The following is a 57,381-nucleotide window of genomic DNA, read 5'->3' on the forward strand; positions in this document are numbered from 1 at the left end:
CAGAGAGGTCACACCCGTTCCCATACCGAACACGGAAGTTAAGCTCTCTAGCGCCGATGGTAGTTGGGACTTTGTCCCTGTGAGAGTAGGACGTTGCCAGGCTTGCATTATTCCGCAGTAGCTCAGTGGTAGAGCTATCGGCTGTTAACCGATCGGTCGTAGGTTCGAGTCCTACCTGCGGAGCCATATGCTTCCATAGCTCAGCTGGTAGAGCACTTCCATGGTAAGGAAGAGGTCACCGGTTCAAGCCCGGTTGGAAGCTTGCGAGAGGTATTTAAACTTTTTGGCCCGTTGGTCAAGTGGTTAAGACACCGCCCTTTCACGGCGGTAACACGGGTTCGAATCCCGTACGGGTCACCACTTTTGGAGGATTAGCTCAGCTGGGAGAGCACCTGCCTTACAAGCAGGGGGTCGGCGGTTCGATCCCGTCATCCTCCACCATATAATTTTCAATGTCGGAGGGGTAGCGAAGTGGCTAAACGCGGCGGACTGTAAATCCGCTCCTTCGGGTTCGGCAGTTCGAATCTGCCCCCCTCCACCATTTATTTTTAAAAAATAACCTTACAAAGGTTTATTTTTTTGGTGAGACAAGCATACTAGTAAATATTAATGGGCTATAGCCAAGCGGTAAGGCAACGGACTTTGACTCCGTCATGCGCTGGTTCGAATCCAGCTAGCCCAGCCATTTAAGAGCCATTAGCTCAGTTGGTAGAGCATCTGACTTTTAATCAGAGGGTCGAAGGTTCGAGTCCTTCATGGCTCACCATTTTTGCGGAAGTAGTTCAGTGGTAGAATACAACCTTGCCAAGGTTGGGGTCGCGGGTTCGAATCCCGTCTTCCGCTTCAACTTGGGGCCTTAGCTCAGCTGGGAGAGCGCCTGCCTTGCACGCAGGAGGTCAGCGGTTCGATCCCGCTAGGCTCCATACACATAAAAGAAAAGCTTGAAGTCCAATATAGGATTTCAAGCTTTTTTGTTTATCTCGCTATTTGCGGGCAGTAAGACCCCCACCTCAAGATTGAGGGAGAATCGAAGAAGCTAGGTGGAGGATGAAGAAAACCCCCACTGATGGAAGTTTTACTCTATTCCGCTATCTTACTCATTTTGAAGATAGAGCTTTCTTGTCAATTTTTCGATAAATTAGAGTGAGATATATCTTGTAAAATGTTTAATGGTTTTTCATACAGTAAAAGGGAGTTGTTTCATGTGAAGATTATCATTGCATCTGATTCCTATAAAGAAAGCTTAACTGCATTAGAAGTATGTAAAGCAATAGAGAAAGGATTTCGCTCTATATATCCAGAGGAAGAATATGTAAAAATTCCCATTGCAGATGGCGGAGAAGGGACGGTACAAGCTCTTGTTGATGCAACACAGGGAAAAGTCGTGAATGTTCCTGTCACAGGTCCATTAGGGGATTTAGTAGAAGGATTTTATGGTCTCTCCTCAGATAAACGGACTGCTTTTATTGAAATGGCAGCTGCCTCTGGTTTACACCATGTTCCACTTGAAAAAAGGAATCCACTCTTAACGACAACAAGAGGTACAGGAGAACTTATTTTACACGCGCTAGAACAAGGAGTTCATCGTATTGTTTTAGGACTTGGGGGAAGTGCTACAAATGATGGAGGGGCAGGAATGTTATCTGCTTTAGGTGTATGTTTTTTTGATAGCAATAATCGCGTTATAGAGCCGAATGGTGGGAATTTAGAATATATTACTTCTTTTGATATGTCACAGTTAGATTCTCGTTTAAAGAAGGTTAAAATTGAAGCAGCTTGTGACGTTGAGAATCCGTTAACAGGAAGAACAGGAGCATCGTTTGTATTTGGAAGACAAAAAGGTGCCACAGACGAGATGATAGGGCGGTTAGATTGTAATTTGAAGCATTATGCTCAATTAATCAAACAAATTCTTGATATTGATGTTGAATTCATTCCGGGAGCTGGAGCTGCTGGTGGGCTTGGAGCAGCTATCCTTGCCTTTTTACATGGTGCCCTTAGAAAAGGTATTGATATTGTACTTGATTACACGAATTTTAATGCTCATTTGAAAGATGCGGATTTAGTGATTACGGGAGAAGGGCGAATTGATGCACAGACAGTGTATGGGAAAGCACCTATAGGAGTGGCAAAACGTGCTAAAGAGCATAATCTTCCCGTTATTGCAATTGCTGGAGCTGTTCATTCGAATCATACTCCTATTTATGAAGAAGGTATTGATGCGGTATTTAGCATTGTTTCAGGGGTAATGACATTAGAAGAAGCATATGAAATGGGAAAAGAAAATATTTGTATAACAGCACGAAATATTGCAGCTGTATGGAAACTTGGATTACAAAAACATCTCTATTCGTAAGAGATGTTTTTTTTTATGCATACTTTAACCGGAAAATCTACTTTTAACGCTCCTTTACATTGTATTAAGTGTATATAAATACAAAAAAATGTTGAGTTGAGTCAGATAATAGAAAAGATTTAAAATATTTAGTGAAAGCATAAAAGGGGGAGATCATCTATGAAGAAAGAAGTTTCAATTGTGGGAGTACCAATGGATTTAGGACAAACGCGCCGCGGTGTTGATATGGGAGCGAGTGCAATTCGTTATGCTGGAGTTGTTGAAAGAATTCAAAATATAGGATATAACGTTGAAGATTTAGGGGATATATGTATTGAAAGAGAAGTTCAAATAAATGAAAATGAAAAGTTAAAAAATCTTGAACAAGTTGTAAAAGTATGTCACGAACTAGCAAGTAAAGTTGATAATATTATTGAGAAAAAAAGTTTCCCGCTTGTACTGGGCGGTGATCATAGCATTGCAATTGGAACACTTGCTGGAGTTGCCAAACATTATAAAAATCTTGGTGTTATTTGGTATGATGCGCATGGAGATTTAAATACAGAAGAAACTTCTCCATCTGGTAATATTCATGGTATGTCATTAGCTGCAAGCTTAGGACATGGTCATCCATCACTTGTTAATTTATACGGTGAGTATCCGAAAGTGAAAAAAGAAAATGTGGTTATCATTGGTGCTCGTTCTTTAGATGATGGGGAGAAAGAACTTATTCAAAAAGAGGGTATTAAAGTTTTCACTATGCATGAAATTGATCGTATGGGAATGACGGCAGTTATGGAAGAAACAATTGCATACTTATCACATACAGATGGCGTACATTTATCTTTAGATTTAGACGGTCTTGATCCACATGACGCACCTGGCGTGGGTACGCCAGTTATGGGGGGATTATCATATCGTGAAAGCCACTTGGCAATGGAAATGCTTGCTGAATCAGGTATTATTACATCTGCTGAGTTTGTGGAAGTAAATCCAATTTTAGATGAGAAAAATAAAACTGCAATTGCAGCCGTTGCATTAATGGGATCTTTATTTGGTGAAAAGTTGAAATAATTTTAAAAAGCAGCTGAAAAGCTGCTTTTTTTATTTTAAAATAGAGGTATAGCAACAAATTATGTTAATAACCCCTTTTTGAAGTCTGATATCTAACGATTGTATGTCAGGTTTAGGAAGGAGGTTTGAAATTGTGGTTCATATAATGTATGTTATAATTAACTAGTTGTTGTAAATTACATATAGATGGAGGAAGGGTCAGAATGCCTTTTGGAGATATGAATGTTTTTTTGAAATATCTCAGCAGTATAGTAGATATCGCCCTTGTATGGTTTGTTATATATAAATTAATTCTTGTAATCCGCGGTACAAAAGCTGTACAACTTTTGAAAGGGATTACGGTAATTATTATTGTTCGCATTTTAAGTTATGTTTTTGAATTGCATACATTGCAATGGCTTATGGATCAAGCATTAACTTGGGGATTTTTAGCGATTATTATCATTTTTCAACCAGAGTTAAGACGTGCCCTTGAGCAGCTTGGACGAGGAAGTTTATTTTCACGTGGAAGTAATCAAGAGGAAGATGAACAGGAGTCTGTCGTTAATGCTGTTGTAAAGGCAACAGAATATATGGGAAAACGTCGCATTGGTGCGCTTATTACAATGGCTAGAGAGACTGGTATGGGGGATTACATTGAAACAGGAATCCCACTGAATGCAAATATTTCATCAGAGCTATTAATTAATATCTTTATACCGAACACACCGCTTCATGACGGAGCAGTCATTATGCAAGGAAATACTATTAAAGCAGCTGCTTGTTACTTACCATTATCAGAAAGCCCGTTTATTTCTAAAGAATTAGGAACGCGTCACCGGGCAGCAATGGGAGTAAGTGAAGTAACAGACAGTTTGACAATAGTTGTATCAGAAGAAACTGGGCAAATTTCTTTAACAAAAAATGGTGAATTACATCGTGATTTGAAAAGTGAACAATTAAGGGAAATGCTTATGAAAGAGCTAAGTGGAAATATAAAAGAATCTTCTTCATCTTTATGGAATTGGAGGAGAAAACGTCATGGATAAGTTAATGGATAACCATTGGTTTTTACGGGGAATTTCATTATTGTTGGCAATTATGCTCTACATGTCAACAAACCTAGATAAAAATGTATCAGGTAATTTTAATCCATCGCCTTTTCCGGTAGGAGATACAACAGAAACAATATCAGGAGTTCCGGTATCTGCTTACTATGACGAGGATAAGTATATTGTAAGTGGTATTCCAGAAAATGTAACAGTTACCCTTGAAGGCCAAAATAATGTTGTAGCTGCAGCTAAAGTGAAACGACAGTATGAGGTGTTTGTCAATTTGCGAGGGTATACACCGGGGACATACGAGATTCCTTTAAAATATAGTGGAGTTCCGAGCAATTTGCATTTGAAGGTTCAGCCAGCGAAAATAAAAGTTACAATTCAAAAGAAAGAAGTAAAATCTTTTCCTGTAGAAGTGAAGTATTTAAATGAGAATCAACTACAGGCAGGAACGGTTGTAGACAAACCTACTGTAAAGCCTAATACTGTTGAAGTAGCCGGTACAGAGGAAGAGCTTTCGCGAATTGCACTTGTGCGAGCGTATGTTGATTTGAAGGGTGTTAATAAAACGGTCACAAAAGAAGCGAAAATTGTATTGTATGATAAAGATGGGAATCGTTTGGATTTGAAAACAGGTTCTTCTACTGTCAATGTCACTATACCAGTTTCATCACCTGAAAAAACAGTTTCCTTAGGTGTAACGAAAAAAGGGAGCTTACAAGAGGGTATAACTGTAACGAAAATAAAAGTTGAACCAAGTGAAGTAAAGATTTATGGTTCAAAAGAAGTACTTGATAATATTACATCTCTTGATGGCGTCGAAGTAGACTTAAGTAAAATTACAGAGTCTACAACCTTCGATGCCTCTGTTTCTTTACCTAAGGGTGTTACAAAAGCAGAACCTAGCCAAGTAAAGGTAACAGTTGAAGTACAAAAGCAACAGAGCAAAACAATAGACGGTATTCCTTTGCAGGTAAATGGATTATCGGATTTATTAACAATGAAACTTTTAGACCCGGCAAATGAAAAAATCAGTGTTGATATTTTTGGGGATGCAAGTGTTGTAGAAAAAGTAGATGCAGCACAGATTAAAGCATCAATTAATTTAGGAAATATGGATGTAGGAACACAGGATGTTCCAATTCAAATTACTGGTCCCGATAATGTCACATTAGAATTAAAACAAAAAAATGCGAAGGTAGAACTTGCAAAGAAGAAAGAAGAAGCGGGAAAAGAAGTACAAGGTCAGCCGGAGCAGAAGCCGGATAAAGGAAATGAGCAAGAAAGAAGGAGCGAATAGTAATGGGAAAATATTTTGGTACTGACGGCGTACGCGGTATTGCGAATAAAGAATTAACGCCTGAATTAGCATTTAAAATTGGCCGATTTGGTGGCTACGTATTAACAAAGAATACAGAGCGTCCAAAAGTCATTATTGGTCGTGATACACGTGTGTCTGGTCATATGTTAGAAGGTGCTTTAGTAGCTGGATTATTATCAATTGGAGCGGAAGTAATGCGCCTTGGTGTCATTTCTACTCCTGGGGTTGCCTATTTAACGAAAGCGTTAGATGCGCAAGCTGGTGTAATGATTTCTGCATCTCATAACCCTGTACAGGATAATGGAATTAAGTTCTTTGGCCCAGACGGCTTTAAATTAACAGACGAACAAGAGGAAGAAATCGAAGCATTATTAGATAAAGAAGTAGACGAGCTTCCACGTCCTGTGGGGACAGCATTAGGTCAAGTAAACGACTACTTTGAGGGCGGACAAAAATATTTACAATACATTAAACAAACTGTGGATGAAGATTTTGCGGGCTTACATATCGCATTAGATTGTGCGCACGGTGCGACATCTTCTTTAGCACCGTATTTATTTGCTGATTTAGAAGCGGATATTTCCACAATGGGAACAGCGCCAAATGGTATGAATATTAACGAGGGCGTAGGTTCTACGCACCCAGAAGTATTAGCAGAGTTTGTGAAAGAAAAAGGTGCTGATATCGGTCTAGCGTTTGACGGAGATGGTGACCGTTTAATTGCTGTTGACGAAAAAGGAAATATTGTAGATGGCGATCAAATTATGTACATTTGTGCGAAGTATATGAGTGAATCTGGAAAATTAAAACATAATACAGTTGTTTCAACGGTCATGAGTAATCTAGGCTTTTATAAAGCTTTAGAAGCAAATGGTATTACAAGTGATCAAACAGCTGTTGGTGACCGCTACGTAATGGAAGAAATGAAACGTGGTGGCTATAACCTTGGCGGTGAACAATCTGGTCATATTATTTTCTTAGATTACATTACAACTGGTGATGGAATGTTAAGCGCACTTCAACTTGTAAACATTATGAAAATGACGAAAAAATCATTATCTGAGCTTGCAAGTGAAATGACAAAATTCCCGCAATTACTTGTGAATGTTCGTGTAACAGACAAAAAACAAGCATTAGAAAATGAAAAAATTAAAGAAATTATTCATATTGTAGAAGAAGAGATGAATGGCGATGGCCGTATTCTTGTTCGTCCTTCTGGTACAGAGCCGCTAATTCGTGTCATGGCAGAAGCGCCAACACAAGAGCTTTGTAATCAATATGTAAATCGTATTGTAGAAGTTGTAAAAGCAGAAGTTGGAGCTGAATAACAGCGAGATTTTATAATAAAAAGGAGCACACTTCGTGCTCCTTTTGCATATAATTTTTATCTGCAATGAAAAAATTTCATTGACGCTTTATTCCATTTGTTATAAGATGATTTTGTTCTTTTTCTCTGCAAAATAGATTGAAGTAAGAAGCGCCAGAACTACCTAAGGTGTAGTTGACGAGGAGGAGTTTATCGAGATTTCGGCGGATGGCTCCCGGTTGTTCATCACAACCGAAAACTTTTACTTAAAGCATTAAGGTGACTTAATGGACAAAGGTGAAAGTGTGATGAGAGAAGAGGAACGGATTACACTAGCAGTATGAAGTATACGGACTGAAACCAAAATGAGAGGAAGGTGAAAGCCGTTACAAGCTTACAAAGCTAGCGATATGTAAAATCCGTTTTTGTATGTGTAAAAAAATAAGATCGGAATATGTCGTTATATGTTTATGAGAAAGCATAAGCATATTGTAACGGCGACAAAACATGTGTGGAATCGTAGGATTTATTGGTGAACAGGATGCAAAGGAAATTTTATTAAAAGGTTTAGAGAAGCTAGAATACCGTGGATATGATTCAGCTGGTATTGCAGTACAAGCAACAAATGGTGTTGTTGTATTTAAAGAAAAAGGTCGTATTGCAAAGCTTCGCGAAATCGTGGATGAAAATGTTGCAGCAAACGTGGGAATCGGTCATACACGTTGGGCAACTCATGGTGTACCAAGTCAGGTTAACGCACATCCACATCAAAGTGCTTCAGAGCGCTTTACCCTTGTGCATAACGGTGTAATTGAAAACTATGAGCTATTAAAGAATGAATATCTTCAAGATGTGAACTTTGTAAGTGAAACAGATACAGAAATAATCGTTCAGCTTATGGAAAAACAAGTGAAAACAGGTTTGACGGTAGAAGAAGCATTCCGTAAAACGTTAACACTATTACATGGTTCATATGCATTGGCATTACTTGATGCAGAAAACCCAGACATGATTTATGTTGCTAAAAACAAAAGCCCGCTATTAGTGGGAACTGGAGATAACTTTAATGTTGTTGCAAGTGATGCAATGGCAATGCTACAAGTTACAGATCAATTTATCGAGTTAATGGATAAAGAAATGGTTCTTGTAACAAAAGAAAAGATTACAATTCAAAACTTACAAGGTGAAACGATTGATCGTGCACCATTTACAGCAGAATTAGATGCAAGTGACATTGAAAAAGGAACATATCCTCATTTCATGCTAAAAGAAATTGATGAACAGCCACTTGTAATTCGTAACATTATTCAAAAGTACCAAAATGAAGATGGCGAAATCGAACTAGATCAAGAGATTCGTGATGCGATTTTAGAAAGTGATCGTATCTATATCATCGCATGTGGAACAAGTTATCATGCAGGTCTTGTTGGAAAACAATTCATTGAGAGTTTTGCAAAAGTACCAGTAGAAGTACATGTAGCAAGTGAATTTTCTTACAACATGCCATTATTAACAGAAAAACCATTCTTTATTTACATTTCACAAAGTGGTGAGACTGCAGATAGCCGTGCAGTACTTGTGCAAACAAATGAAATGGGACATAAGGCATTAACAATTACAAACGTGCCAGGTTCTACACTGTCTCGTGAAGCTGATTACACATTACCATTACATGCTGGCCCAGAAATCGCAGTAGCTTCTACAAAAGCATATACAGCACAGCTTGCAGTACTAGCGATTTTAGCAGCTGATATTACAAAAGCAAAAGGCCTAGCAGTTGATTTTGATTTAATCCAAGAACTTGGTCTTGTTGCAAACGCAATGGAAGTACTTTGCAATCAAAAAGATGAAATGGATGCAATTGCAAAAGAATACTTAGCAACAACACGCAACTGTTTCTTCATTGGCCGCGGCGTTGACTTCTATGTTGGTTTAGAGGGCGCATTAAAGCTAAAAGAAATCTCTTACATCCAAGCAGAAGGCTTTGCTGGCGGAGAGTTAAAACATGGCACAATCGCGCTAATTGAAAAAGGTACACCAGTTATCGCACTTGCTACACAAGAGCACGTAAACTTAGGTATTCGTGGTAACGTAAAAGAAGTAGTAGCACGCGGAGCAAACCCTTGCATCATCACAATGAAAGGCTTAGAAATGGAAGGCGACCGCTTCATCGTACCAACTGTACACGAAGCACTAGCACCGCTTGTAGCAGTTATTCCATTACAGTTAATTGCATACTATGCAGCGCTTCACCGTGAGTGTGACGTTGATAAACCACGTAACTTAGCTAAGTCAGTTACTGTTGAGTAAGAGTTTGGTAATTTGATAGATATTTGTGGCTTTGAAATAAAGATTAACTGTTTTTAAAAAGTTGCACCGTTTCACCCCGCTGGATATGATTATCTAACGGGGTGTTTTTTTATGTCTAAAAGAACGAGAACATCTAAAGTTGATAAGTGGATTAAAGAAGGACGAGGAATAGAAATTGGTGCGCAGTGACAATAAAGTTGTTAAAAAAATAATAAAGTCGTTTAATACCATCTATCAAATCTATCGGTAGGTAATTGCTGCATCTTTAAGAGCAAAATTAAACAACCTTATTATATATACACACAATGAGGTTAGATTATAAACCGAGTGTCTAAGTATCCTGTCAAAGATACGGATGAGGTTGCAAATGGTGGAATTGATGTCATGGCGTATTGGCATGAAAAATTACATCGTTCAAAAATAATTTTCTATTTTAGGAGAGAGTGACATGGAAGTTTTTTTAAAATATTTAGCAGGTATCGATAACCCCGACCACCAGGGCCGAACAGAGGAAATTTTGGCGTGGGTTGCTAATAAATTCCCAAATTTGGAACCGCAAATCAAGTGGAATACGCCAATGTTTACCGATCATGGCACATTTATTATCGGCTTTTCCACAGCGAAGCATCATTTGAGCGTTTCACCCGAAGAAGTAGGCATTGCGCACTTTGCTGATGACATTGTACAAGCTGGGTACAGCGCTACCAAAGGCTTGTTTCGAATTCCGTGGAGTGAGCCGGTAAATTACGAATTGTTTGAGAAAATGATTGAATTTAATATTCAGGATAAAGCAGAATATACGAATTTTTGGCGAAAATAATACATCACGCCTTATCAAAAAACGCATGACACGAAAAAATGTCATGCGTTTTTGCAACTCAATTAAGGCGCCAACAGCTCAATAGTAGCCGTATGCGAACGCCCGTCAAAATACTACCCCAGTTCTTAGGAAAAGGAGACATCAAAAATGACAACTTCAAAGAGAAATTTAAGAACTTGCAGCAAAGGGCACAAATACTATAAAAGTAGCGATTGTCCCACCTGCCCGATTTGTGAGAAAGAACGGAAACCTGACAACGGATTTCTTTCATTACTATCAGCACCAGCCAGACGAGCATTAGAAAACAATGGAATATCTTCTTTACAACAGCTATCAAACTTTAGTGAAGACGAGATTTTGCAATTTCATGGTATGGGACCAAGCTCTTTACCTAAACTTAAGACTGCTTTGCAGACAAATGGGTTATCATTTAGACCAAAATAGAACGATTGCAGAACATTATTGATAGAAAATGATCAAACTTTTTTATAAAACCGAAACTTAAATCTGGGATAAACCCTTAATTACTACAATTAATTCTGTGCAAATTCAAGAAAAATGAAACTACCTGTCCACTAAAGAATATAGCGAACAGGTAATTTCAGTGTTTTGATGTTTGTCCATTTTCAGGGTTCACTTCAGTAACGAGGGATTGCTTACGAGTGTCCTTCATCGATGCTTGTATTTTGAATCCCGATTTTTCCTGCTTTAATCTTGCTTCGGAATAACACAAAATATACAAGAGCTCCCGTTGCAAATAGTGTTCCGCCTACAATTGCCACTCCATGAAACATATCAGGGATAGTCAATACTCCCATTTCGAACACGAGCCATATTAAAGCGCCATACGTGACAGGGGCTCTCCATTTCCCTAAATTGAACGTCTCCGCGTCAGGCAAATCTTTTCTACGCAAATAGTAAGCTAAAACTGTTATGAAGTATAAAGCGGTAAGAACAACAGATGTTGATCCGACTAGTAAAGTTAAAGAATCAGAGAATAGGATCGCTATAATATCAAGAACTAATACAAGCAAAATCGCATTTACCGGTACGGATGTTCCTGGGTTCACCTTTTTAAAATAACGTGAAGCAAAAAATACATCGTCCCGCGCCATTGCATAAATGACACGGGAAGCGGAAGCCATTCCGATTAATCCACATGCAAAAATGGAAATGATAACAAGAAGCATAAACAAAGTGCCGATGAATTGGCCGAGCTTTGTTTTAATAATAAGTGGAAGCGGGTTGGCAGAAGCTGTCACATCGGCTAAATCTGTGATGGAAATTGTAACAGTAAAAAGAAAAGCAAACCCAATGATACCACCAATCAGTAACGCGAAAAATACAGCACGTGGTACATTTTTACTTGCGTCAATTGTTTCTTCCGAAAGATTCGCCGCCGCTTCAAAGCCAACCATGGTCCACGATCCCATTAACATAGCAATCACAAAGCCGCCAAGGTACGTGCCGCTTTTCTGCGCGCCAATATTTGTTAGCATATCCCAATTTGGAGTTGTGAATAGCGCAACAACAGCAAGAATAACAAGAATGCCCACCATACCGATCACTTCGGTATATACTGCAATGTCATTGAGACGAGAAGCCAGTTTTACGCCAAAAATGTTGAGGGCAGCCTGTAGCAGTAGGGTTGCGAGTGCAATATACAAAAGGGTTTTCCCCACGATATTCCAGCCGAATACATCAGCAATGAGTGGAGCCAGGCCGAAATCGACGGCAGGAATGACAATGACAAAAAAGCAAAATCCGAGCCAGCCGGAAAACCACCCTAATCCTTGATTTGCTAGACGCGTCACCCATTGGTACGAGTAGCCGCTGAGCGGCATTCTTCCTGCCAATTCGGCAATAACAAGAGCGACAAGCAAGTGACCTGCTAATACAATTGGCCACGTCCAAATACCTGCGGGCCCCGCATTGTTTAAAACAAAACCAAAATTTGTGAAAATACCCGTTGTGATGGACATAAATGAAAATGCGACTGCAAAAGAGCTAAAAAACTTTAAAGACCTCTGTAATTCTTGCTTGTAGTGATATTGCTGCATGTTATTCGTTTCCTGCTTGATTTTTGTTTGCATAAAAAGCCCCCTTTCGATTTTCCTGTATCCTAGCTTGTTTCCCTCCTTTCTTTTGAATGCTGAAAATTCAGTCTTTTTTAAACAATTTCATTCACTCTCCTCTATTGCAAGTACCATACCAATTATACAATTCGCGTCATGCTTGAATTTTGTAAGCTCTTCATTGTTTAAAATGTTGTCCGAATATGAAATTTTGAATAGTTTATTCAAAATTTCATATTCGGTCGTTTTGTTAAATAATTAGATTTCTATTATTTTACTGCGTTACATATATAAAATAGGCCGTGAATATACTGTGGATATGTTGTATGACTTTAATTAGGATAGGAGTGAACAAACGATGCGCATCCTTATTTCCGGTGCGAGCATTGCTGGGCCGGCATTAGCTTACTGGCTTCACCGCTACGGCTTCGACGTGACTGTAGTAGAACGTGCGCCCGCATTGCGCCCAGGTGGATATGGTGTTGATATTCGTGGTGTAGCCATTACGGTGCTTAAGCGGATGGGGATACTCGATCAAGTTCGTGCAGCTGACACGCACATGACTGGTGTTTACTTCGTGAATAGCAAAGGCAAAACCGAAGGTAAAATAAGCGAAGCGAGTATGGGGAATCAGCAGGGGCTGGATATCGAAATCATGCGCGAGGACCTTAGTAGTATTTTGTACGACTTGACCAAGAATACGGTCGAATATATTTGGGACGATTCGATTACCGCTATACATGAGACTGAAGCAGGTGCAGAAGTCCAATTTATTCGTAGCAAGCCGCAAACATTCGATCTGGTCATCGGTGCGGACGGGCTCCATTCCAATGTGCGCACCTTAATTTTTGGTGACAAAGAACAATTTAAACGTACTCTTGGCTGTTATATCTCGATTTTTACCCTTGAGAATTACCTTAACCTCGACCACCACCAGTTGCTTTATACGATGCCAGGCAAAACTGTAGGTATGTATAGTGCCCGTGATAATACTGAAGCAAAGGGTATGTTCGTGTTCAAATCAGAGGCATTGAAGTACGATCGCTATGATGTGGAAGCCCAAAAGAAACTTGTAGACAATGCTTTCCAAGATCATACGGGTTGGGAAACTCCACATCTACTCAAAACTATGAAAGAGGCGACAGACTTTTACTTTGATGAGATTTGCCAGATTCATATGCCGACATGGTCAAAGGGGCGGATTACATTGGTAGGTGATGCGGCGTATGGTCCATCACCACTTTCGGGTCAAGGTTCTAGCCTCGCACTTGTCGGAGCTTATGTACTAGCTGGTGAATTGAAAGCTGCGCATGGCAATTACGATCGTGCCTTTGTTGCCTATGAAAAAGAGATGAGAAATTTTGTTGAGAAAAATCAAAAAATAGGGCTAACAGCAGCTGGAGGCATGATCGAAAGCTCAAAATCCAAAATCTTTCTTCGCAATTTAATGTTGCGTGTACCCATCCTTATGGGCGCAATGTTTAAGATGATTACGAAAATGATAGTGAAAGCTTCCAATGAGATTGAACTGAAAGATTATTAATATAGATATTTAAGAGGGAAGTTTCAGAGCACCTTTAATAATATTGTTGCTTTTCCGCAATCGAGCGTTTTAATGGGGGAAAGATTACAAAAAGGATCAAACTTTTTTATAAAAGAATGATCCAATAGAATATTTTAAGAACGTATTTTGAACAAACGTTATTTTAAAGTAACATTTGCATAAAGTCGCGACGTTTTAAAAAATGTTACGATGTTCTAAAGCTTGCTTAGATCCTGTTTTACAGGATCTTTTTTATTTAATTAAAGGGGTAGTTTAGCAGCAAAAGGGTTTCACTATAATTACATTGAATTTATTAGGTAAAGTACAGGACATTATTTTAAGGAGAGAAAATAATTGAACCTAGGTAATCCAATAGCTATATAGAATACAGCAAAGATATATCTTTGTGATAATAAAATTGTGAAAGTGTTTAAAAAACACTTTCCAAATACAGAATCTTTATACGCGGCAAAGAAACAAGAATACGCTTATTCACGTGGGCTTCACGTCCCAAAGGTATTAGAAATCACAGTCGGAGAAATTGTAAGTATGCCTTCTGGTAGAGTATTTAACTTTGCTGATAATGAAAACAATTATTTTGCAGTTATGGAAAAAAAGTAAATCACAAAATTCTAGGAGAAACAAACATCAAAATGAATTTTAGTCGTTTTAATGTTGAGTGATAATAAAGTCATTTAAAAACACACCAAAAGATATATCAATCATGATGACATCTCTTTTGGTGTGTTTTTTTATAAAGTGTACTAAGGGAAATTTCAGTTCCAAGTGTCCGATGAAAATAAAGTTGTAGACTGAAAAAAGGTTAAATTGAGCTGCAATTTAATTTACTAAGCTAACGGATAGATTAGGAAGAGGGGAATGAGGGGAATTTATGGACTCAAGGAAAGCATCTTTAAGCTTCGAGAAAGTCAATTGTGGTAGTTTTCATGTAGATAACATTTGTACAAGTATCGTAACTATGCTTCGCGCCGCTGGTTGTGTTTTTGCCGAAGATGAGGCCCGGTTGCTTATTTCCGCGGCCAAGACGCCGGACGATCTCGCCGCCATGGTGGACCGACGAGTGGCTGGCTTGCCTCTCGAGCACGTCATTGGTTGGGCGGAGTTCTGTGGTCTGCGAATAGAGGTAGACCCGGGAGTATTCGTGCCCCGGAACCGCACTGAGTTTCTCGTCCGCCAGGCTGCCGCCCTTACCAGACAAGGAGCGGTCGTGGTTGACCTGTGCTGCGGCTCGGGTGCGTTGGGGGCTGCTCTGGCCTCAGTACAGGCCGGGATTGAGTTACACGCTTCTGACATTGACCCAGCCGCGGTACGGTGCGCATTGCGTAACGTCACTACCGTTGGTGGTCATGTGTACGAAGGTGACCTCTACGAGCCACTACCCGCCACACTAAGGGGCCGCGTTGACGTCTTGGTTGTTAATGCACCTTACGTACCTACCGAGGCAATTGGGTTGTTACCCCCAGAGGCTCGCATACATGAAGCATATGTAGCGCTCGATGGGGGGGCGGACGGACTTGATGTTCAGCGACGAGTGGCGGCTGCGGCGCCAGATTGGCTGGCACCTAGCGGCCATTTGCTGGTCGAGACTAGTGAACGGCAGGCGAAGCAAACCGTCGAGATCTTCGCTCATAATGGGTTGATACCGCAGGTGGCCTGTTCTAATGAACTGGATGCCACTGTTGTCATAGGAACCAGACCCGCTTTAGCGTACAGCAAGACCTTCACTTCAAGATTTAAAGAAAAACAAAGAAGATAGGTGGGGGATGAAAAATCCCCCTCTGATGAAAGTTGCACTTTATTGCCAAAAAACGACGATACCAAATACCTACCGCTGTCTTACTTGCATACTAATTTAGTCAGCTGCTTATAAATCTTAACAATTTCTTCGAGCCTCATTCTTACTAATCCGCTTGAGGAGGGGGCGACAAAATCAATTGTTCCAGGTATGACTGATTCAGGCTGCTGTCCCCAGGGAGCTATCTTCCAGCCGCTATACTCTTGATAGACACCTTTTCCAACAAAACAGACTACTTCTGGCTTTAACTGTGTAATTTTCTGCTTTAGAATTTCTTTTCCCTCTTTATACTCTTCCTTGGTAATCTCATCTGCTGCTTTAGTTGGTCTTGCTACTATGTTTGTAAGGCCCATATCCAAATCCAATAATTTATAGTCTTCCGAAGCATCATATTTTCTCGGTGTTAGTCCCGCTTCATGGAGAATTCTCCAAAAACGATTATTAGGATTGGCGAAGTGATGCCCTGTTTCACTTGAGCGAATGCTGGGATTAAAGCCGACAAACAAAATTTTTAAACCTTTTTTAATATGATCATTAACTAGGTTCAAGAATACACTGCCTCCTTATATGGAATATAAACTGATAAAGTTTTTTTATTTTACCACAACCTTTTTAGTTTCTTCTCAGTGTGTTGGATTAAACGGCTTATAGAAAGATGTAAGGGGGAAGTTTAAGTGAATCAAAAACGGACAAAATTCATGATACTTCTGGCCGTTAAAAAAGTTATAGGCCGAAAAAGTGTTTTTATCATTCTTGTTTTTAAAGATAGATTTAAGCTGTTCTAAGGATGGATATATCATTAAATTTAAACAAAGGCATTGAAATATTTTCAAAAAAGCTGAGCATAAACCAGATTTTTTTCTGATTTATGTCCAGTCTCTTTTTGCACCTTTATGTTTATTCAGCTATGGCCTGTTCACCGTGTTCCATAGCTCTGATGGATTCAGCTACTTTAACCATCATGGAACATTCAACTCTCTTACGGAAGATGTCACAACTGAAATCGTAGATTCCATTGAGGGAACCGGTTGCGTGCAGCGCGTTGGCGGGGCAACCGCCGCTGCAGTAAAGTTTCGCCCAGCAGTCTTGGCATTCTGGCTTCGAGTAGCAGTTGCTCTCTTTAAATTGGCATTGCGTCTCTGGTTTTGTGATTCCATCCCAGATGTTTCCCATGCTGTATTCTTCATCTCCGACGAATTGGTGGCAAGGGAAGAGCTCGCCCCATGGTGTAACAGCGAGATATTCCGTTCCTGAACCGCAGCCGGAAATTCTTTTTTGAATGCAAGGACCTTCTGAGAGATCAAGCATGTAATGGTAGAAGGTAAAGCCATTACCTTTTTCCGCGCGCTCCAGCATTTCCTTGGCGAGAATTTCGTACTGGTTATAAATCACTGGGAGGTCTTTCTCAGTGAGTGCATATGGTTCTTTTGGATCACAGATGACCGGTTCCATCGAGAGTTTGTCGAAACCAAGGTTTGCGATATGAAAAATATCATTGGTGAAGTCCACATTGTTATGGGTGTAGGTTCCACGTATAGAGTATTCTTTGTTTCCACGCTTTTTGACGAATTCTTGGAATTTAGGAACGATATAATCATAGCTTCCTTTTCCAGTGACTGTTTTGCGAAGATGATCATGGACCTCTTTTCTTCCATCAAGGCTCAATACGACATTATACATTTCCTCATTCAAGAAATCGGTGATCTCATCGTTCAGCAACATACCATTTGTAGTGAAGGTGAAGCGAAAAGTCTTTTTGTACTCTTTTTCTTTGCTTCTGGCGTAAGCCACAACTTGCTTGACGATCTTCCAGGCCATAAGTGGTTCTCCACCGAAGAAGTCGACATCGAGATTTCGGTGATGACCGGAGTTTTCCAGTAAGTAATCGATGGCTCTTTGTCCAACCTCATAGCTCATGATTGCTCTGTTTCCGTTGTATTTTCCTTGACTGGCGAAGCAGTATTCGCATGATAGGTTACAGGTATGCGCGACGTTGAGGCAGAGAGCCTTTACATAAGTTTGACGATTTCTCAAATCAATTGAGAGGTCCTTAAATTCATCCTCAGTAAAGAGTTGCCCATCATTTTTTAGCTCTTCAATATCTGCGATTGTTTCTCGAATGTCCTTTTCGGGGATGTCGGAATCATGTGCGTACTTTTCTAGCATCATTGTTATGATTTCTTCCACAGGAGTAGTCTCATAAAGCGCGATAATTTCATAGGCGAGGTCGTCGACAACATGTACCGATCCGCTGTAGGTATCGAGCACGATGTTGTATCCGTTTAGTTTATATTGATGAATCATACTTGATAATCAAGCTCCTTTTGTCTATAAAGTGAAACTTTCATTAGAGAGGCTTTTACTGCCCGCGAATACCAGAATAAAAATTGCCGCCCATCTGGAAAGTAGTTGGGCGGTACATTTCTTATTTCCTATCTATTCATTGTGTTTTCACATTTCTGATTTGCAACTCCGCAAGACGTTTTGCAAGCGGATTGGCAAGATGTTTGGCATGCACCGCACCCACCATGTTTTATAGTATCCGTCAGTTTACGAGTGCTCAGTGTTACGATTCTTTTCATAACGCACAACTCCTTTTTTAAATGTTTTTTGAAGAAATAAGGGTTAAATATTGTGAATTCCTTCACATTAAGGGGTGATATTTGTGAATAGTTTCACATTAAAGGTCAAATATTGTGAATTCCTTCACATTAATTCCAACAATAATTTTAACAACACTGTAGATTTACGTCAATCATTCCTAATGTCTTAATACTGCGGAAAGTTCGCTATATATAATTCAATGGGCATTTAATCGTTAATTTTTACTTTTTGAACAGATAATTATGCTTTAGGTTCCCAAGTCATAATAGTAAATCCGTTCTTTCTTGAGATAGTACCTTCAACTATCTCAAGAAAGGACGGATTTTTTTATCCAGCATTAAAGGGCGGTAAGATCCCCTGATGGAAGTTTCACTTTATGTGTCTATTTTTTAATTTTGTAACAGTCTCTAGTTATTACGGAACTTGTGTGTCGTACTTCCGCTGTAATCCCTGCAATTCCTTCACCAAATTCTCTCCAATCGTAGGAGCAAGTTTGTCGTATATAGGTGATAGTGCCTTTTCCCATTCTTTTCGTTGTTCGTCGTTTAATTCATGAATTTGTATTGATGAGTTCTGTTTAATGAGTTCAAGTTGTTCTTTGTTCATTTGAATGGATTGTTGATTATTCCAAGCAGTTGTTTCTTCCATTGCTTCCCTTAATATTTTCTTTGTTTTTTCCGTTTGTTTGTCCCAGGTTTTTTGATCCATCATGACAACATATCCTAAATATCCATGGTTAGTAATTGTCAAATAGTTTTGAACGTTATAGAATTTTTTAGAGTAGATATTTGAAATGGTATTTTCTTCACCATCAACTTTTCTTGATTCAATTAATTGATATGTAGAATTAAATGAATCTTGATATGTGGTAGCTTTTAATAGATCAAATTCGGATTTGATTACATCACTTTGCATGATACGAAAAGATTGTCCCTTTATATCTTCGGGCGTATAAATGGGTCCTTTATTTGAAGTGATTTGTTTAAAGCCGTTGGACCAGTGAGCAAGCCCTTTTATTCCATCTTTTTGTAAGGATTGAAGTAATTGTTCCCCAATTTTTCCGTTTAAGCCTTCTTGTAAGGCTTCATAACTTGAAAAAGCAAATGGTAAATCAAGTACGCCCCATTCAGGGGAGAACGCTCCAAGTTTTGATGTAGAGGGAGCAATAAATTGTACTTGTCCAGATTTTAAAGCATGAAATTCTTCTATATCAGAATATAAGCTTCCGTTAGGAAAGACCTCTATTTTTATTTTACCATTTGATTTTTCATTAACGAGTTCAGCAAATTTGTTGGCAGCAAGTCCTTTCGGTGTGTTTTCTGCTACAACGTGGCTAAATTTAAATACGATTTGGTCTTGTAATCCTTCTTGGTCATCATCATATGAGAGTTTATTTTGAGAAAAATAACCCTGATATTTAATAAATAAAGCGCTTGCAATTAAGACGATGAAAAGGAGTATAAAAGTAGCTGCTTTTTTCATCTTAGTTCTCCTTTTGAGGTTGTTATTGTAAGCATACCGAGAAGACTTCTATTCGTAAAGATGCATCTAGAGGAAGGGGGGCAAAAAGTGAGAAAACTACCGATTCGTTGGAAAATAACGATTCTTTCTTATGCAGTAGTTATATTTTCACTCATGATTGGCGGAGGAATTATAATCGCAAATATTCAACAAAAAGAAGAAAAAGAATTAAGAATTAGATCTATGAATACAGCGCGAACGGTAGCAGAAATGTCAGATGTAAAGAGGGCTCTTCAAGAAGCAAATGGATGGATTACATTAAATTCTGTTATTGAAAAGATCAGAGTAATTAATGAAACAGATTATATTGTAGTTATGAATATGGAACGAATTCGATATTCGCATCCCGTGAAAGAAATGATCGGGAAACCTTCAAAAGGAGCGGATGAAGAACCAGCATTTGCAGAGCATATTTATTTTTCAAAAGCAACGGGAGAAATAGGTACTGTTATTCGGGCGTTTATGCCTATTAAAGATCAAAGCTTAAACCAAATTGGTGTTGTCGTTGTGGGAAATAAAATACCAAGCTTTTGGGGAATTATGATTGAATTACGAGGAGAAATTCTTTTTATAGTCATATTAACTTTAATATTTGGATTGATAGGTTCATTAATGCTAGCCAACCATATAAAAAAGCAAATGTTTCAGTTAGAGCCATATGAAATTAAAAGAATACTTGAAGAAAGGACAGCGACCTTTCATTCAATGAATGAGGGTGTAATCGCAATTGATAATAAAGAAATTATTACCGTTTTCAATGAGAAAGCAAAGCAAGTTTTTCATGTAAATGGAGATGTTGTAGGACAGCCTATTCGTAAAATATTACAGGATACAAGGCTTCCAGAAATCGTGGAGAAAAATCAGGCTGTATACAATGAAGAGATAAAAGTAAGCGGGAAGGTTATTCTAAGTAATCGTATCCCTATTAAGAAGGGGAATGAATTAATTGGAGCTGTAGCAATTTTCCAAGATCGTACTGAAGTAACAAAGCTTGCGGAAGAATTAACTGGAGTGAAGAATTTTGTAGAGGCATTGCGTGTGCAAAGTCATGAACATATGAATAAGCTTCATACAATAGCAGGTTTAATTCAGCTTGGTAAAGCTGACAAGGCATTACAACTTGCATATAACACTTCGGAAGAACAAGAAAATGTAACAAATTTTTTAAATGAGACAATTAAAAATGATGCCGTTGCAGGTCTTCTTTTAAGTAAAGTTAGTAGAGGAAAAGAGCTCGGAATTCAAGTCGTTATCGATCAAAATAGTTATTTGGAGGCTTTTCCATACCAATTAGATCAACACGATTTCGTTGTATTATTAGGAAATTTAATAGAAAATGCATTCGGATCATTTGAACAGATTGAGGTTGAGAATAGAAGAATTGATATTAGTATTGAGCAGTCAGAGGACGTGTGTGCGATATTAATTGAAGATAATGGCTGTGGAATAAAAGAAGAGCATTTACCTAGGGTATATGAGAAAGAGTTTACTGTGAATAAGCGTAGCGGAACAGGTTATGGCCTTTTTCTAGTAAAACAAATTGTTGAAAAGGGAAGAGGAGAAATTAGGATTTCATCTTTTCAAGATGAAGGAACTTCTTTTATCATTACTTTTCCAATGGAGATGGAGGCGGAATCGTATGGCATGTAAAGAGGAATTTAAAGTAGTGTTAATAGAAGATGATCCAATGGTTCAGGAAGTAAATAAAGAGTTTATAAGAAGTGTAAAAGGATTTCAAGTAATCGCTATCGCGAGTAATGGTGAGGAGGGGATTGGCTTTGTGAAAAAAATGAATCCAGATCTTGTTATTTTAGATATCTTTATGCCTAAAAAGGATGGAATTAAGGTATTGCAGGAATTTCGACAACACCAATTAGAAACGGATGTCATTGTTGTTTCTGCTGCTAAAGATAGGGAAACAATCAAACTCATGCTGCAAAATGGAGCGATAGATTACATTATTAAACCTTTTAAGTTACATCGTATTCAGCAAGCATTAGAGAAGTATCGCCAATATAGAATAAGTTTGAGAGATTCTGGGTCTATTTCACAGGAACAGTTGGATTTATTATTATATTCTGGGCGTTCTGAGAGAACGATGAGCAATTTACCAAAAGGTTTGAACGAATTTACATTAAATGAAATTGTAACGTATATAAAGCAGCAAGAAGAACCGCGTTCTGCTGAAGAAGTGGCACGTGCAATTGGGATAGCTAGAGTGACGGCTCGTCGTTACTTAGATTATTTGGAAAAAAGCGGTGTTATTCATTTGGCGGTTCAGTATGGCGGAGTTGGAAGACCGATTAACCGTTATATGTTTCATGAAACGAAAAAATAAGACCAAAATGAACAAAATATTCGTTATGACCATAAACTTCTCTCTTTTTAATGTAAACGCTATCATTATGTTAGAAACTAACAGATAGAAAATTTAGAAAAATTAGGGGAGGGAGAAGAAAGGTGAAACGACTTTTTAAAAACTTAACCTTTCAAGTGTTAACAGCTATTGTGCTTGGGGTGTTAGTTGGATTAATTTGGCCAAGTGTTGGTAAAGAAATGAAGCCGTTAGGTGACACATTTATCAATGCTGTAAAAATGGTAATTGCACCGATTATTTTTTTAACAATTGTACTCGGTATTGCTAAAATGGGAGATATGAAAAAGGTTGGTAAGGTCGGGGGAAAAGCTCTTATTTATTTTGAGGTTGTGACTACATTTGCACTTATTGTTGGTTTAATTGTTGTAAATGTTATGAAGCCAGGAGAAGGCCTTAACTTTAATGAACTTGCAAAAGGGGACGTATCAAAATATACACAACACGGGGGACATGGCATTAACTGGATTGATTTTGTAACCCATATTGTTCCTTCTAATATGGTTGATGCGTTTGCAAAAGGTGATATTTTACAAGTATTATTCTTCTCAATTTTATTTGGTATAGGGTTAGCGGCTCTTGGAGAAAAAGGAAAATCAGTGATTGATTTCTTAGATAAACTTTCACATGTATTCTTTAACATTATTGGTTATGTAATGAAAGCTGCACCAATCGGGGCATTTGGTGCTATGGCATATACAATCGGTTACTTTGGACTTGCTTCGCTTGTGCCACTTGGAAAATTAATGATGTCGGTATATATAACGATGTTCCTATTCGTTTTTGTTGTTTTAAATATTATTTGTAAGATATATGGATTTAGTTTATGGAATTATTTAAAGTTTATTCGCGATGAAATATTAATCGTATTAGGAACAAGTTCTTCTGAATCTGTACTGCCAAGAATGATGAATAAGATGGAGCAATATGGATGTTCAAAATCTGTTGTTGGTCTTGTTATTCCAACAGGTTATTCTTTCAATCTTGATGGTACGTCTATTTATTTATCAATGGCAGTTGTCTTTTTGGCACAAGTATTTGGTATTGATTTAACAATTGGACAGCAAATTACAATCATTTTAGTGCTTATGTTAACGTCTAAAGGGGCTGCAGGTGTGACAGGAAGTGGATTTATTGTATTAGCGTCTACGTTAGCAGCATTAAAGGTTATTCCTTTAGAAGGATTAGCATTACTTCTTGGAGTCGATCGCTTCATGAGTGAAGGAAGGGCCATTGTAAACTTAATTGGAAATGGGATTGCTACAATAATTGTTGCAAAGAGTGAAAACGAATTTGATGAAGAGAAATATGCAGAAGCAGTTTCTGGGATGAAAGTATTGAAAGAGACGAAGGAAGCGGTATAATGCATAAATAGTGAAAAAGCTTGCTTGTTTTAAAAGGAATGAAGAGCACAATGATAAAAGGTAAATAACTAAAGGATTAAGTAAAAAGAACTATCCACTATAACAGGTGGGTAGTTTTTTAGAAATTAGTTTAGAGCTTACTATTAAGAATGTTTAATACAATGGATCGTTATTTTGGGTAAAGTCATCCAATCCTCCTTTCCAGAATTACATATAGTAATTAGTAAAAAGAAAGGAGAGGTGCTAATGGAAGAAAATGCAACAAGTAGCCCTTATATAAATGCTGACGAAGGTGTCTACACTTCTACAAAATTACAACAAGCGATGGATCAAGCTTTTCGAATTCCTGTATTTTTAAGTACAGTAAATACCCTGAATCAATTGCAACAGCAATTTTTGGATCGGCTTATTTTAGAAATTGAGCAGGCTCTTCTGTTTCCTCGTACAATCCCTCGAAGTGATCTATATCCTGAAACACCATTAACAAGTATACGAAGAATGTTATTATCTAGCTATGGATTGGTAGCGGTCAATTTTCAAAGATTTTTTGTTCAAGGATTAAAAACAAATGTAGGAGCGTTTGAACCTCAAACACCATTTTGGGAAGGCACTCCTTTTTCACAAATCGAACCATCGATGGGTTATCAATATGGGTTACCATTATTATTAATTCGAGAAATAGGTACGGATACTCAAAGAGGAATTTGGCAGTTAGGAAATGCTCCATTTTTAATATTAGACTGGAATTCTGAAACACAATCTGTAGACGCATTTTTTAATAGCGTTTCATGGAGAGAATTCTTTGCTAACTGGATAGTGCATGTGAGAAATGGTTATTATCTGCAAACAGAGCCGCAATTTAAGTATTGACTTACAATAGCAGAGAGTAAAGCCCCTTCAAAATTCTGAAGGGGCTTTACCTTGTTAAAAAGAAATAAATCAGTTTTTAAAATTTATTTGGGAATTGTTTTATAATGCCTTCTGTAAGTGTGTCGGCCATTCTTATAATATGGTCTTCACCTTTATCAAAAGCGATAATATCCGCATTCTAATCCCGTTTAATCCTTACTACTGCCTTATTTGTAACTTCTAAAAAAAGAATGTTTCAGTCTGTTATATGGTGGTAGGTGTATAGGTTTTTAGTATAAGTAGTGTAGATAAAGTGACAATATTGTGAAATAGAAATTGTCATAGATACAAAAGATAATGGAAACATGTAATTTTTTATTCATTATCGATATAATATATAGAAGAAATACAGCGGATAAAAGGAGTAGTTTGAAATGAAACAAAAAGCTTGGGGTGCGATTCTGCTTAGTAGTGCATTACTATTAACAGGATGTACTAGTAATAAAGAAGCAAAAAAAGAAACGAAAGAAAAAGTAGAACAAGTAAATCATAAAGAAGACAATCCGGAAGATGTGAAAGTGTATAATTCCGTACATAGTCAATATGAGGAAAAAATTAATGACGAAGTAAATCAGGCTATGAAGATTTGGAAAGAAGCTAAAGAAGGATCTCAAGGGACATTAAAATCTCCGAAGTTTAAAGAAGACGTACAAAAGGTAACAGAAAGTACCTTAGCAGATATTGAGAATGTGCGTAAAGAAATTCGGGTTCCAAAATCAAAAGAAAGAGAAAACGAGGAGTATGTAGGTTTTTTAAATGAAACAGAACAGGCGATGAAAAAATTATCGCAATTAGCGAAAGAAGAAAATTCTGCGTTAATTCGTGATGTTGAATTACATTTTTCTACAGCAGTTAATTATTATGATCGTTATAAAAAAGAAGAGCAGGGAGCGAAATAACTTTGTTTACAAGCAAAGCTATTTTGCCTTGCATGTAACGGCAGTAAAACCCTTACCTTGAGATTTGAGGAAATCAAGGTAAGGGTTTTTGCGTTCTTTTGTAAAAAAATTGATATGGGATAATAGAATATTTGACATTCTTTGCATATATTATTATCATTATTGATAATAATAATATTTTTAAAGGAGTTGAATAAAATGATTGTTGTAACAACGGAAAGTGTGCCAGGTTATGAAGTAAAAAAGACGTTAGGAACTGTGTTTGGGTTAACAGTACGGGCAAGAGGTTTAGGAAAAGATATTATGGCTGGAATCAAGGGTTTATTTGGCGGAGAGATTTCACAGTATACAGAAATGCTTGAGGATGCAAGGAAATATGCGTTAGATCGTATGATTGAAAATGCTGCAGCAATGGGGGCAAATGCAATTATTATGGTTCGTTTTGATTCTGGAAGTCTTAGTCATAATATGAGTGAAATTGTAGCATATGGTACAGCTGTTATTGTAGAAAAGGTTGAATAGTATGTGGAAAGGCATTTTCATATACTTTTCTGTACAGATAATTATTTTTTTAATTATTTTAATGGTTGCTAAAAGAAAAGATAAAAGATTACAAGATAATCATGGCACAGAAGTACCAAATGGGTATTTGTTTACAGGTGAAATATATTTTGATCCAATTACGAGAGAGAAATATGAAGTATACTATAACGAAATGAATGGAAAAAGGTTTCATAAAAAATGTTAGTTTATTGCTATAAGAAATTAATAGAAATAACTGTGAATGCATAAAAACAGCTCTTTTAGACGAAAGCTAAAAGAGCTGTTTTTGTTTACATATTTAATCCAGTTTTTAATGCCCAATATTTCTCTCCGGTTATTGTAAGAGAGAATTCGATCCATCCGTTTGGATCTTCTCGATAAACAAATACAGGTGTACCTGCTGTTAATGTACCTTGATAGTTTTCTGTAACAGACTGACTTCTAATTACTCCATCAAATGGATATGGTACAACGTAATAGAAAGCAGGTAGTTTGACAGTTGCTGTTGTTCCTTGTGGGTATGCTTTATATGGAATATCACTAGATAATGCGTCCACGTTTAAGGTACTTGGGTTTTTCGGTAATTTTTTTGCATATAAATAATCTTGCTTTTTGAAAGGTTTAATACGTTCCATAATTTGTGCGATTTTAGTAGACCATTCTGGGTCTGTTGCATACATTACATTCATACCTTGTAATGTTGGACCATTGAAGTACGGTCCGCTTGCTTCTAAATATTTTTCTCTTACATAATTGGCATTATAAGAAATGCTATCACCGAAAGTTGGTAAATATTTCGCATATTTAAATGGATCAGAATCATAAGCACGTAACCCAAATAGATTATGCTTGCGATATGCAATTTCAGATTGACCATATCCTGATTCTAAGATAGCGTGTGCAGCTAAATAAAGAGCATTAACACCATGCTTAGCTTGAGCTGCAACAAAGTCATCTCCATGACCGATTAATGGACTGTCTGGATGATATTTTTTAATATCTGCATCAATTTCTGCTCCAGTAACATTTGAAGCGTATGTTAAATCAAGATTTATGTATGATGTAGCAGAAATATCATTTTCAGGAATCCAAGCACCGCTGTTGTCAAAATAGTACGTCGTTCCGTTGATTGTAGCAAATCCAGTTTGCATCATGCCATTTGTCTGTAAGTAGTACCATGTATTACCTTCTTGTAGCCATCCAGTCTTCATTGCGCCGTTGCTTTGTAGGTAATACCAGCTTCCATTTATGAATGACCACCCAGTTTGCATCGCTCCACTAGAATTTAAATAATACCAAGCGCTACCGTCCGAAAGCCAACCGGTTTGCATAACACCATCATTCTGTAAATAGTACCAGGTGTTCTCTAGTTGCAACCAACCTGTTTTCATCGTTCCGTTAGAATTGAGGTAGTACCACTTATTATTATCAAGAAGCCAACCCGTTTTCATTGATCCGTCATTTTGGAAGTAATATCGGTTATTACCTTCTTGTAACCAACCCGTTTTCATTACGCCATTATTATCGAAATAATAAGTTTTTCCGTTTACTGTTACAAGTCCAGTTTGAAGGGCACCTGAATTGTCAAAATGATACCATTTATTATCTATTTGAAGCCAACCAATCTTCAGTACACCGCTTTGGTCAAGATAATACTTCTTATCTCCGTCTAATAACCATCCGGTTTTCATTGATCCGTTAGAATTTAGATAGTACCATTTACTATTATCAAGAAGCCACCCGGTTTTCATTACTCCATTAGGGTTTAAGAAATACCAGATGCCTTTATCAAGAAGCCACCCGGTTTGCATAGCACCACTAGAATTTAAATAATACCAAGCGCTACCATCAAATAACCATCCAGTTTGCATTACCCCGCTTGAATTCAGGTAATACCAGGTATTATTATTCTGTAACCAACCTTTTTTTAAAGTACCATCTGGGTTGAAGTAATACCATTTTCCATCTTGTTGAACCCAACCCGTTTGTGTTTTAGAAATCGTATTTTCATTTGTTGTAGTTGCCTTATTGTAAGTTGTTACTGTTTCAGCTAAGCCTGTTATAGGAATGGAAATTATACTAGATGCTAGAATAATTGCTGTAACTTTTTTAAACATGTTTTACTAATACTCCTTTAGTAGTTTTTTAGTTTCATATCAACCTAACTACTATTGTAACAAGGAAGGAGGAAAAAACAAATGCAATATTGTAGATATTTAATAGAATAATATTAAAATAATCTTATATTTGAATTATAATAAAATACCTATCTAGGAAAATGTAAATATAAAAATGAAGTAGTTAAGTGAGGAATATGAAAAATAAAAAGCTGACTTGGAGCGTCAGCTTTTTATCCTGTAAATACCCGATTAGTGAGAGCTTTCCATCAGTGGGGGATGAAGAACATTCCCACTGATGGAAGTTTCACTTTATTTTGGCATTTTATATTCTTTTTTCGTTCCATCTGTAAAAACAACTTTTAAGTCGAATTTTTGATAATCTTTATCGAGTTGGAATACATCTACTACTTGATTAACGACATCTTGGTCTTTTGTGTCCTTATCAAATTTAAGCTGTTGTAAGAGTGGAGCCAATTTATTCATTGCTTCATCTCCAGCCAACCTTTCATTTGTTTTACTATCGTCTACTTTTGCTTCTGGTTTGTCAGTTGCTTTTTTCTGTTTAAATTCTGTTTCGTAGTCTTTCTTTGTATCTTGATAAGTTGCCTTTAAATTGAATTCATTAAAACTTAATTTTAAATCTTGATTTACTGCATCTTTTGTTCCTTCTGTCGTTTTCTTATTAGTAGTTGTATCCTGTTTTGTTGTTGTACATCCTGTCATTGCAGGTACTAGCATGAATGCTAAAAGAATTGAAAATAAGATTTTCATTTTGTATGCCTCCTTAGTAGTTTTCAATAAAAGGTTTTCCAATTTTTATCTTTTTATGTAAGAAAAAGTAATGTTTTTTTACAATAAGGAAATGAAGCATAAAGAAAAAGGTATCCTTTCGGGGGATACCTTTTTTATATTACTGCATCTTTTGTACTTTCTTTTGTTAAATCTTCATTTTCAGTTTTTTAAGATAGGCATTAAAAATTAAAATTATCCGGATCTGGCCCAATACGATGATTTTCGTTTAGAGATTGAATTGCTTTCATATCTTCAGTAGTTAATTCAAAATCAAAGATGCCTGCATTTTCAATAATGCGATTCTCTTTTACGGATTTTGGGATTGTCACAACTTCATTTTGCAGATCCCAACGCAGAATTACTTGAGCGGTAGATTTATTATATTTTGTTGCAATTTCTTGTAAAGTTGGATGATCAAGAAGTTGACCTTGCATTAATGGTGACCAAGCTTCTAATTGAATCCCATGTTCCTTACAAAAAGTATGCAATTCTTCTTGTGTTAAGCGTGGGTGATATTCTACTTGGTTGATCATCGGTTTAATTTCTGCATCTTCTAATACGTCTTGTAAATGGTGAACTTGGAAGTTACTTACACCAATAGCACGAACAAGACCGTCTTTATAAAGCTTTTCTAATGCTCCCCAGGTCTCTTTATATTTACCTTTTACAGGCCAATGTACTAAGTATAAATCTAAGTACTCTAAGCCAAGCTTTTGTAGACTTGTTTCGAATGCTTGTAGTGTAGATTCGTAACCTTGGTCGCTATTCCATACTTTTGAAGTAATAAATAGTTCTTCACGAGGTACGTTGCTTTCACGAATGGCTTGCCCAACACCGTCTTCGTTTTTGTATACAGCAGCTGTATCGATGCTGCGGTAGCCATTTTTAATTGCTGTTTTTACAGAATGAATAACTTCTGAGCCGTCTTCTACTTTAAAAACACCTAAACCAAACCATGGCATTTTTACACCATTATGTAAAGTTGTGCAATCTTGTAGGCTCGCTAATTTCATTTTAATTCCCCCTAGCTTTTTTATTTGTTGCTTCAATTGCTTGGTGAATGATCTTTGAGAAATTATGCTCATATAAAACTTTTAAACCTTCTGCAGTTGAGCCACCTGGCGTTGTCACTTGTTCACGCAGCATAGCTGGATTTTGTTCTTGCTCGAGCATAGAAGCAGAACCAGCAATCATTTGAATGACAAGATGTTTTGCTGTTGCTTCATTAATTCCATAACTTTTTGTTGCTTCAATTAGACCTTCAGCAAAGTGGTAAAGGAAGGCTGGTGCACTGCCAGTAATAGCAGTTAGTTGATGAATTTCTTCTTCTGTGCAAAGTTGTGATGTACCAATGCCTTTTAAAAGCAGTTGCAGTGTTTCTTGTTGTTCTTCATTTACGGAATGTCCCATCGTATATAAGGAGATAGACTGTCCAATCGTCGCAGCTGTATTGGGCATAATCCAGGCAACTGGTGTACCTTGAGGAAGTTTTTCTTCTAAGTAAGATGGGCCAATTCCAGCAGCAACAGTCACTACAAACTGATGAGTTAGAAGAGGAGATAATTCCGCTAATAACTGTTCATGTGCAGCTGGTGGCATTGCTAAAACGATGGTATCCACAACCTTGATGTACTGTTTCCAATCATTTGTAGTTGATACGCCATATCGTTGCTCTAATTGCTTGAGTTTTTCTGTATCGCTTCGATTGGATACAATAATTTCTTCGATATATTCTTTACTCGTCTTAAGTAGACTAGTAAATATTGCTTCTGCCATACGTCCGGCACCAATAAATAAAATTCGTTGTTTCTTTTGCATACCCTTTAATCCTTCCTATAGGAAATGTAGTAACAAAACGATAACATTGATGAAAGATAATTGTAAAAAGAAAAGACTTGCGCATAAAAAAAATCCTAGTCTCAGAAAGTATCATTTCCGAAACTAGGATATATAATTAAGATTTTGTCATACCAAGAAGAACTGCACCGCCAATAATTAATGCACTACCAAGTGCGATAAATACCATTTGGCGTTTTGTTTTCTTTTCACCTAAGAAGAGGATCGCACCAAATGTTGAGATCACAATACCTGTTTGAGATAATGAGAAGCTTGTTGCAACACCAACTTTTGGTTGAGAAAGGAATAAGAATAAGTTACCTGTACCCCATAATAAACCAGATAAGATATTACGAATTGCATATTTATTGAAAGGTTTATGTTTAGCTGTTAGTATAACAGCCCCAACGAACATACCAACCGCTTGAGGTAAAATAGCAGACCAACCATCAACGTTGTACCAACGAATAATGACTACATACACAAGGTAACCAAAAGTAGAAATAATTAGAGTAACTATTCCCTTTTTTAGTTGTCCAGGTGGCTGTGCATTTTCTTTATCATCTAAAGAAGTAAAAACAACACCAATTACAATTAAAAGGATTGCAATCGTTCCCAGAATAATTGTAGTAGTTGTTGCCCATTCATGAAATGCAATAACTCCAAAGATAGTAGTAGCTACAAGTTGCATACCTGTTGAAATTGTAACAGTTGTTGAAACACCCATTCTTTCTACTGTTTTTAATTGATTAACTTGTCCTAAAGCCCAGAATAACCCTGAAATAAAGCCAACAATTAATATAGTTAAAGATAATGCAGGTGTTGTAAATGCATATATGATTGTAGCGAAGAATAGAGCTCCAATAGTCATACCTACTGTTTGGCTATATGCGCCGCCGCCCATTTTTACACTTACAATTAAAATATTTCCCCATGCTAATGCAGGAAGAAGTGCTAATAAAATGTCCATTACAAGACTCCTTTCTTGTTATATCAATGAAATATGCTCTGTTCTAACAATCGGTAATTTCCTACTTAAGAAGTAGAGGATTACCGATTGTTAAAACGTGATTCCACATTTATGAAGTAGCACTGTTAAGTAAGAATAGCACTATCAGTATATAAATGCGTTTTCAATATAATTTATGCGTTTTCATTTATTCCTTTTTTCACACCTCCATATAATAACAGGAAAGTATCTTGTTTAGAAAGTAAATTCAAATAGAATGTATATTTTTATGAATGCGAAAATTGTAATACTTTACGAAGATAAGGACAGGTATAATAATTGTAATAAATTGGTTTTTGTGGTTTGTAATATTAAGTCTGGTATAGTTAGAAACATAGAAGAGGTGTAAGCTTTGAACGCTCGTGCAATTCAAGAGGAAAGAATGAATAAGATTCAAGTTATACGAGCAGATGAAAGTCATGTTGAAGGGATTGCAAAGGCCTTGCAGCGGTGCTTTCTGTCGATTGAGCATTAATATTTCATCATCTTTTCTTATAAAACAAAGTGTTTGATTAAACATGAAATCTCTCCTTTTCTTCTATAATTCTACAAGGAAATCGCCTTTTCATCTCATTTCGCGGGAAATAATCAAAAAAAAGAGCAGCTTTGTCGAAAGCTGCTGTTAGTAAGATGTTATTCTTTTGTTTATAAGCTGAATGAGCAATAAAAAGATAAGTGACATACCAACAGTTGTGAGAACAAGTGCCCATGCAAGTGACATATTGCTTCCGTCAATTGCCATATAAATAGCCGTTGGAATTGTTTGTGTTTTACCGGGAATGTTTCCGGCAAACATAAGTGTTGCACCAAATTCTCCTAGAGCGCGTATAAAACTTAAAATCATTCCGCTAAGTAGAGAAGGGAAAGCAAGTGGTAATGTTACATGCAAGAACACTTGTATTTCATTTGCCCCGAGGTCTCTGGCTCCATCTTCAATTTGTTCATTAGCAATGATAAACCCTGTTTTTGCCGATTGGTACATAAGTGGAAATGCAACCACAGCTGAAGCGATAACAGCAGCCCAAGATGTAAACATGATAGACTGTTGAAACAAAGCTTCTGTCCACTGGCCAATTGGACTGTTTTTTCCAAAGATAATAATAAGAAAAAATCCAATTACAGTAGGCGGGAGTACCATTGGCAATAGGAAAAATGTTTCTAATAAAACTTTATAGCGTTTTGACGAACGAGCTAGAACACGTCCAATAATTGTTCCGAACACCATCACGATTATAGTAGCAAACGCAGCGACTTTTAGTGAAAGAATGATAGGTGACCAAAATGCATCAAATACCATAATGACTACTGCAGCACTGTAAAACCATATTTTTTAAAAATCTCTATAGCATCTTTAGACTGTAAATATTCATAAAAAGCAGTTGCCTCTTTTTTATGTTTCGTTGCTTTTATAATGCCTAGTGGATAGTGGATGGGTTCGTGTGAATTTGTTGGTGCCGTGTTAGCGATGTTTACTTTCTTAGAAATAAGGGCATCCGTTTTATAAACAATTCCTGCATCAACACTTCCTGTTTCTACGTATGTTAATACTTGGCGTACATCTTTTGTGTATACTATTTTATTTTGGAGATTGTTCCAAAGGTTTAAATGGGTAAGAGCATCTTTTGCGTATTTACCTGCCGGAACAGATTCAGGTGTACCTAATGCAATTTTCTTCACTTGATCTTCTTTTAAAGCTTGAAAATCTTTTATGTTACTATCTTTTGGAACAATTAATACTAACTCATTGCCGAGCAGATTTTTTCCTTCTTTTTGATCAATGATTTCTTTGCTTACAAGAGTTTGGAATTTATCTTCTGCGGCAGAGAAGAATAAATCAGCAGGAGCTCCTTGTTCTATTTGTTGTTGAAGAGCACCGGAACTTCCAAAGTTAAATGAAAGCTTTACATTTGGTTCCTTTTTTTCATATTGTGTTTGAATGTCTTTTAGTGCGTCTTGTAAACTAGCTGCAGCAGAAATGGTAAGTTCAATGTTTTCTTCTTTAGGAGTAGTTTTTTCTTGTTTATTTGTGCTTGTACATCCGGCACTTATTACGAGAAGTAGTACGGATAAAATACTGCAAATAAAACGAAATATGTGCTTGTTCATCTTTATTTCTCCCTTCTTTTATCCCCTTCTAATTATAACTAATTATATTTAATTATAAATAGTTATAATTAGATATGTTGTGATTTTTCTCACGATAGTAAAAATAAATAGAAGAAAAACTGTTATTTTTGTTACAATGAAGGCAGAAAGAGAGGAATCGGTTTATGGATCATCATTCCTACACAACAGAAGAGGTAGCGAAACGATTAAAAGTATCGAAATTAACAGTGTATGATTTAATAAAAAAAGGTGATTTGCCCTCTTATCGAGTTGGTCGGCAAATGCGTATTGATGCAAGTGATTTAGAGCGATATATTACAGAAATGAAAACAGGGAAGATACAAGCTGATTCATCATCTATACAGGGAATAAATCAAACAAACAAATCCCATTCTTGTATTATTAGCGGGCAAGATTTATCTCTAGATATGTTAACCAAACATCTAGAAAATCATTTGAAAGCTCCTAATATACTAAGGGCATATCAAGGGAGCTTAGCAAGTTTAATTCAAATGTATCAAGGAAAAGGAGATATTGTGAGTCTCCATTTGTTCGATGGGGATACAGGAGAATACAACATTCCGTATGTGAAACGAATTTTAGTTGGACAACCTTGTATTGTTATGAATTTATTATCAAGAACATCCGGTTTTTATGTGCAAAAAGGAAATCCGAAATGTATAAAGACATTGCATGATTTATGTGATGCATCCATTCAATTTGTAAATAGGGAAAGAGGATCTGGTATTCGTGTTCTTGTTGATGAACAACTGCGCATAAATGGAATATCTAAAAAGAGTATTGTCGGGTATGACTGGGAAGAGTCAAACCATATTGGCGTTGCTTCTCAAGTAGCGAATGGAAAAGCGGATGTAGGGATAGGGGCAGAAAAGGTAGCGCGAATTGTAAATGTAGATTTTGTTCCACTTATACAAGAACGTTATGATTTAGTGATTTTAAAAACAGAAGAAAATAATGCGTTGATTGAAACAGTAAAAGAAGTATTACAGTCTTCCGAACTTCAAAATGAACTGCGTGCTATTGGTGGTTATGATATAAGTAAAACAGGTGAAATTATGTATGAAACAAATTAAAAAGAGCTGCTTGTCATCCTACAAGCAGCTCTTTTTATATGTATATTAAGGGATATTTTTTTGTTCTAGCATAAGAATCGGGGGATAAGATTTCGTTGTTCGTAAGGAATTATGGATAACATTTTAAAATTTGTCACTTATTTTTATTACTAACTATTAATACTTAGTGTTATAATTAAAAGTAAATACAGTTATAAAAAAATTGAATTGTAGAAAGGAACAGATCGAATGTATACATTCATTACAAGGTCGTTGAAATATATATTTAAAACTTTCGGAAAAGTAGAAGTATATGGAAAAGAAAAATTACCGCAAGATGGAGCGTATGTTGTAGCTTGTACACATACAAGCTGGATGGATGTTGTAATGTTAGCAACGGGAATCTTACCAACGAAAATTCATTACATGGCGAAAAAAGAATTGTTTCAAAGTAAATTTGGGAATTGGTTTTTTAAGAATGTAAATGCTTTCCCGGTTGATCGTGAAAATCCAGGACCAAGTACACTGAAAATTCCATCTAGATTATTAAAAGAAGGAAAAGTTGTTGGGATCTTTCCGAGCGGAACGAGATCTGCAGAAGCGACCTCACTGAAAGCTGGCGCTGTTACGATTGCCCTTCGCTCTAATGTTCCGTTAGTTCCAGCTGCATACATTGGGCCTAATAATTTAAAAGACTTGTTTCGTGGAAAAAGGGCGCAGTTAATTTTTGGTGATCCGATTAAAGTGGAGCAAGCATCGCAGATGGATCGTAAAGAAGTGATGCAACTAATGACAGAAAAATTAAATGAGACGTTTACACAGTTAAAAGAAGCGTTGCAAGAGGGTAAAATAGCATAAGGGAAATGGGAAAAGACGACCTGGCATAGTAGGTCGTCTTTTCGCTTTTATCTATATAAGGGGAAAGGGGAACACAAAATTATACAAGACTCATTGCGGTAGTATAAATTAATGCTGTAAGAAGAGCCGCACTGTTAGCGAGTCCATTAGAATCTCTCCTTACTTGTTTAATATGGTAAAAACAGTTTTTAGATGCCCTGTTTCTGACTTAATTGTACGAAATAGGAGGAGTTATAACTATCGAATTAGCTTACAGCAGCATTACATTTTTGTAAGGTACGTGTAATGTAATTCGATGGTTGTACTTGGTAGTATTACTTACAATAAAGACAGAAAGAATGAAATATGTCTTTCTGTCTGAAGCAATGATGTGATGAAAAGGATTAACAACCAACTAACTGTAAGCCTCATCTCAAGAGAGATGGGGCTATTTTTTTTAAACCTTACAAAAATGTAAGGTTAACGTAAGTAAATTCGATGGCTCTTTTGTCATATTTCGCTCATAATGAAATACAGAAGTTAGGGAGATTATAGAAGGGAGATAAGAGGGATGCAAAAAGAAGAAGTAGTTAAGTTTCCGTTTGTAGATTGTTTTAGCTACTTTGGTGTTGCGATTGTATGTATTGGGATTTTTGATGTGATTACCAATTTCATTGTTTAATAGATAGACGAACAAGAAGGACAGCCTTCTTGTTTTTTTATTATATATATCTTTTAGAACTCTAGAAAATTATATTAAAATACAAGAAAGAGGTGATAGAAATGAGATGGATTGATAGTCATATACACTTGGATCAATATAAAAAAGAAGAGCAATTTCAGTTAATTGAAGATATACAAAGGGCAAAGGAAATAGCAGCAATGATTGCTGTGTCGATGAATTATCATTCTTGTCAACAAACGTTGGAGTTAGCGAAGAACTATTCGTTTATATATCCAGCTATTGGGTATCATCCTGAGCAAGACATTGATTTCAAACAATGTGAAAAAATTTATCGACTAATTGAAAAAGAAGCACATAACATTGTAGCGGTTGGAGAAGTTGGTTTACCTTACTATTTACGACAAGAAAATCCCAACTTGTTATTGAAACCGTATATTGAAATACTAGAAAGGTTCATATATTTGGCTCGGAAATATGATTTGCCAATTGTATTACACGCTGTGTATTCCGACGCAGAGGTTGTTTGTGATTTACTTGAATCTTATCAAATACGCCGAGCTCACTTTCATTGGTTTAAGGGGAGTCAACAAACGATGGAGAGAATGATAGAGAATGGGTATTCTATCTCTATTACACCTGACATTGTATATAAAGAAAAAATTAAAGATATTGTTGCTTTTTATCCGTTATCGCATCTTATGGTAGAAACGGATGGGCCGTGGAAGTTTAATGACGAAATGACGCATCCTCATATGATTTTGCAAGTGTTAAAGAGTGTAAGTGAAGTAAAAGGATTAGCACTTGAAGATGCAGCGGAAACTATTTATAAAAATACAGTTCAATTTTATAAAATATAATAGAAATATTACTTTTTTATGTATGTTTCGTATCTTCTGCATCGCAAAATCAGACTGAAGAAGGATGGCGGTGTTGAATATTCTTGGTATGATAGAAATGAAGTAATTGTATATGTATAAGGCTGAAAGGGGATAAATTTCAGCGAAAGAAGAGGTAAGATACGTGAAGAAGTTCTTTATAGGGTTCTTAATTGTTGTGGGAGTGTATATGTTTTTTCGGGGCGAATCAAAAGGAATAGAAAGAGCTATAAATCAACCAAGTTATGTTGATTCAGAAGAAGCAAAACAGATGAAACAAATTATTAGCGAAGAGGCTAAGAATTATAATCTCCCAGAATGGATACCTCTTACAATTGCCGAGCATGAGAGTCGTCTAAATCCAAGAGCTGTTGGCGATCATGGAACATCATTTGGGCTATTTCAATTGCATCGCGGTGGTGGAATTGCTCCTGAGCATGTAACGGATGAACAATTAAAAGATCCGCGAACAAATGCTCAAATTGCCATGCCTCATTTGGCAAAAGGGTATAAAAGAGGTGTACAGAAAGGTTTAACAGAATTTGAGTTACTAAAATATATAGCGAACACATCCGGCTGGCCTGGTAATCTTGGAACAGAGTGGACGGATAAAAATATGAATTACAATATCGGGTTAGAGGACGTGTATTATAAAAATAAAGGTGTTATGAAAGAGTAGGTTGTATGATGACCTACTCTATTTTTCTATAAAATATCTCCTCAACTGTTCTTTTACTCCCTGTAATTGTGTAGAAACTTGAGGGATGTTGTAGCCAACGTATAACGGTGAAACGACAAATCGGGGAACAATTTTACATATAATTCTTCCATACAAGCTATAAAAGAATATGTTATAACTATTACACCGTTTATGAAAATCGTGTAATACGTAGCGTACGGTTTTTTGAATATAATCGGCCATCAGATCAATTTGATTCATATTTTCTATTATAATGTTAAACTCTGTAAAACCGATAATTGGATGAGTAGAAATATTTAGTTCAATTCCGTATTCCTTGCTTACAAGGATTCCTTCGAAATGTTCTGTTCTTACATTTTGTCGATAGTCGACTTGTTCCATACCAATAATTTGCATATGTGCATGGTGGATTGTTCCCCCTGATAAAGGTCCATGGTTTTTATATAAAATGGCAGATTGGAATCTTCCGCTTTCTTCTAATGATAACCAGCGCTTAACTGAAAATCGTATAAGCTTGCGCATATGCTTTTGTGTATAGGTTGCAATATGATCGTGACAATTATCAGTTTCGATAATGACTGTTTGTAATGTATTTTGTAATGTCGGATATTTATTTTTTAGCCAAATAATTGTTTCATCCGTTTCTAAAATATTGCTTAGTTGTGTTTGATCGCAAAATGGGCAAGCTGTTTCTTTATTTTGCATGCTGTTTGGCTTTTGTTGTCCAATCTGATTTAAAAAGAATAGCTGTTGTTGTGTCTCCATTTTTCTCCCCCTGTAACCGTATGTATATGAAAAATTATCCTATATTTGGCGTATCGTTAATAAATATTTGAAAAGGGTCTGCGTATTTTGTTGGTGTAAATTCAATAATTTCATAACGAGCAATGTTATGAATATAAAAAGGATCTTCTGCAATAATTGTTTCTACCTCTTGTTCAGATACAGCATTCATTAAAATGATTCCACCAACGCGAGGGTTACGGCGCCCTGAAAATATAAACTTGTTTAGATCGTAGTACTTATCTAAAAATTGAATATGCTCCTCCAGATAATGCTCCACAACCTCAAGTGGTTGGATATAATTTACCATTGTTAAAAACATATTTCTCCCCCTATTTGCCATATTCCAACTAGTACATATTCGTGAAAAGTCATTTTAAATCCTTTATAGTGGGATTAGGGGAGAATTGGAAAATGGAGCTATCATATGAAAGAAGAAAGAAATGTGTCGTTTCCAATAAAATAATGTTTGTCATCGCATATTGCTTATCGACAATACTACAAGCGGATCAAATTCTTGTAGTAGAGGATGGGCATATTACAGGTGAAGGTACGCATGAGGAACTGATGGAGTAGCACGCATATTATAAAAAAATTGTATAACAGCAATTTGCGGTAGAGCAAAACAAAGACGAGATACCCTGCCTAATTTAGGATATCTCGTCTTTACTTTTTTCGTCGTCTTTTCATGAATTGTTAATTTCATCAACAATTGGTTTTGCATCAACTAAAATTTGAATAACAGTTTTTACAATATCCATCATGTGCTAGACCTCCTTTTATTTCTGAACCACAGCTGTCTTTTATGTATGAATGTGTCTATTTACATTATTTTCAGAAAAATGACTATCCAAACGTATTTTAGGAGAGTATAATAAAATGGTAAGTATAAAATTCCGTACGAAAGAGGTGAAAGAGATGAATCGTTCTATAGTTGTACGCACGCAATTTTTAGATTTTATCTACATTTGTCGTGCAATTTGTCATCGTGTAGTTGCTAACGGGATACGTATGCCCTTTTTTAGCAATTTCATAACAACTATTGAACGATAGAGGTCTCTTCACCCATTTTATAGAAACGTGTGAAAAGGGAACTATGGTGGTTCCCTTTTCTATTTTGAAATAAAAGCCGTGGGTAAGGTTCTTTACTCATGGCTTTTTTACGTTGAAAGGAGTACGGAAAAGATGATGATTTGTAGTGTAAACAATATGGCGAAGACATTTGGTGGAAATATCATATTTGAAAATATATCGTTTGAGATAAAGGAAGGCGACCGAATTGGTTTAGTTGGTCGTAACGGCAGTGGTAAAACAACAATTTTTCAACTGTTAACGGGAATGGAACATGTGGATGGCGGTGCGATCCATATGAAGAAAGGTACGCGTATTGGTCATGTTGCTCAAATTCCGAAGTTTACTGAAGGAATGACTGTATATGATGTATTAAGTTCTGCATTTGAGAAAGAGCAAGTATTAGAAAGGAGAATGCGGGAGCTTGAGCAGAAAATGGCAGAAGAACATGAGGCGAGTGTTACGGAAAAAATGATGACGGAGTACGGAGAAATACAGGAGCAGTTTTCCTTTTTAGGTGGTTATGAGATCGAAGCGAATATCATGAAAGTCGCTAATGGACTGCAAATAACAGAATTATTTCCGCGAAGTTTTATAGAGCTAAGCGGTGGTGAACAGACGAAAGTGAGCTTGGCTTATATGCTCCTAAAGAAGCCAGACTTACTATTTCTCGATGAACCAACAAATCATTTAGATTTATTCGCGGTGGAATGGCTTGAGCAATTTTTAAAGGAATACAATGGGACAGTCGTTGTGATTTCACATGACCGTTATTTCTTAGATGAAGTCGTAACGAAGATTTTTGATTTAGAAGATGGGGAATTGCATGTATATCATACGAACTATTCACAGTTTGTAAAGGAGAAAGAAGAAAGATTACTGCAAGAGTTCCAAGCGTATCAAGAGCAGCAAAAGAAAATAAAGAAAATGAAAGAGGCAATCAAGAGACTTAGGGAGTGGGCTAATCAAGCGAATCCGCCTAATGAAGGATTGCATAAACGCGCCCGCAATATGGAACGTGCTTTAGAGCGTATGGAAAAATTGAAGAAGCCTGTCTTAGAGCATAAGCAAATGGGGCTTCAGTTTGAAGGACAAGAACGCAGCGGGAAAGATGTTGTTATCATGAAAGAAGTCGGAAAGAATTTTGGTGAACGCATCTTATTTCAAAATGTAGAATTACATGTTCGTTTTCAAGAGCGCGTTGCGATTGTTGGGCGTAATGGTACAGGAAAGACAACATTATTGAATTTATTACTACAAGAAATAAATCCAGATGTAGGTGAAATTCGTATTGGGAGTGGAGTAAAGCTAGGTTATTTGTCTCAACATATGATCGTTAACGGTAAACAAACGGTATTAGAAATGTTCAGAGAACAGGTAGCAGTAACAGAAGGAGAAGCCCGCCATATACTTGCTCGCTTTTTATTCTACGGACCAGCTGTATTTAAAAAGGTGAATCAATTAAGCGGGGGTGAGCGAATGCGTTTACGATTGGCACAGCTCATGCATCAAGATATTAATTTTCTTGTACTCGATGAACCGACAAACCATCTTGATATTGAATCGAGAGAAGTATTAGAAGAAGCGCTTGAGCATTATAATGGAACCATTCTGGCTGTATCCCATGACCGTTATTTCTTAAATAAATTGTTTGCGAAAACGTATTGGATTGATAATCAAACAGTGTATGGATTTGCTGGGAATTATGCTTGGGCACGTGAAAAGTGGCAAGAGAGCAGAGAAAAAGAACAACAAACTGTTGTACAAAAGGAAAAAATAGTAGCTGTGTCAAAACAAATACCTATAGATAAAGACATTATAAATTTGGAAGAACAGCTTATGAATGTGGAGCAAAGTATATACGAGTTAGAATGCAAAATGGTTGAAACTAAAAATGTTTTAGAATTGGAGAAACTATATAAAGAAAAAGAGCAAAAAGAATTATTAAGAACAAAGTTATATGAGGATTTAGAGAATAGTATGGATATGAAGAATTAAAAAGCTGGTGTATGCCAGCTTTTTTAGATCATGTATATTCATAGTCATTGTTACAATTTTCCTTTTTATATATTATGAAGAGGATTTGATGATTCAGATTTTTGTACATTTTGTTTGAATACGAGGTGAAACTGTATGCTAGGATATACCCGGCTAGTTATGTTTGTTCTCATTTGTATTGTGTATGCTCTGCAGGTTCCAAGTGGAGAGTTAGGGTTGCAAATATTTGTTTGTGCGGCCTGTTTTATTTATGTTGTAAATCATTTTTTACTTATGATGCTGCATAACGGAGAGCGGCGGATATTTTTTATACTATTATCTAATGGGATTGTAACAGCCATATTTGGATTCGTATTTCCGAAGATAGATTTGTATTTAATCTTATTTGGTGTGGATGCGGTAATTTTATTTATTAATGCTCAATCGAAAGTTATAGTCCGTTTTTTTATAGGTTTTTTCTTTATATGTTGGTTTGCTATTTTAATATATTCGTATCAATATTTTGGAGCGCTTGAAATTTGGGGGAATATTATTTCGTTTATGTTCGTTGTATTTAGTGCTCTTGTTGGAGGGTTAATAAAAAAACTAACATTAGCTCGCCAAACAGTAGATGAACAGTATGAAAAATTGAATTCATCACATGAAGCACTTCAAGAAGCACATGAGCAATTGCGGCTATATGCAAAAGAAGTAGAAGAATTAACTGCAGTTAAAGAACGAAATGATATTGCACGTGAAATTCATGATACAGTCGGTCATAATATGACGGCATTACTTGTTCAATTACAGCTTGCTGAGGAGTTGTTGAAACAGAAATCAGATCAAACTGGAGCAGTTTTGCAAACATGTCATGAGTTAGCAAGGAAATCGTTACAAGAAGTAAGAGCATCGGTTCGAACTTTGAAAGAAGAAGAGAATGCAGGGGATTTAGTTGGTAATATTAGGCGGATGTTAAGTGAATTTTCGAAGGTAACAAATGTGAGGACGACATTTAAATTGCAAGGTGATCCAATCATCATTCCATTGTCACTGCATCCAACAATATTGCGTATTATGCAGGAGTCATTAACAAATGCAAAGCGTCATGGTAAGGCAGCTACATGCGAAATCATGCTTTCTTGTTTGGATGGAAAGGTGCATTTATCTATTTCTGATGATGGAACAGGTGTAAATGAAGTGAATCCAGGTTTTGGACTTATCAATATGAAAGAACGTGTAGAAGAACGCGGTGGAATGATTCGGTTTGAAAGTGAAAAAGAGAAAGGGTTTCAATTAAAAGTGGAGTTCCCACTTCGAGAAAAGACGTGGGTAATAGGGGGAACGGTATGATTCGAATTATGATTGTTGACGATCAGTCGTTAGTTTGTGATGGATTAGCGATGTTATTAAATTTACGCCCAGAGCTTGAAGTGGTTGGAACTGCAAATAACGGGATGGAAGCTGTGCAAAAAGCTGAAGAATGTCAGCCTGAAATTATCTTAATGGATATTCGCATGCCTCATACAAATGGTGTAGAGGGAACACGTTTAATAAAGGAACAGTTTCCTAACATAAAAGTACTGATGTTGACCACCTTTAATGATAGTGAACTTATTTTTGAAGCACTTGAACAAGGAGCAAGCGGCTATTTATTAAAAGATATGGCGACAGATACAATTGTGCAGGCAATATTGACTGCACATGCAGGCGGAGTTGTACTTCCTCAAGATATAACCGCTCAAATTGTAAAAGAATTGAAGAGAACGAAAGTAGATCATATTGCTGAGCAGCGTGTTCCAGAACAAATAGGACAGCTAACAGAGAGAGAAATAGAAGTGTTGCGGGAACTAGGATACGGATTAAACAATAAAGAAATCGCGGAGAAATTATTTATTACAGAAGGAACAGTAAAAAATCATGTTTCCAATATTATTAGTAAATTGGAACTTCGCGACCGAACGCAAGCAGCTATTTTTGCTGTACGATACGGTGTGGCAACTTACATATGACTTTTGGCATAGAGAAGTATGAAAAAGCAGCAGATAATGCTGCTTTTTTATTATGTATTCTCTATCTAAAGAGAGATGGAAATGTGATGGAATTCTTTTACAATCAGAATGAGATTACATTAAAGGGGTTGAATCGACATGTTAGTCGTAGATCATATTACAAAATCCTTTGGGAAAAAAGAGGTTGTGAAAGGTGTATCATTTTCGATTGAGAAAGGGGAAACTTTTGGATTACTTGGTCCAAATGGTGCAGGAAAATCAACAACAATCTCCATGATTTGCGGGCTCTTTCCATATGATAGCGGGGATATACGCGTTGGGGGGAAATCGGTGAAGGAACATCCGATGGAAGCGAAACAAAAAATTGGTATTGTTCCACAAGATATTGCTTTATATCCTACACTTTCAGCTAAAGAGAATTTAATTTTCTGGGGGAAAATGTATGGACTGAGCGGTGCAGAGGCAAAGAAACGTGCAGATGAGGTACTAACATATGTTGGTCTAGAAGACCGGGCTAAAGATAAAATCGAAACATTTTCAGGCGGTATGAAACGCCGTGTAAATATTGGTGCAGCACTTATGCATGAACCTGAACTATTAATTATGGATGAACCGACAGTTGGAATTGACCCGCAATCACGGAATCATATTTTGGAAACAGTGAAAAAGTTAAATGAAAAGGGAATGACAGTTATTTATACGAGTCATTACATGGAGGAAGTTGAATATTTATGTGAACGCATTGCAATTGTAGACCATGGCAAGGTAATTGCACTTGGAACGAAAAGTGAACTATGCAATCGTCTTACAGATGGCTTTATGGTGAAGCTGCAGGTTAATCGTTACAATCAAGAATTATTGCAGAAACTACAAGCACTTCCTGTTGTAGAACGTATCGTAGTCGATGAGGATTCTAATACCATTGATATTGCTCTCATTAATGGTGATGCAGTTGGTATGGTCGTTTCAGAGGTTGTCGGAAATCGTGTGCAAATTGCAAAGCTTGAAGTACAAGAGCCAAATTTAGAGGCACTCTTTTTACAACTAACTGGTCGTTCACTTCGTGATTAAGGAGGAGAGGATATGAAAAGTTTTATTATCGCATGGAAAGATTTTAAGATACGTTTTACGGATCGGCGTGGCTTCATGATGATGTTACTTATGCCGCTTTTATTAACAGCTATTTTAGGGTCAGCTTTAAGTGCGGTCCTAGATGAAGGCGGATTACCGAAAACAGTAATTGGATACTATCAAGAAGATGAAGATACGTTTGCTACTATGTTTCGAACAGATGTATTAGAAGCAAAAGAAATAAAAGATGATGTGAAAGTCGAGAAGGTTTCTTCGCGAGACGACTTAGAAGATATGTTGAAGAAGAAGAAGGTTGACGTTGGAATTATGATTCCGAAACAGTGGAGTGAACATATACAAGAAGGAAAGTTAAAAGAAGTTGAACTGCTTACGGATCCTGCGAAAGACATACAAGCTAAAATTGCAGATTCATTCATTCAATCTTTTGTTGAACGAGCACAAACGGTAGCCTTTGCTACAAAAAGTGTGGTAACGGATTTGGCGCAATCTCAGCAAGGAAATGTGCAAGAAGTAGCAAAAAATATGGGAACGGACCTACAAACTATTGCAACTTCAAATGAAAATGGAATTAAAAAAGGCACAATTGGTAAGAAAACAGTTGTGGCTATGCAGTACTATGCTGCAGCGATGTTAGTTATGTTTCTCCTATATAACGTAACAGTTGGTGCAAAATCAATTGTAGGAGAACAAAGAACAGAAACGTTAGCAAGGTTGTTAACGACACCGACAAGTTCTTATTCTGTTTTGTTAGGTAAATTTTTCGGAACATTATTATTCGCATGTATTCAATTTGGCGTATTTGTCATTGCAACCCATTATGCATTCGGTGTGAATTGGGGGGATAACATTGTACAGCTTATTGCAGTGGGAGTTTCCTATGCAATTTGTGTGTCGGGCTTATCGATGTTGATTGCTGCATTTATTCGAGATGAAAAAACAGCAGATGTTATGGGCGGGATTGGTATTCAACTGTTAGCGGTATTAGGCGGTTCTATGTTACCAATTTATGCATTCCCAGATACATTGCAAAAGCTTGCTAATATTGCACCAAATAAATGGGCGCTTACGAGTTTTCTAGATATTATGTCAGGAACGTCTTGGAATACATTATTACCAATTATTTTAAGTTTATCTAGTGCTGGCATCCTTTCCGTCATCATTGGAACATTACGGTTGCGTACTAGATAGGAGGAGAGAGCAGTGAAAAAAATTTGGGCGCTTTGTTCACTAGAGTTAAAGCAAATATTAATGAAGCCGCAAAGTTATTTTCTTATGTTAGGTATGCCAATTCTTTTTACATTAATTTTTGGTGGGCTTCTAGGTGGAGGTGGTAATGATAAGGTGAAAATTATTTTGGTTGATGAAGATCAATCAAAATTGTCAGCTTCTTATTATGAATCATTAACGCATAGCAATCTTGTGAGTGTGGAAAAAGGATCATATGAAGAGGCAAAGAAGAAAATTGAAAACAAAAAAGCCTCTGGTATTGTAACAATCGGGAAAGACTTTCAAAAGCAAATGTTAGACGGAAAAAGTGATAAAGTTCTATTTCAATCTAGTGCTGATTTTACAGGGGGAGCTTCTGTAGAACAAGCGTTGGAGAACACGTTGAAAAAAATGGAAGTGGAAGTAAAAGGTGCGAATGCATGGAGTCAAAATAGCGGAAAGTCTTGGGAGACAATGTATGACAACATTCATACAAAAGCGGAACCTGTTCATATTCAAAAAGAATCTATTGTAACGGGCCAGAAAGCGATCAACTTTGTATCAGCTAGAGCAGCAGGATTTTCAATTTTATTTGTAATGATTGTTATGCTTAGTGCAACAGGAACGATTTTAAAAGTGAAGCAGATGGGTGTGTGGCATCGATTGTTGGAAACACCTGTTACGAGAGCCCAAGTACTAGCCGGATATATTCTTTCATTCTTTCTAATTGGTTGGTTTCAATTTGGAGCGCTTATGATATTAACGAATCTGTTATTTGATGTGCAGTGGGGAGATATGTTAGGGCTTATCGTTCTTGTCTCGGTGCTGCTGCTTGCCGTAATCGGTTTAGCTTTATTGTTAGCAAGTGTTGTGAAAACGACAGAGCAACAATCGGCGTTAGGAAATATCGTCATTATTTCAACTTGTATGATTAGTGGACTGTATTGGCCAATTGAAATAGAACCTGAGTTTATGCAAAAGATTGCTAACTTTGTCCCACAAACATGGGCAATGCGTGGTTTTACAGAACTAATTGCTAGAGGAGGAACACTGGCAGATATAACAGGATATATTGGCGTGTTACTTCTGTTTGCTGGTATCTTCTTTGTCATCGGTTTAACAAGAATACGTTATGATTGAACAAAAAGAAAGCAGAATTTACAGCCTTGCGCGCTGAATTCTGCTTTCTTTTTGTTTTTCTTCTGATGGCCCAAGTGAAATGATAATAGCAATCCCGAACATGAAGAGAAACACTAAAAAGAGGACGAGTGTCGGGAAGAAAGGAAATAAGAGTAATGCTCCTAATATAACGAGCATTAAACAAATATAGTTCAAAACATCTAGGAATAACTTGTCCATGTTTTCTCTCCTTTATTACGAATCTGTTATTATCGTATGCTCGCTCTATCAATAATAGAATAATTTTTTAAGTGGGATTTTTTATATGTTGTTAAAAAACATACATTTTGGAAGACATATACTAGGGCCATTGTTTATCAGTAAAGTGGGAGTTTATTATTTTTAAAGGTAATATTTTAAGCTAGCAAATCTACCTGTAGGTTGTTGTTTTCATACAAATATAGTCTATCTGTGAAATGAAAAGATAAAGTGTTTTTTGAATTTTGCTATAAATCCGATGAATGTTGTATTTTTTTGTCACCTTGTTACAATAAATATTGTAACTATTAGATTATATTTCTATGAAAAGGGAGTAAGGTGAAAAGTATATGTTAAAAAAAGCCATGGCTGTGGCTTTGACGTTAAGTTATGTTATAAGTCCAATACATAGTTTAGCAGAAACACAGCAAGCACAACCGTCAGCTGGACAACAAGTGGTAGAGAATAAGACAGCATCAGGAAATGTGACTACAAATGAGACGTCAATAAGTCAAACGCAGAGTAGTTTACTGCAAACACCACAGCAAAATGTTGGCTGGGTAAAAAAAGACGGTAACTGGTACTATGTCAACAAAGATGGTAAGTTTTACACTGGCTGGTTACAAGATGGTGGTGCATGGTACTATCTGCAAAGTAATGGCGTAATGAAAACAGGCTGGTTGCAATTAGGAAGTACATGGTACTACCTACAGGATAGCGGTGCGATGAAAACAGGCTGGTTGCAACTAGGAACTGCATGGTACTACCTACAGGATAGCGGTGCGATGAAAACAGGTTGGTTGCAATTAGGAGATACATGGTACTATCTACAAGGTAGTGGTGCGATGAAAACAGGTTGGTTGCAATTAGGAGATACATGGTACTATCTACAGAGTAGCGGTGCGATGAAAACAGGCTGGTTACAAGAAGGTAATAACCGATATTACTTGCAGAGTAATGGAGCAATGAAAATAGGCTGGCTTGTAGATGGCGATAAAAAGTATTATCTACAAACTAATGGTGTAATGAAAACAGGGTGGCTAACTGAAGGAGACAAAAAATATTATTTCCAAGCAGATGGCACAATGAAAACAGGTTTGATTGTAGATGGAGATAAGAAATATTATCTTAATCCAGATGGAACGTTAAAAACAGGCTGGGTAGTAGATGGCGATAAAAAGTACTATTTACAAGCGAACGGTGTAGCGCAAACAGGTTGGTTCCAACAAGATAATAAATGGTATTACTTTGATTCAAATGGTGTGATGCAAACAGGCTTTGTAAAAGTTAACGGTGTAACATACTATTTGGACAATACAGGTGTTAGGCAGACAGGTTGGATTGTAGATGGTAATAAGAAGTACTATTTCCAAGCAGACGGCACAATGAAAACAGGTTGGTTGCAACTAGGGGATACATGGTATTATCTACAAGCAGACGGCACAATGAAAACAGGTTGGCTGCAACTAGGCAATACATGGTACTATCTACAAGCAGATGGCGCAATGAAAACAGGTTGGTTACAACTAGGGGATACATGGTACTATTTACAAGGTAACGGTGCCATGAAAACAGGTTGGCTTCAATCAGGAAATACATGGTACTATCTGCAAAGTAACGGAGCCATGAAAACGGGTTGGTTACAATACGGAAGTGCGTGGTATTATTTCCAAAATGATGGCACAATGAAAACAGGTTGGATTGAAGTAGATGGAAAGTGGTATTACTTTGATACAACTGGTGCTTGGATTGAAAATCCAATTTTATTCGGAAAAACAATTGTTGTAGACGCTGGACATGGCGGATATGACTCTGGAACATTATATGGAAGTACATATGAAAAGAATATTGCATTGTCAGTAAGCTTAAAGTTACAGAAAGTATTAGCAAATAGCGGTGTAAATGTGGTTATGACACGTGCAACGGATATTTTTATTCCATTAGCAGATCGCGTTCGTATTTCAAATGATAATAAAGCTGATATTTTTGTAAGTATTCATGTGAACTCTGCAGACGCTACAACTGCAAAAGGAATTGAAACGTTATATAATCCTAACCATCCAAAAAATACTCAAGCTTATGCATTAGCAAGTGCTGTGCAGAAATCTTTAATTGCAAACACAAATGCTACTGATAGAAAAGTGGTAGAGCGTCCAGAACTTCGCGTATTACAATCGGATAATCAAGCACCACCTATTTTAGTAGAAACAGGATTCCTATCTAATACAGAAGAGAGATTAAATTTAGTTTCTGATAACTATCAAAATAAGCTTGCGCAATCTATTTTTGAAGGAATTCAAAATTATTTTTCTAAATAACATATTTTATGAGAAAAGGAGAAACCAGTTTAATGGTTTCTCCTTTTCTATTATCTTTATTTTGTTTTTTGTAAAATGTGTTGTTCGATTGCATAAGCTACGCCATTTTCATCGTTTGTAGCTGTTACAATGTCACATAGTTGTTTGACATTGTGTTCTGCATTTCCCATCGCTATTGATAAACCTGCCACCTCTAACATTGGGACATCATTAAAGTTATCTCCAATGGCAACAGTATCTTGTAAAGGAATATGAAAATGTTTTGCCATTTCTTGCAATCCATTGCCTTTATGGCCATGTTTATCCATAATCTCTAAGTTTGTTGGGGCGGAAGCTGTCACCATAATTGCCGCATCTTTCTCTAAAGATTGTAGCAATTGTATACGCTCCCCTTTATTGAATGTAAGGATAAAAAATTTTGAAATTTCAATGGTTGAGTCAGATATTACATCTTCAATACTTTGAAAAGTTGTAATTAAATTAGCCTTTAGTTGTTTCTCGGTAATTCGCTCAATCTCTTCAATTGTAACATCAAGGAAATCTTTGTTTAGCTGAAAAGCTTTTGCTACTTGTTCTTTCCAATTATACGGTGCATATACCCCTTTGTTTGTATAGAGTTTATACGGAAATCCCTCAAATTCGAGTTTTTTTGCAATTTCATATACTTTTTCTTTTTGCAAATTGCGCGAATGAATTACTTTTCCATCGGCATATACCACTGCCCCATTACTAGCTCCTAGAGGAAGAGATAAACGGTATTGCTCAAGCAGTTTTAAAATATCTTCTTTTGCTCTGCCGGAACAAATCATAACGATATGTCCTGCTTCTTCAGCATTGCGTATTGCTTCTAAATTTTCCTGGGAGATTTCTAGATTGGATGATAAGAGCGTACCATCCATATCAAGTGCGATTAATTTCAAGTTGATCACCTCTTTGTTTCAATCATACTAAATTAAATGTTATATCGAAACTGTTACATTGTTGTTACATAAATATAATTCATTTGTTTTGACCACTTAATATGTTTGAGAAGGTCAAAATACGAGGGATATCGTTTATCTACGCCTTATATTTATTGAAAAAAACATAATAATTTTTATAGCAACTATTGCTTAAATAAAAAAGTTATGTTACATTAATGTTACAAACATTACATTATATGATTCAATATGACATTAAGTTAAAAACTATAAATAAATTATTTCTTGGGAATTTAATATAAAGATTAATAAAAAGGAGAATGGGAGTAATGGAAAATAGAGAAGTATTACAACTAACAAAAATGGATTTACTAGGATCAGCAGGAGTAGCAACAGCATTAACAGCGCTTATCGTATTTCTTTCAAGTGCTTTAGTATAAATCATAGTAATTTTTGTACATAGTAGAGCGGAAAACTATTACAAAGTGCAAGCCATATAGAAATCTATAAAAAGGAGAATGAGAGTAATGGAAAATAGAGAAGTATTACAACTAACAAAAATGGATTTACTAGGATCAGCAGGAGTAGCAACGGCATTAACAGCGCTTATCGTATTTCTTTCAAGCGTTTTAGCATAATTCATAGTAATTTTTGTACATAGTAGAGCGGAAAACTATTACAAAGTGCAAGTTATATATAAATCTATTAAAAGGAGAATGAGAATAATGGAAAATAAAGAAGTGTTAGGATTAACAAAAATGGATTTATTAGGATCAGCAGGAGTAGCAGCAGCATTAACAGCACTTATCATGTTTCTTTCAAATGCTTTAGTATAATTTAAATCCTTTGTAAATTTGAACGTGAATGGAAAGAGGGACTTCGAAACAACGAAGTCCCTCTTTGCGTTTTTCTTGAGTTATCAGTAAAGAGCGACTGATGGAGGTTTCACTTTATCCCGCTCTAACAAGCGGTATGTGGGGGATATTTCATGAAGAAAAACCGCCTGTAAGAGCCCGATTGGTTCAACTAACCATCGTAAAGAGTAACTGATGGGAGTTTTATTTTATATGATATAGGGAGAAAAGCAGAAAAAAGTCGAATTTTCTATGTAAGAAAAAGGGAGGTATTTGGCGGAAAAAATAGAAAATTTAAAATTGACAAAAATAATTGCGGGTGCAATTTATTTTTTACTTATGTTTGGAAGCGTTTTCGGTTTTGGGAGAAATAATTGGAAAATTATATTACAGGGGGATGAGGAATTTATGGAACAAAAATCTATGGATACTTTAGCGGCACAAATGGAGGATTTTTTCCCAGTACGTGATGTTGATCATTTAGAATTTTATGTTGGTAATGCAAAACAAACAAGTTATTACCTTGCGAGAGCATTTGGTTTCCGTATAGCTGCATATTCCGGTTTAGAAACAGGAAACCGTGATAAAGTATCTTACGTACTTATACAAAAAAATATGCGTTTTGTTGTGTCAGGTGCTTTAAACACGAATAGCCGTATTGCTGAGTTCGTGAAACAGCACGGCGATGGTGTAAAAGATGTAGCGCTTCTTGTAGAAGATGTAGAGAAAGCATATGCAGAAGCTGTAAAGCGCGGTGCAGTTGCGATTGCTCCACCAGAAGTGCTATCTGATGAACATGGAACAATTAAAAAGGCAGTCATTGGCACATATGGTGATACAATTCATACGCTTGTAGAACGTAAAAATTATAAAGGTGCGTTTATGCCAGGATATGAACCATTAGAATCCACTATTCCTTTTGAAGAAACAGGATTAATTGCTGTTGACCATGTTGTGGGTAATGTTGAAAAAATGGAAGAATGGGTAAGTTATTATGAAAATGTAATGGGCTTTAAACAAATGATTCATTTTGACGATGATGATATTAGTACGGAATATTCTGCTTTAATGTCGAAAGTAATGACAAATGGAAGTCGTATTAAGTTTCCAATCAATGAACCAGCAGAAGGGAAAAGAAAGTCACAAATCCAAGAGTATTTAGAGTTCTATAACGGAGCGGGTGTACAGCATCTTGCGTTATTAACAAATGATATTGTAAAAACTGTTTCTGCACTTCGTGCAAACGGTGTGGAATTTTTAGATACGCCAGATACGTATTATGAAGAATTAACAGCACGTGTTGGTCAAATTGATGAGGAAATTGAAAAATTAAAAGAGCTGAAAGTCCTTGTAGATCGTGATGAGGAAGGTTACTTATTACAAATTTTCACAAAGCCAATTGTGGATCGTCCAACTTTATTTATTGAGATTATTCAACGTAAAGGATCAAGGGGATTTGGTGAAGGAAACTTTAAAGCATTATTTGAATCGATTGAAAGAGAACAGGCGCGCCGAGGAAATCTATAAGGTGAAACTTAGTGATTCCAAGTTGATGGCTAGTTGAATCAAGCGGACTCGTATTGAGATCTATCTTCTTTGACTTGTCAGGAAATAGATAGGCATTATGCTGTCCGTTAGAGCGGGATAACGGTTAGGAGAGATACTCCTTCCGCCCGTGGTTTTACTTTCAAAGCGAGGAGAGAAAACGATGAAGTTTATTACATTTCGTCTTCCTTCACAAGAAATGAGAGCCGGTTGGCTTGAAGGTGACAAGGTTATTGATATGCATATAGCAAGTGGAGGGATACTTCCCTCTACAATGATTTCTTTTTTAGAGAAATCAGATGAATATATGGAAATAATTCGTAAGATGGGTACACCAACGAGCGGTGCTTATCATATTACGGATGTACAGCTTTGTGCGCCTTTACCAAATCCAGGGAGTATTCGTGATTTTTATGCTTTTGAACAACATGTAAAAACAGCGCGTGGCCGCCGCGGTTTAGATGTTGTTCCAGAATGGTATGATATCCCGGTTTTTTATTTTACAAATCATCGTGCTGTTATTGGGCCGGAAGAAGCTATTTTGTGCCCGAGCGCAACAAGGAAACTTGACTATGAGCTAGAGATTGCTTGTGTCATTGGTAAAGAAGGTAAAAATATCTCGCGTGAACACGCTCATGAATATATTTTTGGCTACTGCATTATGAATGATTGGAGCGCTAGAGATTTACAGGCGCATGAAATGAAGGTTGGGCTTGGACCAGCAAAAGGAAAAGACTTTGCTACCTCACTTGGACCGTATATTGTGACGAAAGATGAGTTAGATGTATATCAAAGCGATGATCGTTACAATTTAGAAATGACAGCTCATATTAATGGAGAACAATGGTCAAAAGGTAATTTTCAAGATATCTATTATACATTTGCTGAAATGATTGAACGAGCATCCAAAGATGTTACGTTGTATCCAGGGGATATACTTGGTTCTGGTACAGTTGGAAGTGGCTGTATTTTAGAGCTGGGAACAGAGAAATGGCTTAAAGCTGGTGATGTGGTAGAGTTAAAAATTACTAGCTTAGGAACATTGCGTAATACGGTGAAAGCAGAAAAGAAAGCGGGGGATGAGCATGTATTATCGTCGCATGGGGGAACTTCCTCGTAAACGACATGTACAATTTCGTAAACAAGACGGGTCGCTCTATCGTGAGCAAGTAATGGGGACGAAAGGTTTTTCTGGTACACAATCTATTTTGTATCATCATTACATGCCAACTGAAGTCGGTCATGCTTCTTTAGCTCAATCTTGTCATATGCAGTATGAAGAAGATGCGGCGTTAGCGCATCGTCATTTTCGTACGAAAGAATATAGAAAAACAGGAGATGCCGTGAACGGAAGGAATTTTCTATTAGGAAATGAAGATCTAATAATCGGGGTCGTAAATCCGACGGAGAAAATGGATTATTTTTATCGCAATGGCGATGGAGATGAAATGCTATTTGTTCATTATGGATCGGGGAAAATTGAGACAATGTTCGGTACGATTCATTATCGAAAAGGAGATTATATTATCATTCCAATCGGGACGATTTACCGTGTAATCCCTGAAGCTGGAGAATCGAAATTCCTCGTTGTTGAAGCAAATAGCCAAATTACTACACCGCGTAATTATCGCAATGAGTATGGACAATTATTAGAACATAGTCCATTTTGTGAGCGTGATATTCGTGGCCCAGAAACGTTAGAAACGTATGATGAAAAAGGTGACTTTGTTGTGATGACAAAGTCTAGAGGCTATATGCACAAGCATGTTTTGCAGCATCATCCGTTAGATGTTGTTGGGTGGGATGGTCATTTATATCCATGGGTATTTAATATTGAGGATTTTGAACCTATTACAGGGCGTATTCATCAGCCGCCGCCAGTACACCAAACATTTGAGGGACATAACTTTGTCGTTTGTTCATTCGTTCCGCGTCTATATGACTATCATCCAGAAGCGATTCCGGCACCGTATTATCATAGTAATGTAAATAGTGATGAAGTTCTCTATTATGTAGAAGGTAATTTTATGAGCAGAAAAGGTGTGGAGGAAGGTTCTATTACGCTTCATCCAAGTGGTATTCCACATGGGCCGCATCCTGGGAAAACAGAAGCTAGTCTTGGTAAAAAACAAACTATTGAACTAGCTGTTATGATTGATACATTCCGTCCACTACGCATTATAAAACATGCACATGAGATGGAAGATGAACAATATATGTATAGCTGGCTAGAACGAGGCTCATATACTGTATAAGGTGAATGCCTATTATGTACGAAAAACAAAACAAGCACACTCATAAATGAGTGTGCTTGTTTTAATAAAAGAATCGACATTATATAAAATATCAAAAATACTCATAAAATGATATAAAAATATAACTATAGGATTTGCTTACTTCTATTTTACTATAACGATTAGTATGGTAACTTACCGCAACATGTTTCGTACAAAATCTCTATTTATTACAAAATATGATTTTTTTATTAAATTCGACAGAAGTTATTGACGAAAAAAGATGTAATAAGTACAATAAAAATAAATATTAAAATTTTCAGAAAATTATAAAATGTCGAGGTGCAGAGTATGAAGCAAATCTTTCAAAAAAAGCCACTGACACAACTGTTACAAGAAGGAAGTCAGAAAAAATTAGATCGAACATTAGGGGCATTAGACTTAACCATGCTAGGAGTAGGAGCGATTGTCGGAACAGGGATCTTCGTGCTGACAGGGGTCGTTGCTGCGAAACATTCTGGGCCTGCCGTTATTTTATCGTTTGCATTAGCTGCACTAGTTTGTGCCTTTGCTGCCTTTTGTTATGCTGAATTTGCTTCCAGCGTACCGGTATCTGGTAGTGTGTATACGTATACATATGCAACGATGGGAGAGGTATTTGCCTTCTTAATTGGATGGGATTTAATGCTTGAATACTTATTAGCGACATCAGCTGTTGCTAATGGATGGTCAGCTTATTTTCAGTCTTTATTAAATGGATTTGGAATTCATATTCCCACGATTTTAGCTTCTGCTCCAGGGGCAGGAAAAGGTGGAATAATTGATTTACCAGCTGTTCTTATTATTTTAGTTATGACTATTCTTTTATCACGAGGTGTTCGTGAAAGTGCCCGCGTAAATAACATTATGGTATTCATTAAATTAGCCGTTGTACTATTATTCATCTTCGCTGGATTTAAATACGTAAAACCAGACAACTGGACACCGTTTATGCCGTTTGGCTTTAATGGTGTAATGGTAGGTGCAGCGACAGTATTCTTTGCTTTTATTGGTTTTGATGCTGTTTCAACGGCAGCGGAGGAAGTAAAACGTCCGCAGCGTGATTTACCGATTGGTATTATTGCATCACTATTAATTTGTACAGTCCTATATATTGCGGTTTCACTTGTTTTGACAGGTATTGTACCGTTTGGTCAATTGGATAGATCAGATCCAGTAGCATTTGCGCTTCAATTTATTGGACAAGATGGTTTGGCGGGTGTTATTTCGGTAGGTGCTATTACAGGCATTACAACCGTTATGTTAGTTATGATGTATGGTCAAGTACGTGTATCGTATGCAATGAGCCGTGATGGTCTATTACCGAAACGTTTTTCCAGAGTACATCCGAAGTTTAAAACGCCATTTTTAAATACGTGGATAACAGGTATTGTAGCAGCTCTTATTTCAGGGCTTGTTGATCTAAGTGTATTGGCTCACCTTGTGAATATCGGAACTCTATCTGCATTCGTACTTGTTGCAATAGCAGTTATTGTAATGCGAAAAACACATCCGGATTTACCGCGTGCATTTAAAGCGCCGCTTGTACCATTTTTGCCATCGTTAACAGTAATTTTCTGTCTATACTTAATGCTTCAATTACCAGCGATTACATGGGAAAGTTTTGGTATTTGGTTGGCAATTGGAGTTATAGTGTATTTCTTATATAGCAAAAAGCATAGTGCATTAAATAAAGAAAAAAATGATCAAAAAACTGTGAATTTATAAGTAAAACGCCGTTCTTACCCAAAAGAACGGCTTTTTATTTTTGAAAATTTACATTTTTCTAAAATTGACATAAAATGAGAGGTGGTCGATAAAAGGGGTGGAAATATGAAGAAGACATGGCAAGAGTTAAAGGGAATGGATCGCAATGTTTGGATTCGATTTATTGGAGAAACATTAAACGGAATCGCAATGATGATGTTAATGCCATTTTTTGCATTATATTTAAAAGATAAAGTGGATTCACTACTAGAAGTGGGAATTATTATGGCGCTGTCTCCTATTGCAGCAAGTTTTGGTTCCCTTATAGGGGGACGAATTGCAGATATTTATGGACGAAAGCCAAT

55 protein-coding genes, 9 tRNA genes, 1 rRNA gene and 3 pseudogenes (1 of these 68 only partly in view) are annotated in these 57,381 nt (G+C 36.7%); 51 read left to right on the forward strand and 17 right to left on the reverse strand.

The features are described 5' to 3' along the window. From rrf to ACFQZ1_RS11235, 18 genes are all read left to right on the forward strand, one after another. Positions 1 to 102 (forward strand): 5S ribosomal RNA (gene rrf, locus ACFQZ1_RS11150); the annotation flags it as partial. Between the two features lie 9 nt (positions 103 to 111). After that, positions 112 to 186: transfer RNA gene (locus ACFQZ1_RS11155), tRNA-Asn, on the forward strand. Between the two features lie 3 nt (positions 187 to 189). Then, positions 190 to 262, forward strand: a tRNA-Thr gene (locus ACFQZ1_RS11160). Between the two features lie 23 nt (positions 263 to 285). Then, positions 286 to 360 (forward strand) — tRNA-Glu (locus ACFQZ1_RS11165). A 5-nt stretch (positions 361 to 365) separates the two neighbouring features. After that, positions 366 to 441 (forward strand) — tRNA-Val (locus tag ACFQZ1_RS11170). 16 nt (positions 442 to 457) lie between these two features. After that, positions 458 to 541 (forward strand) — tRNA-Tyr (locus ACFQZ1_RS11175). 69 nt (positions 542 to 610) lie between these two features. Further along, a tRNA-Gln gene (locus ACFQZ1_RS11180) sits at positions 611 to 685 on the forward strand. Positions 686 to 690: 5 nt separating this feature from the next. Beyond that, positions 691 to 766 (forward strand) — tRNA-Lys (locus ACFQZ1_RS11185). Positions 767 to 771: 5 nt separating this feature from the next. Beyond that, positions 772 to 843: transfer RNA gene (locus ACFQZ1_RS11190), tRNA-Gly, on the forward strand. Positions 844 to 850: 7 nt separating this feature from the next. Further along, a tRNA-Ala gene (locus ACFQZ1_RS11195) sits at positions 851 to 923 on the forward strand. 281 nt (positions 924 to 1,204) lie between these two features. Next, positions 1,205 to 2,356: a glycerate kinase gene (locus ACFQZ1_RS11200; RefSeq protein ID WP_377882263.1), complete on the forward strand. Its 1,152-nt coding sequence runs from the start codon at positions 1,205 to 1,207 to the stop codon at positions 2,354 to 2,356. Between the two features lie 159 nt (positions 2,357 to 2,515). Continuing rightward, positions 2,516 to 3,409, forward strand: a complete 894-nt coding sequence (rocF, locus tag ACFQZ1_RS11205) for an arginase (RefSeq protein ID WP_377882264.1) — start codon at positions 2,516 to 2,518, stop codon at positions 3,407 to 3,409. Positions 3,410 to 3,612: 203 nt separating this feature from the next. Further along, positions 3,613 to 4,437, forward strand: a complete 825-nt coding sequence (gene cdaA, locus ACFQZ1_RS11210; protein ID WP_377882265.1) for a diadenylate cyclase CdaA — start codon at positions 3,613 to 3,615, stop codon at positions 4,435 to 4,437. After that, on the forward strand, positions 4,430 to 5,746 hold the full coding sequence (locus ACFQZ1_RS11215) for a CdaR family protein (RefSeq protein WP_377882266.1): 1,317 nt from the start codon (positions 4,430 to 4,432) through the stop codon (positions 5,744 to 5,746). The genes cdaA and ACFQZ1_RS11215 overlap by 8 nt, the downstream gene beginning before the upstream one ends. 2 nt (positions 5,747 to 5,748) lie before the next feature. Beyond that, positions 5,749 to 7,095: a phosphoglucosamine mutase gene (glmM, locus tag ACFQZ1_RS11220; RefSeq protein ID WP_377882267.1), complete on the forward strand. Its 1,347-nt coding sequence runs from the start codon at positions 5,749 to 5,751 to the stop codon at positions 7,093 to 7,095. Between the two features lie 485 nt (positions 7,096 to 7,580). After that, the gene (gene glmS / locus ACFQZ1_RS11225; RefSeq protein ID WP_377882268.1) at positions 7,581 to 9,383 is read left to right on the forward strand and encodes a glutamine--fructose-6-phosphate transaminase (isomerizing); all 1,803 of its coding nucleotides are present in this window, start codon (positions 7,581 to 7,583) and stop codon (positions 9,381 to 9,383) included. 448 nt (positions 9,384 to 9,831) lie between these two features. After that, entirely contained in the window at positions 9,832 to 10,203 is a 372-nt protein-coding gene (locus ACFQZ1_RS11230) for an iron chaperone (protein WP_377882269.1), read from the forward strand. Positions 10,204 to 10,350: 147 nt separating this feature from the next. Next, positions 10,351 to 10,647 (forward strand): RNA polymerase alpha subunit C-terminal domain-containing protein, encoded by a 297-nt coding sequence (locus ACFQZ1_RS11235; protein ID WP_377882270.1) that lies wholly within the window; start codon positions 10,351 to 10,353, stop codon positions 10,645 to 10,647. A 212-nt stretch (positions 10,648 to 10,859) separates the two neighbouring features. On the opposite strand, the gene ACFQZ1_RS11240 is transcribed toward ACFQZ1_RS11235, so the two are convergent. After that, the gene (locus ACFQZ1_RS11240; protein ID WP_377882272.1) at positions 10,860 to 12,296 is read right to left on the reverse strand and encodes an amino acid permease; all 1,437 of its coding nucleotides are present in this window, start codon (positions 12,294 to 12,296) and stop codon (positions 10,860 to 10,862) included. A 340-nt stretch (positions 12,297 to 12,636) separates the two neighbouring features. Here ACFQZ1_RS11240 and ACFQZ1_RS11245 point away from each other — a divergent pair, with 340 nt between their 5' ends. From ACFQZ1_RS11245 to ACFQZ1_RS11260, 4 genes and pseudogenes are all read left to right on the forward strand, one after another. Further along, complete coding sequence (locus tag ACFQZ1_RS11245) at positions 12,637 to 13,821, forward strand: FAD-dependent monooxygenase (RefSeq protein WP_377882274.1); 1,185 nt, start codon at positions 12,637 to 12,639, stop codon at positions 13,819 to 13,821. A gap of 396 nt (positions 13,822 to 14,217) precedes the next feature. Then, positions 14,218 to 14,352 (forward strand): annotated as a pseudogene (locus ACFQZ1_RS11250) (aminoglycoside phosphotransferase); the annotation flags it as partial. Continuing rightward, a pseudogene (locus tag ACFQZ1_RS11255) lies at positions 14,347 to 14,442 on the forward strand (VOC family protein); the annotation flags it as partial. The pseudogenes ACFQZ1_RS11250 and ACFQZ1_RS11255, both read left to right, overlap by 6 nt. 358 nt (positions 14,443 to 14,800) lie before the next feature. Next, positions 14,801 to 15,598 (forward strand): putative protein N(5)-glutamine methyltransferase, encoded by a 798-nt coding sequence (locus ACFQZ1_RS11260; RefSeq protein WP_377882328.1) that lies wholly within the window; start codon positions 14,801 to 14,803, stop codon positions 15,596 to 15,598. An 80-nt stretch (positions 15,599 to 15,678) separates the two neighbouring features. On the opposite strand, the gene ACFQZ1_RS11265 is transcribed toward ACFQZ1_RS11260, so the two are convergent. The 4 genes from ACFQZ1_RS11265 to ACFQZ1_RS11280 form a co-directional block, all read right to left on the reverse strand. Next, complete coding sequence (locus ACFQZ1_RS11265; RefSeq protein WP_377882275.1) at positions 15,679 to 16,185, reverse strand: mismatch-specific DNA-glycosylase; 507 nt, start codon at positions 16,183 to 16,185, stop codon at positions 15,679 to 15,681. Positions 16,186 to 16,534: 349 nt separating this feature from the next. Beyond that, positions 16,535 to 17,941 carry a thioether cross-link-forming SCIFF peptide maturase gene (gene scfB, locus ACFQZ1_RS11270; protein ID WP_377882276.1) on the reverse strand — a complete coding sequence of 469 codons (1,407 nt, stop codon included), beginning with the start codon at positions 17,939 to 17,941 and terminating at the stop codon, positions 16,535 to 16,537. 128 nt (positions 17,942 to 18,069) lie between these two features. Further along, a complete protein-coding gene (scfA, locus tag ACFQZ1_RS11275) occupies positions 18,070 to 18,219 on the reverse strand; it encodes a six-cysteine ranthipeptide SCIFF (protein ID WP_377882277.1) in 150 nt (49 codons plus the stop codon). 436 nt (positions 18,220 to 18,655) lie between these two features. Further along, positions 18,656 to 19,723 (reverse strand): TRAP transporter substrate-binding protein, encoded by a 1,068-nt coding sequence (locus tag ACFQZ1_RS11280; protein ID WP_377882278.1) that lies wholly within the window; start codon positions 19,721 to 19,723, stop codon positions 18,656 to 18,658. Between the two features lie 60 nt (positions 19,724 to 19,783). Between ACFQZ1_RS11280 and ACFQZ1_RS11285 the strand changes: the two genes are divergently transcribed. The 4 genes from ACFQZ1_RS11285 (at position 19,784) to ACFQZ1_RS11300 (ending at position 24,370) form a co-directional block, all read left to right on the forward strand. Further along, entirely contained in the window at positions 19,784 to 21,412 is a 1,629-nt protein-coding gene (locus ACFQZ1_RS11285) for an ATP-binding protein (RefSeq protein WP_377882279.1), read from the forward strand. Further along, entirely contained in the window at positions 21,402 to 22,100 is a 699-nt protein-coding gene (locus ACFQZ1_RS11290) for a response regulator (protein WP_377882280.1), read from the forward strand. Before ACFQZ1_RS11285 ends, ACFQZ1_RS11290 begins: the two co-directional genes overlap by 11 nt. 122 nt (positions 22,101 to 22,222) lie before the next feature. Then, positions 22,223 to 23,500: a C4-dicarboxylate transporter DctP gene (gene dctP / locus ACFQZ1_RS11295; RefSeq protein WP_377882281.1), complete on the forward strand. Its 1,278-nt coding sequence runs from the start codon at positions 22,223 to 22,225 to the stop codon at positions 23,498 to 23,500. Between the two features lie 246 nt (positions 23,501 to 23,746). Further along, positions 23,747 to 24,370, forward strand: a complete 624-nt coding sequence (locus ACFQZ1_RS11300; protein ID WP_377882282.1) for a hypothetical protein — start codon at positions 23,747 to 23,749, stop codon at positions 24,368 to 24,370. 76 nt (positions 24,371 to 24,446) lie between these two features. On the opposite strand, the pseudogene ACFQZ1_RS11305 reads toward ACFQZ1_RS11300, so the two are convergent. After that, positions 24,447 to 24,545 (reverse strand): annotated as a pseudogene (locus ACFQZ1_RS11305) (glycosyltransferase); the annotation flags it as partial. Positions 24,546 to 24,783: 238 nt separating this feature from the next. On the opposite strand from ACFQZ1_RS11305, the gene ACFQZ1_RS11310 reads away from it, so the two are divergent. The 3 genes from ACFQZ1_RS11310 to ACFQZ1_RS11320 all read left to right on the forward strand — a co-directional run bounded on the left by ACFQZ1_RS11310 (position 24,784) and on the right by ACFQZ1_RS11320 (position 26,056). Beyond that, complete coding sequence (locus ACFQZ1_RS11310) at positions 24,784 to 25,308, forward strand: hypothetical protein (protein ID WP_377882283.1); 525 nt, start codon at positions 24,784 to 24,786, stop codon at positions 25,306 to 25,308. A gap of 198 nt (positions 25,309 to 25,506) precedes the next feature. Continuing rightward, the gene (locus ACFQZ1_RS11315) at positions 25,507 to 25,830 is read left to right on the forward strand and encodes a YbjQ family protein (RefSeq protein ID WP_377882285.1); all 324 of its coding nucleotides are present in this window, start codon (positions 25,507 to 25,509) and stop codon (positions 25,828 to 25,830) included. A 1-nt stretch (position 25,831) separates the two neighbouring features. Next, positions 25,832 to 26,056: a hypothetical protein gene (locus tag ACFQZ1_RS11320; RefSeq protein ID WP_377882286.1), complete on the forward strand. Its 225-nt coding sequence runs from the start codon at positions 25,832 to 25,834 to the stop codon at positions 26,054 to 26,056. A gap of 85 nt (positions 26,057 to 26,141) precedes the next feature. On the opposite strand, the gene ACFQZ1_RS11325 is transcribed toward ACFQZ1_RS11320, so the two are convergent. From ACFQZ1_RS11325 to ACFQZ1_RS11345, 5 genes are all read right to left on the reverse strand, one after another. Next, complete coding sequence (locus ACFQZ1_RS11325) at positions 26,142 to 27,968, reverse strand: glucosaminidase domain-containing protein (RefSeq protein WP_377882287.1); 1,827 nt, start codon at positions 27,966 to 27,968, stop codon at positions 26,142 to 26,144. A gap of 312 nt (positions 27,969 to 28,280) precedes the next feature. Further along, positions 28,281 to 28,742: a YusW family protein gene (locus tag ACFQZ1_RS11330; RefSeq protein ID WP_377882288.1), complete on the reverse strand. Its 462-nt coding sequence runs from the start codon at positions 28,740 to 28,742 to the stop codon at positions 28,281 to 28,283. Positions 28,743 to 28,942: 200 nt separating this feature from the next. After that, on the reverse strand, positions 28,943 to 29,776 hold the full coding sequence (locus tag ACFQZ1_RS11335; protein WP_377882289.1) for an aldo/keto reductase: 834 nt from the start codon (positions 29,774 to 29,776) through the stop codon (positions 28,943 to 28,945). 1 nt (position 29,777) lies between these two features. Continuing rightward, positions 29,778 to 30,581 (reverse strand): pyrroline-5-carboxylate reductase, encoded by an 804-nt coding sequence (gene proC, locus ACFQZ1_RS11340; protein WP_377882290.1) that lies wholly within the window; start codon positions 30,579 to 30,581, stop codon positions 29,778 to 29,780. A gap of 136 nt (positions 30,582 to 30,717) precedes the next feature. Further along, positions 30,718 to 31,569: a GRP family sugar transporter gene (locus ACFQZ1_RS11345; protein WP_377882291.1), complete on the reverse strand. Its 852-nt coding sequence runs from the start codon at positions 31,567 to 31,569 to the stop codon at positions 30,718 to 30,720. A 391-nt stretch (positions 31,570 to 31,960) separates the two neighbouring features. Here ACFQZ1_RS11345 and ACFQZ1_RS11350 point away from each other — a divergent pair, with 391 nt between their 5' ends. Next, complete coding sequence (locus tag ACFQZ1_RS11350; RefSeq protein WP_377882292.1) at positions 31,961 to 32,083, forward strand: hypothetical protein; 123 nt, start codon at positions 31,961 to 31,963, stop codon at positions 32,081 to 32,083. Between the two features lie 147 nt (positions 32,084 to 32,230). Here ACFQZ1_RS11350 and modB read toward each other — a convergent pair whose 3' ends face one another. Both modB and modA read right to left on the reverse strand, forming a co-directional pair. Further along, positions 32,231 to 32,905, reverse strand: a complete 675-nt coding sequence (modB, locus tag ACFQZ1_RS11355) for a molybdate ABC transporter permease subunit (protein WP_377882293.1) — start codon at positions 32,903 to 32,905, stop codon at positions 32,231 to 32,233. Between the two features lie 5 nt (positions 32,906 to 32,910). Further along, complete coding sequence (gene modA, locus ACFQZ1_RS11360; RefSeq protein WP_377882294.1) at positions 32,911 to 33,714, reverse strand: molybdate ABC transporter substrate-binding protein; 804 nt, start codon at positions 33,712 to 33,714, stop codon at positions 32,911 to 32,913. Positions 33,715 to 33,878: 164 nt separating this feature from the next. Here modA and ACFQZ1_RS11365 point away from each other — a divergent pair, with 164 nt between their 5' ends. From ACFQZ1_RS11365 to ACFQZ1_RS11380, 4 genes are all read left to right on the forward strand, one after another. Beyond that, positions 33,879 to 34,808 (forward strand): substrate-binding domain-containing protein, encoded by a 930-nt coding sequence (locus ACFQZ1_RS11365; RefSeq protein ID WP_377882296.1) that lies wholly within the window; start codon positions 33,879 to 33,881, stop codon positions 34,806 to 34,808. A 228-nt stretch (positions 34,809 to 35,036) separates the two neighbouring features. Beyond that, positions 35,037 to 35,645, forward strand: a complete 609-nt coding sequence (locus ACFQZ1_RS11370; protein WP_377882297.1) for a lysophospholipid acyltransferase family protein — start codon at positions 35,037 to 35,039, stop codon at positions 35,643 to 35,645. A gap of 762 nt (positions 35,646 to 36,407) precedes the next feature. Further along, a complete protein-coding gene (locus tag ACFQZ1_RS11375; RefSeq protein WP_377882298.1) occupies positions 36,408 to 37,166 on the forward strand; it encodes a TatD family hydrolase in 759 nt (252 codons plus the stop codon). A gap of 163 nt (positions 37,167 to 37,329) precedes the next feature. Next, a complete protein-coding gene (locus ACFQZ1_RS11380) occupies positions 37,330 to 37,863 on the forward strand; it encodes a transglycosylase SLT domain-containing protein (protein WP_377882299.1) in 534 nt (177 codons plus the stop codon). An 18-nt stretch (positions 37,864 to 37,881) separates the two neighbouring features. Here ACFQZ1_RS11380 and ACFQZ1_RS11385 read toward each other — a convergent pair whose 3' ends face one another. Both ACFQZ1_RS11385 and ACFQZ1_RS11390 read right to left on the reverse strand, forming a co-directional pair. Next, positions 37,882 to 38,649: a DUF4931 domain-containing protein gene (locus tag ACFQZ1_RS11385; protein WP_377882300.1), complete on the reverse strand. Its 768-nt coding sequence runs from the start codon at positions 38,647 to 38,649 to the stop codon at positions 37,882 to 37,884. 34 nt (positions 38,650 to 38,683) lie between these two features. After that, positions 38,684 to 38,989: a YciI family protein gene (locus ACFQZ1_RS11390; protein ID WP_336484512.1), complete on the reverse strand. Its 306-nt coding sequence runs from the start codon at positions 38,987 to 38,989 to the stop codon at positions 38,684 to 38,686. Between the two features lie 92 nt (positions 38,990 to 39,081). On the opposite strand from ACFQZ1_RS11390, the gene ACFQZ1_RS11395 reads away from it, so the two are divergent. The 8 genes from ACFQZ1_RS11395 (at position 39,082) to ACFQZ1_RS11430 (ending at position 47,162) form a co-directional block, all read left to right on the forward strand. Continuing rightward, the gene (locus ACFQZ1_RS11395) at positions 39,082 to 39,243 is read left to right on the forward strand and encodes a hypothetical protein (RefSeq protein ID WP_377882301.1); all 162 of its coding nucleotides are present in this window, start codon (positions 39,082 to 39,084) and stop codon (positions 39,241 to 39,243) included. Positions 39,244 to 39,585: 342 nt separating this feature from the next. Continuing rightward, complete coding sequence (locus tag ACFQZ1_RS11400) at positions 39,586 to 39,720, forward strand: RAxF-45 family protein (RefSeq protein ID WP_377882329.1); 135 nt, start codon at positions 39,586 to 39,588, stop codon at positions 39,718 to 39,720. Between the two features lie 132 nt (positions 39,721 to 39,852). Further along, complete coding sequence (gene abc-f, locus ACFQZ1_RS11405) at positions 39,853 to 41,736, forward strand: ribosomal protection-like ABC-F family protein (protein ID WP_377882302.1); 1,884 nt, start codon at positions 39,853 to 39,855, stop codon at positions 41,734 to 41,736. 135 nt (positions 41,737 to 41,871) lie between these two features. Then, a complete protein-coding gene (locus tag ACFQZ1_RS11410; RefSeq protein ID WP_377882303.1) occupies positions 41,872 to 43,065 on the forward strand; it encodes a sensor histidine kinase in 1,194 nt (397 codons plus the stop codon). Then, positions 43,062 to 43,724: a response regulator gene (locus ACFQZ1_RS11415; protein WP_377882305.1), complete on the forward strand. Its 663-nt coding sequence runs from the start codon at positions 43,062 to 43,064 to the stop codon at positions 43,722 to 43,724. Before ACFQZ1_RS11410 ends, ACFQZ1_RS11415 begins: the two co-directional genes overlap by 4 nt. A gap of 138 nt (positions 43,725 to 43,862) precedes the next feature. Then, positions 43,863 to 44,795: an ABC transporter ATP-binding protein gene (locus tag ACFQZ1_RS11420; RefSeq protein ID WP_377882306.1), complete on the forward strand. Its 933-nt coding sequence runs from the start codon at positions 43,863 to 43,865 to the stop codon at positions 44,793 to 44,795. Between the two features lie 12 nt (positions 44,796 to 44,807). Next, complete coding sequence (locus ACFQZ1_RS11425) at positions 44,808 to 46,004, forward strand: ABC transporter permease (protein WP_377882307.1); 1,197 nt, start codon at positions 44,808 to 44,810, stop codon at positions 46,002 to 46,004. 12 nt (positions 46,005 to 46,016) lie between these two features. After that, positions 46,017 to 47,162: an ABC transporter permease gene (locus ACFQZ1_RS11430; RefSeq protein WP_377882308.1), complete on the forward strand. Its 1,146-nt coding sequence runs from the start codon at positions 46,017 to 46,019 to the stop codon at positions 47,160 to 47,162. Between the two features lie 18 nt (positions 47,163 to 47,180). Here ACFQZ1_RS11430 and ACFQZ1_RS11435 read toward each other — a convergent pair whose 3' ends face one another. Beyond that, entirely contained in the window at positions 47,181 to 47,381 is a 201-nt protein-coding gene (locus ACFQZ1_RS11435; RefSeq protein WP_377882309.1) for a hypothetical protein, read from the reverse strand. A gap of 368 nt (positions 47,382 to 47,749) precedes the next feature. On the opposite strand from ACFQZ1_RS11435, the gene ACFQZ1_RS11440 reads away from it, so the two are divergent. Then, positions 47,750 to 49,717, forward strand: coding sequence for an N-acetylmuramoyl-L-alanine amidase (locus ACFQZ1_RS11440; protein ID WP_377882310.1), 1,968 nt, complete (start codon positions 47,750 to 47,752; stop codon positions 49,715 to 49,717). Between the two features lie 56 nt (positions 49,718 to 49,773). On the opposite strand, the gene ACFQZ1_RS11445 is transcribed toward ACFQZ1_RS11440, so the two are convergent. Next, positions 49,774 to 50,637 carry a Cof-type HAD-IIB family hydrolase gene (locus ACFQZ1_RS11445; protein WP_377882311.1) on the reverse strand — a complete coding sequence of 288 codons (864 nt, stop codon included), beginning with the start codon at positions 50,635 to 50,637 and terminating at the stop codon, positions 49,774 to 49,776. Positions 50,638 to 50,966: 329 nt separating this feature from the next. Between ACFQZ1_RS11445 and ACFQZ1_RS11450 the strand changes: the two genes are divergently transcribed. The 8 genes from ACFQZ1_RS11450 to ACFQZ1_RS11485 all read left to right on the forward strand — a co-directional run. Next, positions 50,967 to 51,077: a DUF3948 family protein gene (locus ACFQZ1_RS11450; protein ID WP_377882312.1), complete on the forward strand. Its 111-nt coding sequence runs from the start codon at positions 50,967 to 50,969 to the stop codon at positions 51,075 to 51,077. 87 nt (positions 51,078 to 51,164) lie between these two features. Beyond that, positions 51,165 to 51,275, forward strand: coding sequence for a DUF3948 family protein (locus ACFQZ1_RS11455; protein ID WP_377882313.1), 111 nt, complete (start codon positions 51,165 to 51,167; stop codon positions 51,273 to 51,275). 87 nt (positions 51,276 to 51,362) lie between these two features. Next, a complete protein-coding gene (locus tag ACFQZ1_RS11460) occupies positions 51,363 to 51,473 on the forward strand; it encodes a DUF3948 family protein (protein ID WP_377882314.1) in 111 nt (36 codons plus the stop codon). 426 nt (positions 51,474 to 51,899) lie between these two features. After that, positions 51,900 to 53,018, forward strand: coding sequence for a 4-hydroxyphenylpyruvate dioxygenase (hppD, locus tag ACFQZ1_RS11465; RefSeq protein WP_377882315.1), 1,119 nt, complete (start codon positions 51,900 to 51,902; stop codon positions 53,016 to 53,018). A gap of 181 nt (positions 53,019 to 53,199) precedes the next feature. After that, on the forward strand, positions 53,200 to 54,156 hold the full coding sequence (locus ACFQZ1_RS11470) for a fumarylacetoacetate hydrolase family protein (RefSeq protein ID WP_377882316.1): 957 nt from the start codon (positions 53,200 to 53,202) through the stop codon (positions 54,154 to 54,156). Next, positions 54,122 to 55,291: a homogentisate 1,2-dioxygenase gene (locus ACFQZ1_RS11475; protein ID WP_377882317.1), complete on the forward strand. Its 1,170-nt coding sequence runs from the start codon at positions 54,122 to 54,124 to the stop codon at positions 55,289 to 55,291. The genes ACFQZ1_RS11470 and ACFQZ1_RS11475 overlap by 35 nt, the downstream gene beginning before the upstream one ends. Positions 55,292 to 55,621: 330 nt before the next feature. Next, entirely contained in the window at positions 55,622 to 57,037 is a 1,416-nt protein-coding gene (gene bcaP / locus ACFQZ1_RS11480; protein ID WP_377882318.1) for a branched-chain amino acid transporter BcaP, read from the forward strand. Between the two features lie 105 nt (positions 57,038 to 57,142). After that, positions 57,143 to 57,381: the 5' end (the start) of an MDR family MFS transporter gene (locus tag ACFQZ1_RS11485; protein ID WP_377882319.1), read on the forward strand. It continues 1,036 nt past the right edge of the window; 239 of the gene's 1,275 nt are visible here — the first part of the coding sequence; it begins with the start codon at positions 57,143 to 57,145; its stop codon lies beyond the right edge, outside the window.

The sequence above is a fragment of the Bacillus sp. CGMCC 1.60114 genome (assembly GCF_042676365.1).
Taxonomy (GTDB): Bacteria; Bacillota; Bacilli; order Bacillales; family Bacillaceae_G; genus Bacillus_A; species Bacillus_A rhizoplanae_A.

Excerpts from the sequence above, each read along its gene's own strand:
- rocF (WP_377882264.1), top strand. The coding sequence starts at position 2,516 with ATGAAGAAAGAAGTTTCAATTGTGGGAGTACCAATGGATTTAGGACAA.
- cdaA (WP_377882265.1), top strand. The coding sequence starts at position 3,613 with ATGCCTTTTGGAGATATGAATGTTTTTTTGAAATATCTCAGCAGTATA.
- ACFQZ1_RS11215 (WP_377882266.1), top strand. The coding sequence starts at position 4,430 with ATGGATAAGTTAATGGATAACCATTGGTTTTTACGGGGAATTTCATTA.
- glmM (WP_377882267.1), top strand. The coding sequence starts at position 5,749 with ATGGGAAAATATTTTGGTACTGACGGCGTACGCGGTATTGCGAATAAA.
- glmS (WP_377882268.1), top strand. The coding sequence starts at position 7,581 with ATGTGTGGAATCGTAGGATTTATTGGTGAACAGGATGCAAAGGAAATT.
- ACFQZ1_RS11230 (WP_377882269.1), top strand. The coding sequence starts at position 9,832 with ATGGAAGTTTTTTTAAAATATTTAGCAGGTATCGATAACCCCGACCAC.
- ACFQZ1_RS11235 (WP_377882270.1), top strand. The coding sequence starts at position 10,351 with ATGACAACTTCAAAGAGAAATTTAAGAACTTGCAGCAAAGGGCACAAA.
- ACFQZ1_RS11240 (WP_377882272.1), bottom strand. The coding sequence starts at position 12,296 with ATGCAAACAAAAATCAAGCAGGAAACGAATAACATGCAGCAATATCAC.
- ACFQZ1_RS11245 (WP_377882274.1), top strand. The coding sequence starts at position 12,637 with ATGCGCATCCTTATTTCCGGTGCGAGCATTGCTGGGCCGGCATTAGCT.
- ACFQZ1_RS11260 (WP_377882328.1), top strand. The coding sequence starts at position 14,801 with ATGCTTCGCGCCGCTGGTTGTGTTTTTGCCGAAGATGAGGCCCGGTTG.
- scfB (WP_377882276.1), bottom strand. The coding sequence starts at position 17,941 with ATGATTCATCAATATAAACTAAACGGATACAACATCGTGCTCGATACC.
- scfA (WP_377882277.1), bottom strand. The coding sequence starts at position 18,219 with ATGAAAAGAATCGTAACACTGAGCACTCGTAAACTGACGGATACTATA.
- ACFQZ1_RS11280 (WP_377882278.1), bottom strand. The coding sequence starts at position 19,723 with ATGAAAAAAGCAGCTACTTTTATACTCCTTTTCATCGTCTTAATTGCA.
- ACFQZ1_RS11285 (WP_377882279.1), top strand. The coding sequence starts at position 19,784 with ATGCATCTAGAGGAAGGGGGGCAAAAAGTGAGAAAACTACCGATTCGT.
- ACFQZ1_RS11290 (WP_377882280.1), top strand. The coding sequence starts at position 21,402 with ATGGCATGTAAAGAGGAATTTAAAGTAGTGTTAATAGAAGATGATCCA.
- ACFQZ1_RS11300 (WP_377882282.1), top strand. The coding sequence starts at position 23,747 with ATGGAAGAAAATGCAACAAGTAGCCCTTATATAAATGCTGACGAAGGT.
- ACFQZ1_RS11310 (WP_377882283.1), top strand. The coding sequence starts at position 24,784 with ATGAAACAAAAAGCTTGGGGTGCGATTCTGCTTAGTAGTGCATTACTA.
- ACFQZ1_RS11315 (WP_377882285.1), top strand. The coding sequence starts at position 25,507 with ATGATTGTTGTAACAACGGAAAGTGTGCCAGGTTATGAAGTAAAAAAG.
- ACFQZ1_RS11320 (WP_377882286.1), top strand. The coding sequence starts at position 25,832 with ATGTGGAAAGGCATTTTCATATACTTTTCTGTACAGATAATTATTTTT.
- ACFQZ1_RS11325 (WP_377882287.1), bottom strand. The coding sequence starts at position 27,968 with ATGTTTAAAAAAGTTACAGCAATTATTCTAGCATCTAGTATAATTTCC.
- ACFQZ1_RS11330 (WP_377882288.1), bottom strand. The coding sequence starts at position 28,742 with ATGAAAATCTTATTTTCAATTCTTTTAGCATTCATGCTAGTACCTGCA.
- ACFQZ1_RS11335 (WP_377882289.1), bottom strand. The coding sequence starts at position 29,776 with ATGAAATTAGCGAGCCTACAAGATTGCACAACTTTACATAATGGTGTA.
- proC (WP_377882290.1), bottom strand. The coding sequence starts at position 30,581 with ATGCAAAAGAAACAACGAATTTTATTTATTGGTGCCGGACGTATGGCA.
- ACFQZ1_RS11345 (WP_377882291.1), bottom strand. The coding sequence starts at position 31,569 with ATGGACATTTTATTAGCACTTCTTCCTGCATTAGCATGGGGAAATATT.
- modB (WP_377882293.1), bottom strand. The coding sequence starts at position 32,905 with ATGGTATTTGATGCATTTTGGTCACCTATCATTCTTTCACTAAAAGTC.
- modA (WP_377882294.1), bottom strand. The coding sequence starts at position 33,714 with ATGAACAAGCACATATTTCGTTTTATTTGCAGTATTTTATCCGTACTA.
- ACFQZ1_RS11365 (WP_377882296.1), top strand. The coding sequence starts at position 33,879 with ATGGATCATCATTCCTACACAACAGAAGAGGTAGCGAAACGATTAAAA.
- ACFQZ1_RS11370 (WP_377882297.1), top strand. The coding sequence starts at position 35,037 with ATGTATACATTCATTACAAGGTCGTTGAAATATATATTTAAAACTTTC.
- ACFQZ1_RS11375 (WP_377882298.1), top strand. The coding sequence starts at position 36,408 with ATGAGATGGATTGATAGTCATATACACTTGGATCAATATAAAAAAGAA.
- ACFQZ1_RS11385 (WP_377882300.1), bottom strand. The coding sequence starts at position 38,649 with ATGGAGACACAACAACAGCTATTCTTTTTAAATCAGATTGGACAACAA.
- ACFQZ1_RS11390 (WP_336484512.1), bottom strand. The coding sequence starts at position 38,989 with ATGTTTTTAACAATGGTAAATTATATCCAACCACTTGAGGTTGTGGAG.
- ACFQZ1_RS11395 (WP_377882301.1), top strand. The coding sequence starts at position 39,082 with ATGGAGCTATCATATGAAAGAAGAAAGAAATGTGTCGTTTCCAATAAA.
- ACFQZ1_RS11400 (WP_377882329.1), top strand. The coding sequence starts at position 39,586 with ATGAATCGTTCTATAGTTGTACGCACGCAATTTTTAGATTTTATCTAC.
- abc-f (WP_377882302.1), top strand. The coding sequence starts at position 39,853 with ATGATGATTTGTAGTGTAAACAATATGGCGAAGACATTTGGTGGAAAT.
- ACFQZ1_RS11410 (WP_377882303.1), top strand. The coding sequence starts at position 41,872 with ATGCTAGGATATACCCGGCTAGTTATGTTTGTTCTCATTTGTATTGTG.
- ACFQZ1_RS11415 (WP_377882305.1), top strand. The coding sequence starts at position 43,062 with ATGATTCGAATTATGATTGTTGACGATCAGTCGTTAGTTTGTGATGGA.
- ACFQZ1_RS11420 (WP_377882306.1), top strand. The coding sequence starts at position 43,863 with ATGTTAGTCGTAGATCATATTACAAAATCCTTTGGGAAAAAAGAGGTT.
- ACFQZ1_RS11425 (WP_377882307.1), top strand. The coding sequence starts at position 44,808 with ATGAAAAGTTTTATTATCGCATGGAAAGATTTTAAGATACGTTTTACG.
- ACFQZ1_RS11435 (WP_377882309.1), bottom strand. The coding sequence starts at position 47,381 with ATGGACAAGTTATTCCTAGATGTTTTGAACTATATTTGTTTAATGCTC.
- ACFQZ1_RS11440 (WP_377882310.1), top strand. The coding sequence starts at position 47,750 with ATGTTAAAAAAAGCCATGGCTGTGGCTTTGACGTTAAGTTATGTTATA.
- ACFQZ1_RS11450 (WP_377882312.1), top strand. The coding sequence starts at position 50,967 with ATGGAAAATAGAGAAGTATTACAACTAACAAAAATGGATTTACTAGGA.
- ACFQZ1_RS11455 (WP_377882313.1), top strand. The coding sequence starts at position 51,165 with ATGGAAAATAGAGAAGTATTACAACTAACAAAAATGGATTTACTAGGA.
- ACFQZ1_RS11460 (WP_377882314.1), top strand. The coding sequence starts at position 51,363 with ATGGAAAATAAAGAAGTGTTAGGATTAACAAAAATGGATTTATTAGGA.
- hppD (WP_377882315.1), top strand. The coding sequence starts at position 51,900 with ATGGAACAAAAATCTATGGATACTTTAGCGGCACAAATGGAGGATTTT.
- ACFQZ1_RS11470 (WP_377882316.1), top strand. The coding sequence starts at position 53,200 with ATGAAGTTTATTACATTTCGTCTTCCTTCACAAGAAATGAGAGCCGGT.
- ACFQZ1_RS11475 (WP_377882317.1), top strand. The coding sequence starts at position 54,122 with ATGTATTATCGTCGCATGGGGGAACTTCCTCGTAAACGACATGTACAA.
- bcaP (WP_377882318.1), top strand. The coding sequence starts at position 55,622 with ATGAAGCAAATCTTTCAAAAAAAGCCACTGACACAACTGTTACAAGAA.